The 55,041-nt window shown below is 61.4% G+C and carries 59 protein-coding genes and 2 tRNA genes (1 of these 61 only partly in view); 35 read left to right on the forward strand and 26 right to left on the reverse strand.

The window, feature by feature from the left end; all coding sequences use genetic code 11:
* Positions 1–79: 79 nt before the first annotated feature.
* Both ASD76_RS00005 and ASD76_RS00010 read left to right on the forward strand, forming a co-directional pair.
* Complete coding sequence (locus tag ASD76_RS00005) at positions 80–907, forward strand: G8 domain-containing protein (RefSeq protein WP_162249613.1); 828 nt, start codon at positions 80–82, stop codon at positions 905–907.
* Positions 908–999: 92 nt separating this feature from the next.
* On the forward strand, positions 1,000–2,601 hold the full coding sequence (locus ASD76_RS00010; RefSeq protein ID WP_055916731.1) for a hypothetical protein: 1,602 nt from the start codon (positions 1,000–1,002) through the stop codon (positions 2,599–2,601).
* Between the two features lie 388 nt (positions 2,602–2,989).
* Here ASD76_RS00010 and ASD76_RS18440 read toward each other — a convergent pair whose 3' ends face one another.
* On the reverse strand, positions 2,990–3,127 hold the full coding sequence (locus tag ASD76_RS18440; protein WP_162249614.1) for a hypothetical protein: 138 nt from the start codon (positions 3,125–3,127) through the stop codon (positions 2,990–2,992).
* A 291-nt stretch (positions 3,128–3,418) separates the two neighbouring features.
* Between ASD76_RS18440 and ASD76_RS00015 the strand changes: the two genes are divergently transcribed.
* From ASD76_RS00015 to ASD76_RS00025, 3 genes are read left to right on the forward strand one after another with little or no spacing between them, the layout of a single operon-like run.
* The gene (locus ASD76_RS00015) at positions 3,419–4,981 is read left to right on the forward strand and encodes a recombinase family protein (protein WP_055916734.1); all 1,563 of its coding nucleotides are present in this window, start codon (positions 3,419–3,421) and stop codon (positions 4,979–4,981) included.
* On the forward strand, positions 4,981–5,874 hold the full coding sequence (locus ASD76_RS00020; protein ID WP_055916737.1) for a plasmid partitioning protein RepB C-terminal domain-containing protein: 894 nt from the start codon (positions 4,981–4,983) through the stop codon (positions 5,872–5,874). The genes ASD76_RS00015 and ASD76_RS00020 overlap by 1 nt, the downstream gene beginning before the upstream one ends.
* Entirely contained in the window at positions 5,871–6,761 is an 891-nt protein-coding gene (locus tag ASD76_RS00025) for a plasmid partitioning protein RepB C-terminal domain-containing protein (RefSeq protein WP_055916740.1), read from the forward strand. Before ASD76_RS00020 ends, ASD76_RS00025 begins: the two co-directional genes overlap by 4 nt.
* Before the next feature lie 564 nt (positions 6,762–7,325).
* On the opposite strand, the gene ASD76_RS00030 is transcribed toward ASD76_RS00025, so the two are convergent.
* Positions 7,326–8,036: a hypothetical protein gene (locus tag ASD76_RS00030; RefSeq protein ID WP_055916743.1), complete on the reverse strand. Its 711-nt coding sequence runs from the start codon at positions 8,034–8,036 to the stop codon at positions 7,326–7,328.
* Between the two features lie 377 nt (positions 8,037–8,413).
* Here ASD76_RS00030 and ASD76_RS00035 point away from each other — a divergent pair, with 377 nt between their 5' ends.
* Complete coding sequence (locus ASD76_RS00035; protein WP_055916745.1) at positions 8,414–8,869, forward strand: DUF6998 domain-containing protein; 456 nt, start codon at positions 8,414–8,416, stop codon at positions 8,867–8,869.
* A 180-nt stretch (positions 8,870–9,049) separates the two neighbouring features.
* The gene (locus ASD76_RS00040; protein ID WP_055916748.1) at positions 9,050–9,727 is read left to right on the forward strand and encodes a thermonuclease family protein; all 678 of its coding nucleotides are present in this window, start codon (positions 9,050–9,052) and stop codon (positions 9,725–9,727) included.
* A gap of 71 nt (positions 9,728–9,798) precedes the next feature.
* Here the strand turns inward: ASD76_RS00040 and ASD76_RS00045 are convergent, their stop codons facing one another.
* The 5 genes from ASD76_RS00045 to ASD76_RS00065 form a co-directional block, all read right to left on the reverse strand.
* Entirely contained in the window at positions 9,799–10,263 is a 465-nt protein-coding gene (locus ASD76_RS00045; protein ID WP_235506430.1) for a hypothetical protein, read from the reverse strand.
* Positions 10,264–10,540: 277 nt separating this feature from the next.
* A complete protein-coding gene (locus ASD76_RS18090) occupies positions 10,541–10,852 on the reverse strand; it encodes a hypothetical protein (protein ID WP_156457483.1) in 312 nt (103 codons plus the stop codon).
* Positions 10,853–10,917: 65 nt separating this feature from the next.
* Positions 10,918–12,099, reverse strand: coding sequence for a tyrosine-type recombinase/integrase (locus tag ASD76_RS00055; protein WP_055916754.1), 1,182 nt, complete (start codon positions 12,097–12,099; stop codon positions 10,918–10,920).
* 295 nt (positions 12,100–12,394) lie between these two features.
* Positions 12,395–13,552, reverse strand: coding sequence for a virulence-associated E family protein (locus tag ASD76_RS00060; RefSeq protein WP_162249615.1), 1,158 nt, complete (start codon positions 13,550–13,552; stop codon positions 12,395–12,397).
* 208 nt (positions 13,553–13,760) lie between these two features.
* On the reverse strand, positions 13,761–14,090 hold the full coding sequence (locus ASD76_RS00065; RefSeq protein ID WP_055916758.1) for a hypothetical protein: 330 nt from the start codon (positions 14,088–14,090) through the stop codon (positions 13,761–13,763).
* Between the two features lie 335 nt (positions 14,091–14,425).
* On the opposite strand from ASD76_RS00065, the gene ASD76_RS18820 reads away from it, so the two are divergent.
* The gene (locus tag ASD76_RS18820; RefSeq protein ID WP_162249616.1) at positions 14,426–14,728 is read left to right on the forward strand and encodes a LysR family transcriptional regulator; all 303 of its coding nucleotides are present in this window, start codon (positions 14,426–14,428) and stop codon (positions 14,726–14,728) included.
* Here the strand turns inward: ASD76_RS18820 and ASD76_RS00070 are convergent.
* The 4 genes from ASD76_RS00070 to ASD76_RS18095 all read right to left on the reverse strand — a co-directional run bounded on the left by ASD76_RS00070 (position 14,718) and on the right by ASD76_RS18095 (position 16,558).
* Positions 14,718–14,969, reverse strand: a complete 252-nt coding sequence (locus ASD76_RS00070) for a hypothetical protein (RefSeq protein ID WP_055916759.1) — start codon at positions 14,967–14,969, stop codon at positions 14,718–14,720. The two genes, ASD76_RS18820 and ASD76_RS00070, sit on opposite strands and share 11 nt — an antisense overlap.
* Positions 14,960–15,367, reverse strand: a complete 408-nt coding sequence (locus ASD76_RS00075; protein WP_055916762.1) for a hypothetical protein — start codon at positions 15,365–15,367, stop codon at positions 14,960–14,962. The genes ASD76_RS00070 and ASD76_RS00075 overlap by 10 nt, the downstream gene beginning before the upstream one ends.
* A 139-nt stretch (positions 15,368–15,506) precedes the next feature.
* On the reverse strand, positions 15,507–15,914 hold the full coding sequence (locus ASD76_RS00080) for a hypothetical protein (RefSeq protein WP_055916765.1): 408 nt from the start codon (positions 15,912–15,914) through the stop codon (positions 15,507–15,509).
* A gap of 80 nt (positions 15,915–15,994) precedes the next feature.
* Complete coding sequence (locus tag ASD76_RS18095) at positions 15,995–16,558, reverse strand: DUF805 domain-containing protein (protein WP_162249617.1); 564 nt, start codon at positions 16,556–16,558, stop codon at positions 15,995–15,997.
* On the opposite strand from ASD76_RS18095, the gene ASD76_RS18790 reads away from it, so the two are divergent.
* The 6 genes from ASD76_RS18790 (at position 16,517) to ASD76_RS00110 (ending at position 20,402) form a co-directional block, all read left to right on the forward strand.
* A complete protein-coding gene (locus tag ASD76_RS18790; protein WP_235506432.1) occupies positions 16,517–16,873 on the forward strand; it encodes a helix-turn-helix domain-containing protein in 357 nt (118 codons plus the stop codon). The two genes, ASD76_RS18095 and ASD76_RS18790, sit on opposite strands and share 42 nt — an antisense overlap.
* Positions 16,874–17,269: 396 nt before the next feature.
* Positions 17,270–17,599: a hypothetical protein gene (locus ASD76_RS18100; protein WP_156457485.1), complete on the forward strand. Its 330-nt coding sequence runs from the start codon at positions 17,270–17,272 to the stop codon at positions 17,597–17,599.
* The gene (locus ASD76_RS00100) at positions 17,592–17,939 is read left to right on the forward strand and encodes a helix-turn-helix domain-containing protein (protein ID WP_055916773.1); all 348 of its coding nucleotides are present in this window, start codon (positions 17,592–17,594) and stop codon (positions 17,937–17,939) included. The genes ASD76_RS18100 and ASD76_RS00100 overlap by 8 nt, the downstream gene beginning before the upstream one ends.
* Positions 17,936–18,973 carry an ImmA/IrrE family metallo-endopeptidase gene (locus tag ASD76_RS00105; protein ID WP_156457486.1) on the forward strand — a complete coding sequence of 346 codons (1,038 nt, stop codon included), beginning with the start codon at positions 17,936–17,938 and terminating at the stop codon, positions 18,971–18,973. Before ASD76_RS00100 ends, ASD76_RS00105 begins: the two co-directional genes overlap by 4 nt.
* Positions 18,963–19,574, forward strand: coding sequence for a C1 family peptidase (locus ASD76_RS18825; RefSeq protein ID WP_082553520.1), 612 nt, complete (start codon positions 18,963–18,965; stop codon positions 19,572–19,574). The genes ASD76_RS00105 and ASD76_RS18825 overlap by 11 nt, the downstream gene beginning before the upstream one ends.
* Before the next feature lie 6 nt (positions 19,575–19,580).
* A complete protein-coding gene (locus tag ASD76_RS00110; protein ID WP_055916777.1) occupies positions 19,581–20,402 on the forward strand; it encodes a hypothetical protein in 822 nt (273 codons plus the stop codon).
* Here ASD76_RS00110 and ASD76_RS00115 read toward each other — a convergent pair.
* The 4 genes from ASD76_RS00115 to ASD76_RS00130 form a co-directional block, all read right to left on the reverse strand.
* A complete protein-coding gene (locus ASD76_RS00115; RefSeq protein ID WP_055916779.1) occupies positions 20,399–21,073 on the reverse strand; it encodes a uracil-DNA glycosylase in 675 nt (224 codons plus the stop codon). The genes ASD76_RS00110 and ASD76_RS00115 overlap by 4 nt on opposite strands.
* Positions 21,070–22,218, reverse strand: coding sequence for a hypothetical protein (locus ASD76_RS00120; protein ID WP_055916782.1), 1,149 nt, complete (start codon positions 22,216–22,218; stop codon positions 21,070–21,072). The genes ASD76_RS00115 and ASD76_RS00120 overlap by 4 nt, the downstream gene beginning before the upstream one ends.
* Positions 22,219–22,653: 435 nt before the next feature.
* Positions 22,654–22,729, reverse strand: a tRNA-Thr gene (locus ASD76_RS00125).
* A gap of 85 nt (positions 22,730–22,814) precedes the next feature.
* Complete coding sequence (locus ASD76_RS00130; RefSeq protein WP_082553521.1) at positions 22,815–24,287, reverse strand: FAD-dependent oxidoreductase; 1,473 nt, start codon at positions 24,285–24,287, stop codon at positions 22,815–22,817.
* A 111-nt stretch (positions 24,288–24,398) separates the two neighbouring features.
* Between ASD76_RS00130 and ASD76_RS00135 the strand changes: the two genes are divergently transcribed.
* The 3 genes from ASD76_RS00135 to ASD76_RS00145 all read left to right on the forward strand — a co-directional run bounded on the left by ASD76_RS00135 (position 24,399) and on the right by ASD76_RS00145 (position 26,641).
* Positions 24,399–24,472: transfer RNA gene (locus tag ASD76_RS00135), tRNA-Cys, on the forward strand.
* Positions 24,473–24,573: 101 nt separating this feature from the next.
* Positions 24,574–25,254, forward strand: a complete 681-nt coding sequence (locus tag ASD76_RS00140) for a response regulator transcription factor (RefSeq protein ID WP_200943069.1) — start codon at positions 24,574–24,576, stop codon at positions 25,252–25,254.
* Entirely contained in the window at positions 25,244–26,641 is a 1,398-nt protein-coding gene (locus ASD76_RS00145; protein WP_055916785.1) for a sensor histidine kinase, read from the forward strand. The genes ASD76_RS00140 and ASD76_RS00145 overlap by 11 nt, the downstream gene beginning before the upstream one ends.
* Positions 26,642–26,779: 138 nt before the next feature.
* On the opposite strand, the gene ASD76_RS00150 is transcribed toward ASD76_RS00145, so the two are convergent.
* The gene (locus ASD76_RS00150) at positions 26,780–27,922 is read right to left on the reverse strand and encodes a trypsin-like peptidase domain-containing protein (protein ID WP_055916788.1); all 1,143 of its coding nucleotides are present in this window, start codon (positions 27,920–27,922) and stop codon (positions 26,780–26,782) included.
* 267 nt (positions 27,923–28,189) lie between these two features.
* Between ASD76_RS00150 and ASD76_RS00155 the strand changes: the two genes are divergently transcribed.
* From ASD76_RS00155 to ASD76_RS00175, 5 genes are all read left to right on the forward strand, one after another.
* Positions 28,190–28,657: an META domain-containing protein gene (locus ASD76_RS00155; protein ID WP_082553522.1), complete on the forward strand. Its 468-nt coding sequence runs from the start codon at positions 28,190–28,192 to the stop codon at positions 28,655–28,657.
* Positions 28,658–28,849: 192 nt separating this feature from the next.
* On the forward strand, positions 28,850–29,308 hold the full coding sequence (locus tag ASD76_RS00160) for a hypothetical protein (RefSeq protein WP_055916793.1): 459 nt from the start codon (positions 28,850–28,852) through the stop codon (positions 29,306–29,308).
* Positions 29,309–29,490: 182 nt separating this feature from the next.
* Positions 29,491–30,951: a basic amino acid/polyamine antiporter gene (locus tag ASD76_RS00165; RefSeq protein ID WP_055916796.1), complete on the forward strand. Its 1,461-nt coding sequence runs from the start codon at positions 29,491–29,493 to the stop codon at positions 30,949–30,951.
* Between the two features lie 33 nt (positions 30,952–30,984).
* Positions 30,985–32,232, forward strand: coding sequence for an arginine deiminase (locus ASD76_RS00170; RefSeq protein ID WP_055916799.1), 1,248 nt, complete (start codon positions 30,985–30,987; stop codon positions 32,230–32,232).
* A gap of 2 nt (positions 32,233–32,234) precedes the next feature.
* Positions 32,235–32,777 carry an HdeD family acid-resistance protein gene (locus ASD76_RS00175; protein WP_055916802.1) on the forward strand — a complete coding sequence of 181 codons (543 nt, stop codon included), beginning with the start codon at positions 32,235–32,237 and terminating at the stop codon, positions 32,775–32,777.
* Positions 32,778–32,931: 154 nt separating this feature from the next.
* Here the strand turns inward: ASD76_RS00175 and ASD76_RS00180 are convergent, their stop codons facing one another.
* The 3 genes from ASD76_RS00180 to ASD76_RS00190 all read right to left on the reverse strand — a co-directional run bounded on the left by ASD76_RS00180 (position 32,932) and on the right by ASD76_RS00190 (position 37,408).
* Positions 32,932–34,587, reverse strand: coding sequence for a dihydroxy-acid dehydratase (locus ASD76_RS00180; protein ID WP_055916805.1), 1,656 nt, complete (start codon positions 34,585–34,587; stop codon positions 32,932–32,934).
* Between the two features lies 1 nt (position 34,588).
* A complete protein-coding gene (locus ASD76_RS00185; RefSeq protein ID WP_055916808.1) occupies positions 34,589–36,028 on the reverse strand; it encodes an MFS transporter in 1,440 nt (479 codons plus the stop codon).
* 180 nt (positions 36,029–36,208) lie between these two features.
* A complete protein-coding gene (locus ASD76_RS00190) occupies positions 36,209–37,408 on the reverse strand; it encodes an LL-diaminopimelate aminotransferase (RefSeq protein ID WP_055922697.1) in 1,200 nt (399 codons plus the stop codon).
* Between the two features lie 176 nt (positions 37,409–37,584).
* Between ASD76_RS00190 and ASD76_RS00195 the strand changes: the two genes are divergently transcribed.
* The 6 genes from ASD76_RS00195 to ASD76_RS00220 all read left to right on the forward strand — a co-directional run bounded on the left by ASD76_RS00195 (position 37,585) and on the right by ASD76_RS00220 (position 43,939).
* Positions 37,585–39,477 (forward strand): PHA/PHB synthase family protein, encoded by a 1,893-nt coding sequence (locus tag ASD76_RS00195; RefSeq protein ID WP_055922700.1) that lies wholly within the window; start codon positions 37,585–37,587, stop codon positions 39,475–39,477.
* A 276-nt stretch (positions 39,478–39,753) separates the two neighbouring features.
* A complete protein-coding gene (gene phaP / locus ASD76_RS00200) occupies positions 39,754–40,557 on the forward strand; it encodes a TIGR01841 family phasin (protein ID WP_055916811.1) in 804 nt (267 codons plus the stop codon).
* Between the two features lie 165 nt (positions 40,558–40,722).
* Positions 40,723–41,118, forward strand: a complete 396-nt coding sequence (gene clpS, locus ASD76_RS00205) for an ATP-dependent Clp protease adapter ClpS (protein ID WP_082553523.1) — start codon at positions 40,723–40,725, stop codon at positions 41,116–41,118.
* A gap of 106 nt (positions 41,119–41,224) precedes the next feature.
* Positions 41,225–42,475 (forward strand): LptF/LptG family permease, encoded by a 1,251-nt coding sequence (locus ASD76_RS00210; protein ID WP_055916814.1) that lies wholly within the window; start codon positions 41,225–41,227, stop codon positions 42,473–42,475.
* Positions 42,465–43,565 carry an LPS export ABC transporter permease LptG gene (gene lptG, locus ASD76_RS00215; protein WP_055916817.1) on the forward strand — a complete coding sequence of 367 codons (1,101 nt, stop codon included), beginning with the start codon at positions 42,465–42,467 and terminating at the stop codon, positions 43,563–43,565. Before ASD76_RS00210 ends, lptG begins: the two co-directional genes overlap by 11 nt.
* A gap of 113 nt (positions 43,566–43,678) precedes the next feature.
* The gene (locus tag ASD76_RS00220; RefSeq protein WP_055916820.1) at positions 43,679–43,939 is read left to right on the forward strand and encodes a hypothetical protein; all 261 of its coding nucleotides are present in this window, start codon (positions 43,679–43,681) and stop codon (positions 43,937–43,939) included.
* Between the two features lie 116 nt (positions 43,940–44,055).
* On the opposite strand, the gene ASD76_RS00225 is transcribed toward ASD76_RS00220, so the two are convergent.
* A complete protein-coding gene (locus ASD76_RS00225) occupies positions 44,056–45,183 on the reverse strand; it encodes a fatty acid desaturase family protein (RefSeq protein WP_055916823.1) in 1,128 nt (375 codons plus the stop codon).
* Between the two features lie 139 nt (positions 45,184–45,322).
* On the opposite strand from ASD76_RS00225, the gene ASD76_RS00230 reads away from it, so the two are divergent.
* From ASD76_RS00230 to ASD76_RS00245, 4 genes are all read left to right on the forward strand, one after another.
* The gene (locus ASD76_RS00230; protein ID WP_055916825.1) at positions 45,323–46,480 is read left to right on the forward strand and encodes a hypothetical protein; all 1,158 of its coding nucleotides are present in this window, start codon (positions 45,323–45,325) and stop codon (positions 46,478–46,480) included.
* Positions 46,481–46,570: 90 nt separating this feature from the next.
* Positions 46,571–46,999 carry a response regulator gene (locus ASD76_RS00235; protein ID WP_055916828.1) on the forward strand — a complete coding sequence of 143 codons (429 nt, stop codon included), beginning with the start codon at positions 46,571–46,573 and terminating at the stop codon, positions 46,997–46,999.
* 466 nt (positions 47,000–47,465) lie between these two features.
* Complete coding sequence (locus ASD76_RS00240; RefSeq protein WP_055916831.1) at positions 47,466–48,260, forward strand: response regulator; 795 nt, start codon at positions 47,466–47,468, stop codon at positions 48,258–48,260.
* A 14-nt stretch (positions 48,261–48,274) separates the two neighbouring features.
* Positions 48,275–48,640 (forward strand): winged helix-turn-helix domain-containing protein, encoded by a 366-nt coding sequence (locus ASD76_RS00245; RefSeq protein WP_055916834.1) that lies wholly within the window; start codon positions 48,275–48,277, stop codon positions 48,638–48,640.
* Here ASD76_RS00245 and ASD76_RS00250 read toward each other — a convergent pair whose 3' ends face one another.
* From ASD76_RS00250 to ASD76_RS00275, 6 genes are read right to left on the reverse strand one after another with little or no spacing between them, the layout of a single operon-like run.
* Positions 48,641–49,642: an alcohol dehydrogenase catalytic domain-containing protein gene (locus ASD76_RS00250; protein WP_055916837.1), complete on the reverse strand. Its 1,002-nt coding sequence runs from the start codon at positions 49,640–49,642 to the stop codon at positions 48,641–48,643.
* Between the two features lies 1 nt (position 49,643).
* Positions 49,644–50,486: an SDR family NAD(P)-dependent oxidoreductase gene (locus ASD76_RS00255; protein ID WP_055916840.1), complete on the reverse strand. Its 843-nt coding sequence runs from the start codon at positions 50,484–50,486 to the stop codon at positions 49,644–49,646.
* A 25-nt stretch (positions 50,487–50,511) separates the two neighbouring features.
* Positions 50,512–51,051 (reverse strand): 2,4'-dihydroxyacetophenone dioxygenase family protein, encoded by a 540-nt coding sequence (locus ASD76_RS00260; RefSeq protein ID WP_055916843.1) that lies wholly within the window; start codon positions 51,049–51,051, stop codon positions 50,512–50,514.
* Positions 51,052–51,064: 13 nt separating this feature from the next.
* Positions 51,065–51,610: a 2,4'-dihydroxyacetophenone dioxygenase family protein gene (locus tag ASD76_RS00265; RefSeq protein ID WP_055916846.1), complete on the reverse strand. Its 546-nt coding sequence runs from the start codon at positions 51,608–51,610 to the stop codon at positions 51,065–51,067.
* A 10-nt stretch (positions 51,611–51,620) separates the two neighbouring features.
* Complete coding sequence (locus tag ASD76_RS00270) at positions 51,621–52,883, reverse strand: MFS transporter (RefSeq protein ID WP_055916849.1); 1,263 nt, start codon at positions 52,881–52,883, stop codon at positions 51,621–51,623.
* A gap of 55 nt (positions 52,884–52,938) precedes the next feature.
* On the reverse strand, positions 52,939–53,484 hold the full coding sequence (locus ASD76_RS00275; protein ID WP_055922706.1) for a VOC family protein: 546 nt from the start codon (positions 53,482–53,484) through the stop codon (positions 52,939–52,941).
* A 214-nt stretch (positions 53,485–53,698) separates the two neighbouring features.
* Here ASD76_RS00275 and ASD76_RS00280 point away from each other — a divergent pair, with 214 nt between their 5' ends.
* The 3 genes in view from ASD76_RS00280 to ASD76_RS00290 are tightly spaced (at most 28 nt apart) and all read left to right on the forward strand, a layout consistent with a single transcriptional unit that may run on beyond the window.
* The gene (locus ASD76_RS00280) at positions 53,699–54,454 is read left to right on the forward strand and encodes a class II aldolase/adducin family protein (protein ID WP_055916852.1); all 756 of its coding nucleotides are present in this window, start codon (positions 53,699–53,701) and stop codon (positions 54,452–54,454) included.
* 28 nt (positions 54,455–54,482) lie between these two features.
* Positions 54,483–55,019, forward strand: coding sequence for a (2Fe-2S)-binding protein (locus ASD76_RS00285; protein WP_055916855.1), 537 nt, complete (start codon positions 54,483–54,485; stop codon positions 55,017–55,019).
* Between the two features lie 15 nt (positions 55,020–55,034).
* Positions 55,035–55,041 carry the start of an arsenate reductase family protein gene (locus ASD76_RS00290; RefSeq protein ID WP_055916858.1) on the forward strand. Its footprint extends 338 nt past the window's final position, so 7 of the gene's 345 nt are visible here — the first part of the coding sequence; the start codon lies at positions 55,035–55,037; its stop codon lies off the right edge, out of view.

A 55,041-nucleotide genomic window follows, 5' to 3' on the forward strand; every position in this document is an offset into this window, starting at 1 on the left:
CTTGGCAAATCGGGCTATCCGTTGCAGACACTGGTCAAAATAATAACGGGACACAGTCCCGATTGAGGGGATGACCATAATGCGCCTGCGATCGCGCCTGCTCCGTGTTGCCTTGCTTCTTCCGGTGTCGCTGCTGCTAGGCACGGGGGCGGGAGCCGCTGCGCAGGATAACCACGCCCACGCGCACGCCCAGACCGCCGAAACCACGCCGGCTTCAGCGGTCAGGCAAGTGCGCTGGTCCGATCCGGCCGCCTGGCCTGACCGGAAGGTGCCGCGCGAAGGGGACGCGGTCACCATCGGGCAGGACATGGACGTGCTCCTCGACGTCGATCCGCCGGCGCTGCGCAGCCTGACCATCGACGGCAAGCTCAGCTTTGCCGACGATCGCGACATCGGGCTGGAAACCGAGTGGATCTATCTGCGCGGGGGCGAGCTGCAGATCGGCAGCGAGGCCAAGCCCTATACCCGCAAGGCCACGATCACCCTGACCGACAAGGTCCCCGGCGAAGACGTCAACACCATGGGCGATCGCGGGATCGTGCTGATGGGCGGCACGCTGAGCCTGCACGGCGACCGGGAGCACACCTGGAGCAAGCTCGCCCAGACCGCCGAGGCCGGCAGCACCCGGATCGAAGTGCTCGACGCCTCGGGCTGGCGCAAGGGCGACGAGATCGTCCTGGCCTCAACCGACTTCAACCCGCGGCAGGCCGAGAAGCGCACGGTCGCAGCCGTCAACGGCAACGTGATCACGCTCGATCGCGCGCTGCAATACATGCACTTCGGCAAGATCACCTACGGGGTCGACGAGCGCGGCGAGGTCGGCTTGCTGACGCGCAATATCCGCATCCAGGCGTCGGACGACGCGGAAAGCACCTACTTCGGCGGCCACATCATGGCTGGCACCTGATCGGCGAAGGCCAGGGGCAGTACATCAAGAACTCGGCCATCCACGACACCTACAGCCGTTGCGTCACCGTCCACGGCACCAACAACGTCCAGGTGGAGAACAACGTCACCTTCAACACCGTGGGGCACTGCTTCTTCCTCGAAGACGCGGTCGAGACCGGCAACCAGTTCGTCCACAACCTCGGGATCATGACCAAGTGTCATCCGACACTGCCGTGCGAGCCGACCAACCTTACCCTGGCTCATCAGTCGACGAAGGGTCAGGCTTCCGAGCATATCCTGATCCCCTCGGACAACACCGTCTCCACCTTCTGGATCACCAATCCCGACAACGTCTACCGCGACAACGTGGCCGCAGGCTCCGACCAGATCGGCTTCTGGATGGCCTTTCCGACGCATCCGACAGGCCAGTTCGCAGGCACGGAAATCAGCGCCAATACCTGGCCCGGACGGACCAAGCTGCGGGAGTTCAGCGGCAATGTCGCCCACTCCAACTTCGATGGTCTGATGCTTGACCGCGGCCCCGGGCCCGACGGCAAGTTCGGTATCGCCGGCCCCAATCTGACCAGCTACGCCAATCCCGCGGATACGAGCAGCGGCTTGGTGGCGTCGGTGTTCGACAATTTCACCGGCTACAAGAACCGCAACGGCGCCATCTGGGGCCGTGGTGAGATGCATCTCTACACCAATCTGAAATTGGCCGACAACGCCATCGGCTTCACCCATGCTTCCGGCATTCCCGGTATCGCGCCCTACACGTCACGGGTCGTCGATTCGCTGTTCGTGGGGGAGAGCGACAACATTGGTAACCCCACCACGCCCGAAGAAGTGGCTTACGGCCGCAGCCTGCCGAACGCATCCGCGGACTTCCCGATCCGCGGCTACGAGTATTACGATTTCCACCACGAAGTCGAAAACACCAAGTTCGTGAACTACGTGTCCAACGAGCTGCGCGATGCGGGCGCTCTCTCCTACCTGCTGTTCACCAGCTTCGGCATGAGCACCGACAACTCGGTCAAGGGCCTGACCTTCGTCAACGCCCAGCCGGTCAGCTTCCCGCCGATCCAACGCCGCTGGGCGTCGGATTACGGGCGCAGTGCAGCCTACAAGAGCGCGGCCTTCCGCGACCTCGACGGCTCGGTCAGCGGCATTCCCGGCGCCTACATCGTCATCGACAACGGCATCGCGGCCGATGAAGAAGCCTGCCAGATCAAGGCGACCTGGAATGCTGCCATCTGCAGGGGCGACATCGGCCGGTTCAGCATCGCAGGCAATTTCAGCGGGTTCGAAACAGGCCCGATCACCGATCCGATCATCCTCCAGCGCCATGGCAAGCGGTTCGAATATGTCGGGGAAACCACGATCGGCAGTGGCGCTGAGCTACGGGTCGAGACGTCCAGGGACAAGCTGTCCCTGTCCCTGACCGAAATGGACGACGGCTCCTCGGTTATTCTCGAGTTTCCCGGGTTCACTGTCGCCACCGGCGGCGTGGAGAAGTCCAGCCTGGCGGAACTTCGCGAGGCCCGTGAGACATCCTGGTTCAAGGATGGCAACAAGCTGTGGGCCAAGCTCGTGGTCGACAATGCTGCAGGCCTGACGGTTTCGCCCGGGAGCAATGCGCCTCCCGGTTTCGCCGCCAGGGCTTTGCCTGTGGGAGCCACCCTAAACGTCAGCAAGGAAGGCCTCGGCGGCTGACTGAGCGAGAGCCCCCGGCGCAAGCCGGGGGTGGCTGCCTCGCCCAGCTTTCCAGCCGAAAGCGCTTTCGGCAGGACTTTTACAGATTGCCTAGGGAAAGAGGTGGTGCCGCTTACGTGACTCGAACACGTGACCCCATCATTACGAAGGCCTTGGAAGCTCGGCGCAGACGTGAGGAATTCCGCCGTTTCTGGGGAGATTTTGGCTGAGCGGCTGGTGCGACCCAAAGACCACCCAAACTCGCCGAATTCCGCCTGTGGAGCGTTTTCCTAGCGAAAGTGCTTTCGTAGGAAGTGAGGCCGAATATCGACCCGGTGCCAACCCGAATTCACTGCTCGACGCCTAGTGTCCGAACGTATCTTGCTCTTCGGCTCGGGCCAAATGAAGGTCAGTCCAGGGCGGGACGAATTGCCAGACCAATTGCTTGGACATGCGCCAAAGCCACGTTGAGGCGGACTTCGATTTCGCGGATTTGAAGGCCCAGCTGGAGTTCGGCATGGCCTGTGACCTGAAGAACGACGTTCATGACAGGTGGGCAGCGTGCCGCCAGAGCTAGGAGGTGAACGCCGCTGGGAGCAGCTCGCCCGTGCAGCCACGCCCGTGCTGCCGTGTCGCTAACACCTGTCCAACGCATCACCGTCTTGCTCGCTCGACGACTCCCTCCGAGTTCGCTTTGGAGGGCCTCGCCAATTTGCGCCGCAAGGACGGATTTCGCGAGAACACAGGGTGAATCCCGAAGTGGGCTTTCGGTATTACGAGCCATTCTTGCGTCTCCGATCATGTACACGCGGGTTAAGCAGCGTGTCCGAGACGCAGGATGTTGGATCACTCGCCAGAGTTCGACAGGACTACACCGCCGAAATTACTGGCGGCAGAATACGTCCGTATGTCGACGGAGCATCAAAGGTACTCCACCGACAATCAGGCTATCGCAATTCGCCACTACGCTGCTCGAAGAGGGTATGAGATTGTTCGAACCTACGCCGATGAGGGGAAGAGCGGTCTTACGTTGGACGGCCGTCCAGCGCTGCAGCGGCTACTCGACGATGTTTCACGGGGCTTAGCGGAATTTACGGTTCTCCTCGTATATGACGTTAGCCGGTGGGGACGGTTTCAAGATCCCGACGAGGCGGCAACGTACGAACTGAGTTGCCGTCGTGCTGGCGTTCAGGTCCACTACTGCGCTGAGCAGTTTGAAAACGACGGCAGCATCAGCTCGTCCATAATTAAGACCGTCAAACGGGCCATGGCGGGCGAATACAGCCGCGAGCTGTCAGTCAAGGTGTTTTCGGGTCAGGCTAATCTAATTCGCCTCGGTTTTCGGCAGGGCGGAGCGGCCGGCTATGGCCTTAGGCGCATGCTCCTTGACCAGTCGGGTCGGAGGAAAGGCATTTTGGCTCCCGGAGAACATAAAAGCATCACGACTGACCGAGTGGTACTAGTACCTGGACCCGATCACGAGATCGAAGTTGTTCGGGAGATCTATCGACTATTTGCAAAGCGGGCATGGACGGAAGGGCAAATCGCCGAAGAGCTAAACCGACGAAATATCGAAAATGGTGCCGGAAGAGAGTGGACGCGTGGGACGGTCCATCAATTGCTTATTAACGAAAAGTATATCGGCAATAACGTCTGGGCGCGAACTTCCTTTAAGTTGAAAGGCAACTGCATCCGCAACAAGCCTGATGCCTGGATTAGGGCAGATGGAGTTTTTGAAAGTATTGTAGATCCGACGTTATTTAGCGCCGCAAAAGCGATCATTCATCAGAGAAGCGCAAAATTAGCTGACAGTGAGATGCTGGAACTTCTTGCGCAAATTCTTGAACGTAACGGCTACCTTTCAGGCTTGGTTATTGACGAAACTGAGGGTTGCCCGTCGAGCCATTCATACCGCACCCGTTTTGGGAGTCTACTCAGAGCCTACACGCTGATTGGCTTTGTGCCAGACCATGATTTTCGCTTTCTCGAAATCAATCGGAAATTACGAGCGATGCATCCCGACATCGTCAGAGCGGCAATCCAAGGCGTTGTATCAGCCGGTGGGGCTGTATCCCAGGATCCCGCCACCGATCTGTTGACGATCAACGGGGAGTTCACGGTCTCGCTCGTGATTGTCCGCTGCTCGACAACCACTGCTGGAAGTCTGCGCTGGAAGTTGCGGCTAGACGAAAGACTTCGGCCGAACCTGACCGTGGCAGTGCGGATGGACAGGTCCAACGAATACCCTAGAGATTATTATCTGTTACCGCGCCTGGACGTGCGCGAGGCGGTGCTGCGCATTGCTGAATATAACGGTCTTTCGCTTGATGCCTATCGCTTCGACAGTCTCGAGCCATTTTTTCAAATGGCTGCGCGAGACCATTATCGGAAGGCGGCCTGATGACCTCACATCCAGCCCAACATATTTCGATGATCGCAATCGACTGCATTGCGGTGATCAATCCGCGTGTGCGGAACCGGGGATCGTTCAGGGACATAGTCGATAACATCGCCGACATAGGACTGAAGCGGCCAATCACTGTGACACAACGTGCCGACGGTGATGGTTCCTCCTACGACCTTGTTTGCGGTCAAGGTCGATTAGAGGCGTATATAGCGCTCGGACAGACCGAAGTTCCGGCGCTCGTGATCGAAGCCGACCGCGACGAGTGCCTTGTCGCAAGTCTCGTAGAAAACTGCGCGAGGCGACAACACACGGCTGTCGAATTGTTACAAGATATCGGGGGAATGGCTGAGAGGGGCTACTCACCGTCGGACATAGCGCAAAAGACTGGGTTAAAGGCCGATTATGTGCGCTGCGTTATCCGGCTTCTTGCCAATGGCGAGCAGCGACTTCTGCGATCAGTGGAGCGCGGCACGATCCCTCTGAGCGTCGCGGTGGAAATCGCTGATGCAAAGGACTCCGACATGCAAACAGCGCTTACGCGAGCTTATGAAGGCGGGTTGCTGAAGGGGCGAAAGCTTCTGATTGCTCGAAAAGTAATTGAAGACCGTCGGCGGCACGGCAAAGGCCTTTCACGAAACAGTGGCCGGCGAAACGAAGGTGTCTCTGCGAAGGCGCTGGTGAAAGCCTACAAAGAAGATGCTGATCGGAAGCGCTCGCTGATCGAGCGCGCGCATTCCACTAAAGACAAGTTGCTCCTGATTGTCGAAGCTCTGCGACGGCTTAGTCAGGACTCCGGGTTTATCAGCTTGCTTGAAAAGGAACATCTACCGACACTGCCCAGCAACCTGGCTCTTCGATTACGGACTGAACCGGGTGCAGTGCAATGACTGGAAAGGTCAAGCGACCTGTCGCCCGCGCATTCGAAGAAGCGACGCTCCGGATACCGCTGGACCAAATACGGCCACTACGTCCATTCAACTCGACGGTTCGCAACACCGTGAAGTATCGACAGATCGCTGCCTCTATCAGAGAAGTAGGGCTTATCGAACCGCCCGTGGTGGTTCGCGATCCTTCGGTCGAAGGGCATTTTCGGCTCCTGGATGGTCACTTAAGACTAGATGTCCTGATTGCGCAGCAGGAGTCAGACGTCGTCTGCCTTGTCGCCACCGAAGACGAAGGGTTCTCCTACAACCGCCGGATCAGCCGCATTGCGACCATTCAAGAACACCGCATGATTCTGGAAGCGATAAACCGAGGAGTGTCGGAGGAACGGCTTGCTCGTGCGCTAGACGTAAACATCCAGAGTATCCGGACTAAGCGGAACCTTCTTTCCGGCATCTGCGATGAAGCCGTCGAACTCCTCAAGGACAAGCACGTAGCAATCAATGCTTTCAAGCAACTTCGTGTCCTGAAGCCGATGCGACAGATCGCGGCTGCAGAAATGATGGTCGCAATGAACCAGTATTCGTTGGGTTATGTGAAATCGATCGTCGCCGCTACGCCTCCCGACCAATTGATTGAAAGCACTAAAAAGCCTCGACTGGGTCTGACCCCAGATCAAGTCGACCTGATGACGGAAGAGGCCGCTCGGCTGGATAGGCAATTCAAGCAGATCGAACAGAACTATGGTGAGGACCACCTAGATCTAATGCTCGCGTCAGCCTATGTCTCAAGCCTGCTCGAAAATGCACGGATAGTACGTCATCTGGCCAAGCACCACGCCCAGCTGCTTAGCGAGTTCCAGCGTATTGCAGAGTTACAGAAAGTAGCGTGAAAGAGGGGTTCAACGTGGCGCAGCGTCGGTCGGACGCACTAAACACCCGTCGCCGAGGGTAACACCGTAGCATCAGTTATCGACCGCAGTGGGACGATTGCAGCCGGTTCGCTAAGGGAGCCAAGTGTGAGCGGTCGCTAGAGACCGCCAACTCCACTACCGTCCCTGGAGTTCTTCTCGTGCCAGACAGCATCGATCGAAACGAATGTTGGAAGAACCTTCGTGAAGCACTCATTGAGGCCAAACGAGCGGCAAGTGAGGAAGCTAGAGATGCTCATCTCCAAGAGATGGGGCGATGGGCGGATAAGCTTGCTGAGGCAACAAGTGCAAACACGCCCAGCCCGCCGAGCAGCAGCGACTACGTGGAAGCAGCTATGGACGACACCTACCTCATTGAGTGGGTCATCCCACTTTGAACGCAAAGGTTCGCAAAGCTGTATGAAGACAGCTAGTTGGTTTTGCGTGCGATCTGTCGGCGGGGCCTCGCCGGACTTTACATATCTGTCGTTATCAGTCTGGGTTGCGCGATTGGGCCGAACAACTTCGCCACGCACTTGCCTGCAGCTAAGGGACCAATTCAACCTTTGCGCATCGGGTGGAGAACTCCCGCAGTGCTGCTGCAAGCCGCTCGGTCATGCCCGCAGGCGCCAAGGTGAAGAACAGTAGATTGGGCGCAACCCGCCCACGCAGAATTGGCAGGTTCGCAGCTTCTCCGCAAAACGACGCCAGCTTTTCGCGAACCTCTATCGCTCGCTGAACGGGGTCGCATTGTCGGGCAAACTGAATGGCGACGACCGACTTTCCAGCCGCAAGGTAATCGATGGCCTCGCTGTACAGCGCATATTTTGGCCGCGTCCGTGACGTCATCGACTTAACCTCAAAGCCGTTGTCTGGGTCGAGGAAGACGAGATCGGCGCGGTTGAGGGCATCGACCCCTTCGCGATGCCAGCAGCCTCGATCCTGCGCCGCTACGGGGCGCTCAAAGTAGTCGGTTTCAGCCGGAAGGATGCCCCACGCGGCGACATTCGCGAGCGATCTGGCAGCTGGTACATCGAAGCCGTGAATGCGCTCAAACAGGTCCGGGTCGGCTTCACGCCAGACACCGCCTTTGAGGTGATGCCGTTTTTCGCCGTCGTTGTTTCCCGGTCGATCCACCTGCTCCGGTAAGGTCAGATACCAATTGATGCCGAGCCGCAAGTCGAGGTTGGCCTGAAGGTGGCGGAGCAATCCGTACTTCAAGAAGTCGTGGGAATCCCCAAGATAGCGTTCCTGCATTGCCCCCAATCCGTCTCGCGTCTGGCCCGACCAAGAGCAGGGGTCTAAAACATACTCAAAGGATGTCGAAGGGTAATGCTCTATCGAGCGACCACAAAATAGCGAAAGGGGTCTGCCTGGTAGCCTTTGCCTTCACGGCGGACCTTGCCATTTCGCATCAGTCGTCGACAGGTTGAATTGACCCTCTGCTGATAAGCGTCGGGTCCGAAGAGCGCGTGAGCGATTTGTGCCTCGGTCAATCCTGGTCTTCTCGCAACGAGCAATTCGATGTCATCGAGCAACACTACAATGCCTCCAGAATTGACCGATCCGGCCCACTTCTATCAAGCGAAGACGAACTTCTCTATGCTTCATAATCCAACAAGTTCGGTAGCGATATGAACGAGCAATCCAAGGTCGAAGCTGTTCAGCACATAATGGCAACCCTGTTTTCTGCGCAGAACGCGCTCAGAGCACTAGCGCCTGAATTTCGCTGGGCCGGAATGGGAAACCTTCTTGGCGATTACGGCGAGTTTGTCGCGATTGAGCGCTACGGACTGATTAAAGCACCGGCCGGCGCGTCGAGCTACGACGCTGTGACTGCAGAAGGTCTTACAGTTCAAATCAAGGCCAACCGAGCGGCTGGTCAAATTGGGTTTCGAGGGGAAGCGGATTTATTGCTAGTGCTAGGCGTGTCGCATGACGGCCAGTGTACGGAAATCTACTTTGGTCCCTTTGCAAAGGCCAAAGAACTCGCTCGTTACTCCGGTCGAGATAACAAGCACATGGTGCCGGTCCGGCAGCTGTTGGCACTAAGCTTGGCGCAGCAAGTCCAGGTGGACGTAGAAGGGTAAGCCGCCCTTGGGTCTCAAGTTTCCGACTAGCGTACCAAAGCACGAGGGTGCCCAGGTGCTTGACCATGCCTACTGATGAAACAGCGTCGGTCGTTATCAGCCCGGCTGGCGCGATCGGCATGCTAACACAGGTCAGGCCCGGTAAGACATTCTCGACGATACTGAGCTAAGCGGCACCGTATGAAAGCCGCACTTCTTTTCGCCCTGCTCGCCAGCGCAGCACCGGTCGCAGCTGAAGTCCTGTCGGGACCGGCACAAGTGATCGATGGGGACACGATCGAGATCCAGGATCGCCGGATCAGGCTTTTCGGCATCGACGCACCCGAGCTTAAGCAAACCTGCGACCTCAACGGTGAAGCTTGGGCTTGTGGTGAGGAAGCGGGGCGTCAACTTGCGGGTATCATCGGTGCCCAGCGAGTCGAATGCACGGGTGAGGAGCAAGACCAATACGGCCGCCTCGTTGCAGTGTGCTCGGCGGGTGGGACCCAGCTTAACAGGACCATGGTGGAAGCGGGCTGGGCGACCGCGTTCCGCAAATACAGCCAGGACTATGTGTCTTACGAAGTTCGGGCCCGAGGTAATCGCGCCGGACTATGGCGTTCAACTTTTGATTTGCCGGAATACTATCGGCTCGCCGCAGAGGAGCGGACGAGACCGCAGGAGCGAGCGACCAGCCGCTCGCCACGAACGTCGTCTGCGCCTGGCGGCGCGTGCCTCATCAAAGGCAACCGGAACAACCGTGGCGAGTGGATCTATCATCTCCCCGGCCGGCCCTACTATGATGCGACGCGGGCCGAGGAGATGTTTTGTACCGAAGAGCAGGCGTTGGCCGCCGGTTACCGTCGATCAAAGGCCTGATCGCCGCACGAACGATTGGAAAGCGGTGGTGAGTGCTTCGGCCCTCCACCGCTTCCCTTTTTGAGCGCCGCTTAGAACCGAGCTTGCAGGCCTGCCGCAAAATACTCCGGACCGGCATTCCCCTTGATGAGGAGTTTTGGAGCCAGGGGGATAGCTAGCGTTCCGTACGGCCGGAACTCATCGGCCATGTAACGAACGCCTCCGCCGAAGGTGAAGCCAGCGGGGATCGAGTACGTTGCCTCTGCTCGGGCATAGAACTCTGCAGCGGTATCATCGCAAAGCTTGGTGTCGGCGTATTGACCGTTAGTCGAATCCCGACAGCGGGGATTCCCACCGTTGTCGTCAAGATAATAACGGTCGTCATCGCCTTGGTAGAGGAAGGCACCCACCGAAGGAGTAACCCGGAAGCCGCCGGCAGAAACGATCGAGTAACCAACCCCCAGTTCGCCGCCCCAGAGATCCTCGGAGTTTGCCCCATTCGCTTCGAGAACGACCTGCGCGCTTGCCGGTGCTGCGTACATAAACATCGCAGCCATGATCGGCGCGATAATCCGTAACCTCATATATTCCCCCAAGTTTGATCGGAGGCGGCGCCTTATGCTCGCACTCCCCGACCCGCAATCCCGCGTGATACTGAAATGCCAGTTGCCGCGATCCATCCGACCGTCGGGCGCAAGTTGACGATGGAATGGTCGGCATCGTCTCGCCGCAAGCTCACAAAAAAATTGCCGGAAAATCCCCGGACCTGCCCACCACGAGGGGGACAAATCCGGGGATGCCCTCAGCTCAAAGCGCAGGCGGGTCGAGGTACGCTTAGACGAGATTGACGTAGCAACCCGCGGCATCCTTTCTCCAACGATGCCGTTCAGGTTGATTGCCGGTGCCGTCGGACAAGGTCTTGCCGACGTGTTGGGCGTTGAGGCCGAGAGCTTGCAGGGTACGCACGATATCCCGGCCCTGAGTGATGCCCTCCTCTACGCAGGCGGTAATCAGGACAATTGCCTGGTCGTGCTTGTTGGGGCCGCAATCACGCAAAAGTTTACGCAATCGGTCATAGAGGCCGTCGGGTCCGGTGGGCGGTGCAGGCGCGGTGAGGGCTCCGGGCCAGATTGATACTAAAGTCATGGTAGTTCCTTGAAGGGTGTGGTCCGCATAATGTGATGCTCACGGGGTCCGGAGAGGGGTTGGAGTTAGAGGCTGTGCGTACCTGCCCAGCTGACGGACATCTTCGTGGCACCTGCCTCGACAGCCTTCATCAGCGTGTCGTTAGCTAGATGGCTGTAACGCATCGTGCTTTGGTGGTCGGTATGCCCCAGGATCCGACCCACGGCGAAGAGGTCGATACCCGCGTTGATCATGAAGGATGCTGCCGAATGCCTTAAGTCGTGGATACGCAGACCCGGTAGGCCTGCCTGGTCCCGTGCCGTTGTCCAGGCTCTTTTGAGGTCCACGAAAGGCTCTCGCGTATCGAGTGACGGCAGGAGCCATGGGCACTTGTCGAACTTCGGCAACTGCTTGATGATGTCGATCGCTGCCTGTGAGAGCGGCACATGACGCGCCTTGCCGGTCTTGCTGTCCGGGATCAGCCACGCCTTCCTTTCAACGTCGACGTGCTGCCATTTTGCGTCCAACAACTCCCGCTTGCGAGCCCCGGTCAGGAGAAGCAGGCCGACGATGTTTTGCAGCTGCGGGTTCGATGACGCGGCCACCGCTTTGTGCAGCCGCTTCGCTTCCTCAGCCGTCAGGTAACGTTCCCGGGCATTGTTGAACTTCGGCCTGGCGATGCCCTTGACCGGGTTCGGCTGACTGCCTGGAATGCCCCACTTGCCACCGAGTTCGAAAGAGCGGTGCATTGTTACCCGGATCTTTTCGACCGTGGCAAGTGCAAGCCCACTCTCTCGCTTTTCGGCGAGATGCTTCGCGATGTCCTGCGACTTGATTTCATCTAACCGCAGCCGACCGAACCGTGGTTCGATATGCAGCTGAATGACCCGTTCCGTGGCGCTGCTGCTACTGCTGCGCTGGTATGTCTTGGCGTACGCGATGTGGCGTTCGGCCAGTTTGGTGTAGGTCGGGATGGCCTTCTTTTCGGCCTTCTGAGCGGCGGGGTCGCCGCCGAGCGTCACTTCCGAGCGGAGCCGCTTAGCAACCTTCCGGGCCTGGTCGAACGTCACATCTTCGTACCGGGCAATCTTGTGCTGGCGGAGCCTTCCGCCACTGTCTGTGTAGCGGAGGTAATAGGTCTTCCCTCCGTTCGGACGGACTTCAAGCAGGAAGCCCGTTGTGATTGTATCAGTGTAGACTTGCTTGGTTTCGCCCTCAGGGCAGGTAGCGATGAGACACGTGGTCGCATCGAGCTTAACTCTTGGCATTTTTCGGTTTCCTAATTTGAATGGGTTTGACGCGCCCGGCCTCACGGCCCCGTGGGGCGCGAAGTCCGAGCGGCTGGTGGGTAGGGCTCAGGGCAGCGCTTCGCGGCGCTCTCGCCTTGGCGAAAACGCGAAATTGCGAAGGGTGCTGTCCTGAGGCCCCGGGTTGCTGCTTTGGGGGCAGCTGGTGGAGGTTGGGGGTGGCGAGGCTTCCGAACTTGCCGGACGTCACGCTATCGAGGCTCGATCGCAAGAGTGCGGAATTCCACCGCCCCCTGCCCCCACCGGCTAGACGACGCTAGTAGATCACGTCGGCCTCGGCGGCCTGCCAAGTCGCCATATCGACTTCGAGCAGGGACACCCGCCACTTCATAATGCCCTGGATTCGCTTGGGCGGCCCGTAGATCGAGCGAAGCACGGCCCCGGCCTCCTTCGCTTGCGCGTTGGACGGGTTCCGGAAGCCGAGTTCCTCAAGTACCTTGCTGGCGGTCATCGAACGCGGCTTTTTATCGGCCTGGTCGATCCGTTCGAGGATGCGTTCTTCAATCACGCTCACCGATTGATGTGCGATGTTGAGAGAGGCCAACAAGTCCTCTTCGGGGCGGTTCAGCCACCATTGCTCGCCGTTTCGGTAATCGACTGCGAGCTGGGCAAAGACCTGCTGTGTGTCGATGTCATGCCCGAAATCGAGCTTAGTGACGGGGATCGTCCACCAGCGGCTGTTCCCGGTCGGATCAATCAGGAAATTCCACTCGTTTACGGTCCCTGCAAACACCGTCCGCCGATCCATTTCGATCGGTGATCGGGCATAGGGGAGCCGTAGCTTGTCGATGCTGTTCGTAAGGAAGCCCTTGATGCGGGCGACGTCCTTGCGGAACGAACTATCGAGTTCACCGACCTCCACGACCCAGTGCGTCACCGCTCCGAAGATCGAGTCCTTGTTGTGGGCGTCGAGGTGATGGTCGAGCTTGACCCACTCTGCGGTCATCGGAGCGGGTACCAGCCGGGCAATCCAGCTCGTCTTCCCCACACCTTGCTCGCCCTGGAACACTAGGACGCCGCGAGCCTTGAACCCCGAAGGCTCCAAGGCTGCCGCCACGCAGCTGAGCAGCCAGCGTCGGAGAAGGAAGTTCCGGGCGTAGATCGGGTAATCCTCTTGCACCTCTACGGTTGCGTAGAGGGCTTCGAGCCGGTCGGTACCGTCCCATGGCTGACTGTCGATCCAGTCGGCTACCGGGTTGCTCGGGTTGCGTCTTGCCAGCGTCCCGACGAAATCGAGAAACTGGTTTGAACCCAGGCCGTTCAGGTTAGCCAAGCTTTGCAGATCGCATTCTTCGAGGTCCGTGGACCCGCGCCGACTACTCAGCTGCTTCTTGATGACGTTGTAGCCCAGCTCGATGCCATTGGCGTCGAGTAGGTACCTGACATTCGCCAGCGTAACCGGCAAACGTTTCAACCCCGGGAAGGGTTGATCCGGAAACATCTCGCGTTCGAGCCTTTGCCAGACAGGCACAATTGCGCTCTTGCGAGTAGATTCACGAGCCGCCTCGGCGACAGGGATGGGGGTGATTGGAGGAGAGCCGTGGCTCTCCACCTGGTTAATGGTGCTATTTTCCATCATGCCTGATTTGGCGGAGCCTCTGGACGAAGCCCCGCCAGTCCAATCAGTTGCCTTCGGTGAGGCTGTAGTAGCCACCCTCGTTTGCGGTCCACAGGTGGCACCACGGATCGTTGCCCTCGAACTTATCGAGCAATTTCTCAGCGGCCTCGTACACGAAGGGCCTGCACAGGGGACTCAGGTGATCAAGGATATCTTCCCGATCCCGTATGTTACCGCCGATCAGAGCTTCGATAAGGCTTAGTAGTCCCGGGATGCCGGCGGCTTCTACATCCGCATTGATGGCTTCCATGCGTTCCAAAATGCTCTCGCCGAACCTCTCGTGGTAGTGGCCGATCTCCCGAACGTTTGCTTGGAGGTAATTATTTGTATTCATTGTATTCCTTATAGCTAATTTTGTCCGGACGGCGTTAGCCGCCCGGGTGTGTATTGATATTCACGCGCCCGGAGCTGATGCGGGCTTGTCCAAAGACCGACCGTCAGCGACGCGGGTCGGCGATCCATTCTCAGCTGGACCGTACTGGATCGCCGTTGCGTGATGCAGCGGCTGGCCCCTGTATCGACCTCAACGCATTGTATTTGTGGAAAAAGGCCAGAGCTGCATTTTCCTGCTGGAGATGCTTTTGAGTTGGGTTATGCAGTAACTGCAGGGCGGAAGGTGGCATTCGGCATCGAGCCGCGACTCAGAAAGGTAGTATGTCGGACAAGCGAATGGACACGTTGCGGCTAATTTGGCTGGAAGCGTTTGTGGAAGCAGTCGATCGCGGAAGTTACTCCAAAGCCGCGAAGGTGTTGGACTGCGACCCAGGGGGTGCAAGTCGGTATGTTCTCAGTTTGGGGGAATGGTTGGGGCCGCAGCTAACCCACTCCGGTACGACGTGCCTCACGCTTGCAGGTGAGAGGTTCATCCCTGTGGCGAGAGAAGTGGTGTCGCTCCTTCGAGAAGCGAGGAACGCGCACAGGTCACCGAAGCCTTCCCCTGCGCCTGTTTTGGCCAAGGACCTCAAGATTTAGAGTTTCGTCTCTTGATCAGGATGAGTGCGGTCAACACACCTAGGGCGACTATTCCCTGCAAAGGGTAGACCTTGAGAGTGCCGTAACCGATCAAGATTGCGAGCCATGCGGCGGTTTCGAAGGGGCGGGTGACGGCGAGCCAGATCAACACGATAAGTCCCGTCGCCAACACGACTTGAAGGCTCACTTTCAAAATGGCGAGCACTAAGCAGCCCGCAACGAAGTAGGCTGTCAGCCGCACACTTTGGCCTCTTCGGCATAGTGGCGACACAGGGCCTGGAGATCATTCGGCGATCGCTCCTGCTTCTCGATGAGCAGGATGTAGGCGAACCCTTCATTGCCCACTGTGAGGATCAGCTCGTACCAACCGCCGAGGTCTTGGAGCCACGACCAGAAGGGGACGAACTCGGCTGTGCCGAACCGTGCCTTGTCGATTGGGTTTGTCAGCGGGGACCAGCCGAGCTCCTGGTACACAGCAGCTTCCGTATCGGTCGGTTCGATCACCACGAGATGGGTCATCTGACCAAGGCCTAGTGACTCAGCATCGTGTAGCCGGTCGGTAATGAGAGCTACCAACTCCGGGTTGAGCGGCTGGTCGAGGACGGTCTTGGCGGAGGAGTCGTCATATATTGAGAGCATGGGTGTGTCCTTTCGAAATGAAAAAGGCGCCCGTGCCGATGCACAGACGCCGCGTGTTGCTGCCGATGAAAACCATCGGATTTACGATTTAAGAGGAAGCCGATCTCGCCTTCTCAGCGGGAGCGTGGTTCAATGGCGATCAATCAGCAGCGTTGCTGTCTGCGTGCTGCAATACGGGTTCAAAGATCGATTGAAGGTCGGGATCAAGGTCGATCCCTTTGGGCAGGAACAGCACTAAGCCGAAGCCATCGTCCGACAGGATGAAGACCAACTCGATCCAGTCGGAATGCTGTCGGACCAGTTCGGGCAGAGTTGCGAAGGCTGCCTTCCCACCCGCCCCCTGGACCAGCCGCACAGGGCTGGCGTTCTGTAAGTCGGTGAGTGTGTCGCTCGGCTGCAGGACGATGAACAGGGCAAGCTCTAAAAGCTCGTAGTCATCGTATTCCGACAGCCGATCGAGATGGCCATTCAGAAGCTGGTGTAGATGTGGATCGAGCGGGGAGTCCAAGGCGCGATCCATCTCCTCCGCCGTGCGGATAACAATCATGGTCGGATTCCTTCAGGCAAAGAAAAAGCCCCCAGAGGGTATCTCCGAGGGCTTGCGGTTTTGGTGGGGGGAGGGGGTGTCTATTTTCGCGGATCGGGGCCGTACTCGTTGTCCCCTTCGACACCCGGCACGAGCATGAAGCCGAGGACGATCAGCACCCCAAGGTACGGGATCAGGTTGATGAGGACGAACCAGCCGGACTTATCCTGATCGTGGAACCGCCTGACCTGGACGGCGATGAAAGGGATGAGCACGCCCAAGATCCCGAGACCCAGGACCAACGCCGCGAGCATCCCGATAGCTCCGATTTGCCCCCACATGTCCGTGTCGGCCACAAACACTGCCGACAGCACTAATGCCACGGCGTTGGTGAGTAGCATGAACATCCAGAACTCCTTGCGGGATGAGCGGCCCTCGAACTGAAAGTACCGCCGCAAGGGCAGGGTCATCCAGGCGAAGTGCTCATCGAAGGAAGCTGAGGCAGTTCTGGCTGGTGTAGCGCTAGCGACCTTTGCTGTCGGGCGCGGCTGGTTCCCTTGCAGAAGCCGTTGTTTGGCCTGTGCGAACTCTTCGTCGGAGATGATACCGCTGGCGTTCATCTGATGCAGTTTCTCGATGCTCTGAAGAGCTTCGTTATCGATCATGTATTCCTCCCGTTGCTGGTGGATGATTTCGCCAAAGGTGGTCCCAAGGCAAGCAAAAATGAGATTCATAGTCCGTGGTCTGATGAATCACATTTCGGTTCAGTCTGGTGGATGGATGTTCGCACTCGCCTGGCCACAAACATGAAAGCGTTGCGGAAGGCTCGCGGCTGGTCGCAGGAAGCCTTGGCCGATGAGGCTGGCCTCGATCGAACCTACGTCAGCGGCATCGAGCGGAAGGTAAAGAATCCCACCATCACCGTTATAGAACGGATCGCCGTAGCGCTGGGTTGCCCGCTAGGGGAATTGCTCGACTAGGTGGGAGGGCGGCAGATGTTGTGCGCTCCATATAAGATACCGAAGATTGCTCGAAATTGGCGAGACAGCTTGCGCCCATCTCGGACATAGGGCCCAACGCCCGGATTCCGGAAAGCGGACATCAGTTGCTGAAGCTGGAATGGCCGAAAATGTTGGTCGGTCAGGACAGGCCTCCGGCCAATGAACCCGTCAAACTGATGCCCATTCAACTGGGTGACTGCCAATTTCGGTGTTCGTACTGTTTGTCGTGGTAGTCAGGAATCGCTGAACTCTATCAGTATGCGGATTGTCGATTTCTAAGGACGCGCCACCACTTCATGCTAGGATGCATGTGAACAAAAAAGGAACATCTTGCGTTTAGCCGGTGCTTCTGGCATCGATCATTCAGGAGGCAGCATGGCAAATGAGGTAATAGAGGCACTGCCGTCGGGATTTCCGCATGACGAGGTTTTGGCCGCCCTCGAGCAATGGTGGAATGATGAGCTGGCCGATGCCGCTCTTCCCGGCGATAAGGCGCTTCCACCCGACATTATGACACCAGCGGTCGAAATTGACTCTCATCGCGCCGTTCGAGCACTTGTAACTCTCGAAGAGGTCGTCAAATTCGAAATCCCCGAATCCGCCATCAAGGAAGGTGGCTACGACAGTTTCGAGGAGATGAAGGCTCACCTCATTCCCGAGGTAGCGGCTTTGTATGAGAAAAAACGGAAGAAAGAGCATGCCTAACGACGCGACTGAGCAACACATCGGCGCTCGTGTTACGGAAGCTCGCGAGTATCTTGAGCTGTCAACGGCAGAGCTTGCCGACATGGTTGGTGTGGAAACGGCAGAGATCGAAGTGATCGAAGCCGGCCAAGCTCAGGTCAGCGCGGCGATGCTTGCCGAGATCGGCACGGCTTTAGGACGCGGCATCGAATTTTTCACGTGTGACGTGCCGGTTCAGAAGGCTGCCGAACGAACCGAGTTTCTGGCTCGAGCAGCTGAAACATTATCGGACCAAGACATGGGCGAACTGCAACGCTTCGCGACCTATCTCAGATTTCGGTCGGAAAGCGCTGCTGCTTGATTGAGCCGATTAGGCAAGCGCGCCTAAAAGGCGCAAGAGCTGCAGAACGTATCCAGCGAATTCTCGAAGTTCGGCAGCGTATTATGGCCACGCATGAGTGTGTCGACGTGTTCGATGCGCTCGCGTGGTTAGATGTCCGCGTGGTATTCAAGCCGTTGGACGGCCTGCTGGGCGCCTATATCCGGGGAGATCAACCCGGAGTGATGATTAGCACTAAGCGGCCTCTTTCGGTGCAGCGCTTCACTGCTGCGCATGAACTGGGGCACGCCGTCCTCGCTCATGAGCCGAGCCTGGACAGCCCAAACGTGCTCCGCAGAGCGGCATACAATTTGAAGACCCCAAAGATATCGGGTTTTGCATCCTATCTACAAGAGATCGAAGCCGATGCCTTCGCAGGCTCCTTCCTTCTGCCAAATTGGCTTATCAGCCATCACGCTCGAAAACACGGATGGTCTCGCGGCGATCTATCCAATGAAGATACCGTATATCAGTTGGCTCTTCGATGCGGCGCAAGCTACCAGGCAACCGTCTGGGCCCTCGAACGCAACGGCATCATCGATGAGCAAGCTCGAGGGTGGCTCCTAAATGTGCAGCCTAAACAGATCAAACACCGCATCGGTCATGTCGCCGGGGCGGCCGAAACCCGTAATGACGCTTGGGTCTTGAACGAAGGCGACGGTGGGGCCGATATAGCCATTAACGTCGGTGACACAGTCACCATAGCGCTCGCTCAGCAGGCGGGCGCCGGCTATTTATGGCTTCCCAAAGCCCCGCCGCCGAGCGTTCTGACTAAGCTCGACACCATGGTTCTCGTCGAGTCGGATTGTATTGGCGCCCCTTCAATGAAACGAAATTTCTATCGCGCTGAAGAACAAGGCGTCGGGAGCTTGGCGTTTGAGCACAAACGCCCGTGGGAAAGCGCTTCGCATGAGGAAGTTGCCTTTCATCTTTCTATTACGACGCCCGAGCAAGGATTGTCCCGAGCCAATCGAGCGCGACTGGTGCAGAGCCGTCGTGACTTGAATGCCAGCTGACGAGCAGGAGCTTCGAATTGATCTGGGGGAAGCGAGGAACCAGGGGCCGCGCCCCACTTGTCTTTCCTTTTCTCTCAGTGAAATTCATCGATCGGCGATTAGTCTCGGTGAGCTGCTTTCGCCTGAATCCCTTCACCGCCGAGCGACGCAGCGTGCACGGAAGCCTGCAGAAGTTGGATTAACAATTCTCGAAGCCACGGAGAGCTTAGCGCAAGACGGCCAGACGACCGAGACAGCTTGGCCCTATAATGTCGACGCCCCTGTTCAACATGCTTGTGTATACTATCAATCGAATGCGGTCGCTCTATCCTTTTCGGCCAAAACCGTATTCGATGCGCTAAAGGATGGAAGGCCGATCATCTTAGTCATTGACGTGGACATACCATTTTTTAGCTGCAACGGTGTCACACCCCTTGTCCCTTTGAACGGTTCCCAAATACAAGGAAGACACGCTGTAGTTATCTGTGGATTTCGAACATCGGCGGGGAAAGCCGAGTATTTGATCAAGAATTCTTGGGGTGGGGCTTGGGGTGAGCACGGCCATGCCTGGCTGACCACAGAATATGTCTTGGGACGAACACCCCAACTGATACGGATTTGATCACCTATGACGAACTATCTTGTGCTGGCGGAGGCTCCGTCAGCAGTTGCGGCATGGCTTCAAGCGACCCGTGCGCTTCAGGAAGTCCCCAAACCGGTTTACAATCTCGTCTATTCGGTCTTGTCGCCGGCCGAGATGCGCCCAGTCGACCATGCCGTTGTAAAGCTATTCAACAAATTTGCGCTGGAGCACCAATTTCATCCGACGGACACCGTCGCGAACACGATATTTCCTCTAGATACCTATCGCGCAAACGTCGCCGATCGGGCAGCGTTCTACAAAGCCTATCACGACACTGTGCTTCCCAAAGTGCGGAAGGCTTGGGGCACATATTTCGAGCGTCTAACCATCCGCCGCAACCACGATGGTACGCCGATGATAAGGGGGAACGCGTTGCTCAACCCTCTTGAGATTCTCATCGAGAAGCTGAAACGGCGGGTTGAAGATCCGCCGAAGACAACCACGCACTACGAGATTTCGCCGGGTGACATTGCTCTCGAAATTGCGACCTACAATCCGCTTCATGATTGTAGTTACCAGATCGGTGGCCCCTGCCTCAGCCACGTCTCATTCAAAATCGATCGCGACGACGTGCTTCGGCTGACGGCGCTCTACCGTTCCCACTGGTATATCGAGCGCGCTCTGGGAAACCTCATCGGACTGGCGCGTCTGCAATGGTTCGTGGCCAATGCTGCGGGTGCCAAGGTGGGCCCGCTCACGATTATCGCTGCTGAAGCCGTGCTTGATCTCAGCGGAAAGCACCGGAATGTTTCCGGAACCAAGGCGATGCTCGAAGAATGTTGGTCAGCGGGCAACACGGCAGCCTAAAGTAGCTTGGGTTCAGCAGCCTGTCGAACCGAAGGCCTGAGATCATGGATTCGCTCCATTGTCTCGATAAATTCTCGCTGGCCGCCATAGCTTGGATGACGCGCGGTCTCATGCTTGAAACCCAGATCAGCTAAAGCCTTCGAGGCGTCATTGCCGATGGCGATCAGCTTAGGGCTATCGAAGCGTTCGACCAAAGCCTCGATCGTCCAGGCAGTTTCACGCCGTTCTCGCGCCGTATGCGCGCGATTTGTGAAAGGCGCCTCCGGCTCGTGAGGATGGAACGGAAATGCGTTCCACAACATCGGCGGCCGAGGCAATCGATGGATGAGAGACCAAATGACCGCGGCCGTGCGCTCCGCAACAGGCGACCCGTGAGTTGCCTTTGCGATCCTCAAGACCCTGTTTGAAGCGCAGACCACGGAAAACATGGCCACTTCGTCCGTAAGCGCCAGCCCTGTCCGCCTTCCGCCGCGATATCCCAGATCACGTCCGAACCAGATGCTGTCGACCTTCATTGCATGTCGAGCGCTGAGGACGGTTTCAAGATTTCGCCGGCGGATCAGCGCCGCATCGTCCAGATCATGCACATCGCAGTGATGGCGATACGGGTTGAAGACGTTTGAAATCTCCACCTCGGCGAGACGATCGACGAATGTTCGTTCCCAGCTCATCTGTCATCGTCCAAGGGTTCGAAAGAGATATCTCGCTTCGAGAGATCGAGCGTAACGCGACCACGTCGCCTCTCTATTAATTCACGAAACACCTCATAACCGCGAAGAATTGCTTTCTCCCAAGCCCAGAAAGGCTGATCTTCAACCTCATAACCTTTGACGAATTCTTTTATCGTCGACAAAATACGGTAATCTACTCCTGTAGACGAGTTAAAAAAGTGTGGCTTTGCGTGATTGAAGATGAAAGTTGATATACCTTCTTCAATCAAGATGGCTCTTGCGCCATCCTGATTTTCATCAAGTATTGGATAACTCTTTCGTTTGACCTTCAGGAGGGCGCGAAGAACTGGCGACCATCCCAAAACCGCCCCGTAGGCGAGATGGAAGACGTCGTGAAAGCGGTAGTCATCGCTCTCCTCTATGTTGTCCGTCAGAGGGTCGCCGATCTTGATGGTGAAGGCAGATTGGACCACCACCGTCTTGCTTCCGACTTTGATTTCGCGAAACTCCACTGGAAGAAAGGCTGGAATTCGCTCGTCTCGACTGATCGATTTTCCATCTGGGCCCGGCCTCTCGTCGTAGAGCGGAAGATGCTTCCGACTGATCGGAAATCGCGAGAGGCTTTTGCCGATGTTGTGCTGGATCGGCGCTTCCAAGCCGATGTCCGCTGATCGAAACGCGACGAGAGCGGCACGCAATGCTGAGACGGCAAGCTCAAACAGTTGACTCTGATCACCGCCTCCATCGGCGTGCGCCGCAAGTGTTCCTGCACGTTCTCCAGCGAAGAGCCAGGGATCGTGACCGCTGGTCGGCAGCTTGCCCATCAACGCTTCGACCGCGGCGAAAGTATAATCTTCCGTAATCGGAGCATCGAAGACGAAAGACAGTAGCTTGCTGAATGGCCAGTCGAGGGTCAGCGAGAGAGCGGCGAAATACCAAAGCAAGTCTCCTGCTTCTTCCACCACTGTATTCCGGAATGACGTATAAGAAGGTCCTTCCCGGACGCCTTTCTTGATTTCGCTCATCAAAGAGCCGAGCTCTCCAAAGACGCCCAAAACAGCGATCCGCAACTTGTCGGACTCGGGCCGACGATCCGTTCGAACGACCTGCGCGGTGAAATCTTTTACGGTGGGGCGTTTGAGCATGAAAATTGATCTATCGACCGCCTTTGGTTCTGTGAAGACCGCCTTTGCATATGCTGCAGCCGACGAACGCACCCCCCTCCAGGACGCCCCTATTCCTCAAGGAGGGTTGCTGAACGGATGGCAGCTAGCCGGAAGCGAAAATTCACGATTAAACGTCCGAGATGTCGGCGGCCTCTGACCGGGTCATTGTTTTTGCCCAAATGTCCGCTTTTCCGATTCGTCTATCTGAAACCGGACTGACAAAAGACGGCCCTTTTTGGCCATAAAGTCCCGGGCGTTGGTTTAGCCTCGCAAACTCGTCAGGGTCAGCGCCTCAAGTACTCCAAACATGGTACAGCCATTTCCCTACCCAAAGCGCCCCAAGCAGGACCCAAGCCCCACACCCAGCCGAAAGCACGTTCAGCAGGAAGTTTCCAGATTGCCTAGGGAAAGAGGTGGTGCCGCTTACGTGACTCGAACACGTGACCCCATCATTACGAATGATGTGCTCTACCAACTGAGCTAAAGCGGCACTGCGGCGGGCCCTTATCGGCCTTGGGCCTGCCCTGCAATGCCTGAGATTGCAGAGCCCGCCGGAAATTGAGGTGGGGCCCTTCCTACTCCGCGGCTTCGGCCTGCCCGGCAGCGGCGACGGCGGCATCGTCGCTGAGGTGAGCGCCTTGCTGGCGCAGGATGGAGCGGACCTCGTTTACGTCGACCTGCCTTGGCTGCACGCCGCGATTGGCGGCAACGGCCGCGCCGACGCCGGCGGCGTGGCCGGTGAGCCAGCATTGCGGGATCTCGCGCATGAAGCCGTGGCTGTTGGCATCGCAACTGATGTGCCGGCCTGCCGCCAGGAGCCCGTCCAGGGCCCGCGGCACGAGGCTGCCGTACGGTACCGAGACCACCGGGAACTTCGGGCTGATCGAAGGGCTGATCCCCACCTCGTCTGCCGCTGCGGTGCCGTCGCTCCAGTTCTTGCGCTCGATGCGGCCGATGCCGGCGAGGCGACGCGTATGGCGCACGCCGAGCTGGCTCGCGCTTTGCAGGCTATAGACCGCCTCGAACCCCGGCGCGTGGCGGCGGAAGAACTGGCAGTGGCCTTCCATCAGGCGGTGGCTGCGGATCTCGACCTCGGTCATGTCATCGACGTCGAGCGCCGAGAGACCGGATTGCCGCGGGCCGAGGAACAGCGCGATGTCTTTGCGCCAGGAGACATAGGGCGTCTGGAAGAAGCCGAGTTCGTTGCGGCCCCGATCCATGAACTCGCGCAGCTGGTCCGGGTTGTGGACCTTCCAGTCGATCCAGCGGTCCATGTCGACGCCGCCGAGGACCCAGCCCGTGTTCATCGAATGGTGGACGTCGCCCTCCTCGATGTCGGTATCGAACTCGGCCCCAGCGCGGGCGAACATGTCGCCGTCACCGGTGGTGTCGACCACGACTTTGGCGAGGATCGCGTTGCGGCCGCCCTTCGATTCGAAGATCACGCCCTTGGCCGCGCCATTCTCCACCAGCGGCCGCGCGGCCCAGGCGTGGAACACCATGCGCACGCCGGCCTGGAGCAGCATCTCCTGGTTGTTGAGCTTCATCCGCTCCGGATCGAGCGTCGGGGCCCACTGGACGATCCCGTGGAACGCCGTGGTACGTTGGCCCCAATAGGCAAACTTGGCCGGATCCTGCGAACCCCAGTCCGATTGCGGCGGACCGGCGACCGCTTCGGGCGGCATGCGGTCGATAAACTCGCGCGCGAAGCCCTGGATCACGTGGTTGCCCTGCCAGTCGGTCATGCGGTCGATCCACATGACGAGGCCGCCGGTGGAAAGCCCGCCGAGGCAGTTGTAGCGTTCGACCAGGGTCACGTCGGCGCCTGCCTTGGCTGCCGCCCAGGCCGCGGCGCAGCCCGCCGGGCCGCCGCCGATCACAACCACGTCGCACTGGTGATAGATGTCGATCTCGCGCGCATCTTCGCGCACCGTCCCGCCCTTGCGCGGCGGAGGAAGACTGCGGCCCGAGCTTTCGAACACGTCGGAGCCCAGGAAGCGGTCCTCGCTGTGCCCGGCAATCCGCTGCATCTTCACTTCGTCGGCCATCGCATCCTCACCTATTTCGATAGCTCGCTAATCATTATCTGACCTCGCGGCAAGCCAAGGGTCGAATGTCCGTTGCGCCCCCGCCACCCTTTCGCTAGTGGCGCCCGTTCCGGCCCGATGGCGGAGTGGTTACGCAGAGGACTGCAAATCCTTGCACGCCGGTTCGATTCCGGCTCGGGCCTCCACTCTCACAATTCAACATTTGCGCCCGCCACCGGCGAGCGGTCTTGGCGCGCGCCTGCGATCAGCCTACTTTACTGTCAAACGGCAAAGTGAGTGGGAGAGGATCCTGAAACTTCTGCTGATCGAAGATGATCCGTCCACGGCCTCCTTCATCGTGCAGGGCCTGGCCGAGCTTGGTCATAGCTGTGACCATGTCGGAGGAGGGCTCGACGGTCTTACCGCCGCGATGACGCACGAGTACGATGCCATCATCCTCGATCGCAACCTGCCGCAGATGGATGGGCTGACGGTGCTGACCGCGTTTCGCGCCGAAGATCGCGACACGCCGGTGCTGTTCCTGTCGGCGCTCGGGCAAGTTGACGACAGGGTCGCCGGTCTCAACGCCGGTGCTGACGACTATCTGCCCAAACCCTTCTCCTTCCAGGAACTGCTCGCGCGGATCATCGCCTTGAGCCGGCGGCGAGGGGGCGGGAAGGAGGCGGAGACCGTTCTTACGACCGCAGATCTGTCGCTAGACCGGATGACCCGGGCCGCGACGCGCGGGGAGCGCCGGATCGAGTTGCTGCCCAAGGAATACCAACTGCTCGATTACCTGATGCGTCACGCGGGCCAGGTGGTCACGCGGACGATGTTGCTCGAGGCTATCTGGGACTACAGCTTCAATCCCGGAACCAATGTCATCGACGTGCACATCAGCCGGTTGCGCGGGAAGATCGACGCCGAGGGTGAGACGCCTTTGATCCACACAGTACGCGGTGCCGGATACAGACTCGGTGGTAACTGAGCCCCGCAAGCCCACCCACGCCGCCGCGTTTCGCGGCGCGCTGTGGATCACGCTCATCGCGTTGCTGACAACGAGCATCGCGTTGACGGTTCAGTACGTCCAGACCAGCCGCTACCTCGAAGACAAGACCCAGGGTTTGCTCGATGACGAGACGGCGAGCCTGGTCGAGCGCTTCGAAGCCGGCGGGCCGGTGGAGCTGGCCGCCTTTCTGCGGCGACAACAGGCGTTGTCGCGTCTGAACGAGTTCTTCTATCTCCTGGCAGCCTCCGATGGCACGCCACTGGTCGGGAATCTTGCGGCATGGCCGGCCGAGGTCGACCAGCCGGGTTTCAAACGTTTCTCGACCAACGTCGTCTCAGCAGACGGAACGGCTCACACCCGCACGGTGATGACGCGTGCGGTGGTCCTGGAGGGCGGCTACCGCCTGCTCGTGGGCCAGATCGCCGAGAGCGGCGTTGCCCTGCGCGACCGATACCTTGTGGCGCTGTTTTGGTCGCTGGTGATTACGGGGCTGCTCGGCCTGCTGCTCGGCTGGCTTCTGAGCAGGCGCGCCCTTGCGTTCGTGGAGAAGGTTTCGACCACCGGAGCGCGCTTCCTGGCCGGGAACCTGGAGGAACGCGTACCGCTATCGGGCCATGATGACGAGTACGAACGGCTGGCCGAGACGATCAACGCCTGCTTCGTCGAGATCGAGCACGTGGTACGGTCCCTACGCGCGGCCACGGACGGCATGGCCCATGATCTCAAGACCCCGCTGACCCGCATCAACGCGCGGCTGGAACTGGCCGAGATGCGCGGTGCGAGTGAGGTGGAGTTGCGCCAGATCATTGCCGACAGCCGCAACGACCTCGCCGGGTTGCTGCGCATCATTGAGGATATCCTGAACCTTGCCCGCGCCGAAGCGACCACTTCTGTCAGCTTCGATGCCGTAGACCTTGCCGCGATCGCAGCAGACGCTGTCGAACTCTATCAGCCGGTCGCCGAAGACAAGGGGGTGGCGCTGGAGCTCCGATCCGAGCCGGCAAGTGTCAGGGGGGCTCCCGCCTTGCTCGGCCAGCTGGTGGTCAATCTGATCGACAATGCGGTCAAGTATTCCCCCTCCGGTGCCGGCGTTGAGGTGGTGATCGAACGGGAAGCGGACTCGGCGGTGCTGACCGTGTCCGATCACGGGCCGGGCATCCCGCCCGATCGGCGCGTGGATGTCCTTTCGCGGTTCGTGCGGTTGGATGAAAGTCGGGGAATGCCGGGCGTGGGCATCGGGCTCAGCATCGTGGCCGCCGCCGCGCGGGTTCACCGCGCCACGCTCGATCTCCAGGACAATGGTCCCGGCTTGCGGGTGGTGGTGCGCTTCCCGGTGTCAGATTTGCAGGAAGTGGCGCCGGACTGACCGGTTTGTTGAGGGAGAGGGGTCGGGGGGAGGACCGCCATACATGCGATCGACGGGGGGATCGACCGCGGGCTAACCGACCCCTCTCCCGCCCTCTCCTGAGTGGGGAGAGGGGAGAAGGTATAGTGTCTTCTCGAACTAGCTGTCGGACATCTCCGCGATACGCAGGTTTACTCTGCTGTCGTGGCCGTCCCGAATAATGTTGGCGGACAGGGTCGAGCCGGGCTTCGCTGACGCCACGGCCCGGGCGAGCTCGCGGCTGTCGGGAATTGGGCGACCGTTGAAGGCCGTCACAACGTCACCGCGCTGAAGACCAGCTGCCTCGGCCGGACCGCCGGTCTCGACGTCGGCAATCAATGCGCCTCTGGCATCCGACAGACCGAGCTGTTGCGCGATCTCAGCGTTGAGCGGCTGGAGCGCGACACCGATCCGGCCGCGCGAAACGTGGCCGTCCTTGACGATCTGCGCGACCACCGATTGCGCCAGGCGAGAGGGGATCGCAAAGCCGATGCCCACGTTGCCGCCGGACGGCGAAAAGATCGCGGTGTTGACGCCGATCACATGGCCGGCGCCGTTGAACAGCGGGCCGCCGGAGTTGCCCGAGTTGATCGGCGCATCGACTTGCAGGAAGTCGTCATAGGGTCCGGCGCCGATCTCTCGACCTCGGGCCGATACGATGCCGGAGGTGACGGTATTGCCAAGCCCGAAGGGGCTGCCGACAGCGAAGATGTCGTCGCCGACGCGGGCGTGATCGCTGTCGCCCCAGGCGATCGCCTCGAACGGACCACCGCTTTCGATCTTCACGACCGCAAGGTCGGTCTTGGGGTCGCGGCCGAGGACGCGGCCGGGGAGTTCACGTCCGTCGCTGAGCTTGACGGTAATCGTCTGGGCGTTCTCGACGACGTGGTTGTTGGTCACGACGATGCCGCTGGCGTCGATCACGAAGCCTGAGCCGACTGCCATTTCCGGCTGTCCATTGCCACGGCCACCGAACGGGCTGCGCGGATCAGCGCCGAAGGGAAGCCCGTCGAACGCCATCTCGGAAGCCTGGCCGCCCATGCGCGCCTCGATCTGGACGACAGCGGGGCCGACTCGCTCGACCATATCGGCCAGCGAACCGCCGCTAGCCGGAGCTTCGGCAAACGACTCGCTCGCACCGGTCCCGCTTTGCGTGAAACCATCGCCAAGATCCTGCAGTGAGGTTGTGGCCGCAAACGCGCCCGCAGCCGTGCCCAACAGCACAGCGCCGAGAAGGGCCTTGCGATGCGATGAAGCGAACATTCCGTCGTATTCCTTTGCGTGTCTAAGGCGTCACCTTGTGCACGCGTCGGATGGTCCCAGTCTGTCACGGAGATTAAATCGATTTAATCTTCGGCGGCTCCTGCGACCGCCAAGGAAGAACCAAACCGCGGCCCTGTCAGGGAAAAGTCCCGGGGACTTGCGGGTTTATACCGATGATCGGCCCATGCCGCGTGGGATATTGTCCTGATAATCCAAACGCAAAAGATGCCTGCATAAACATAGGTTTAGTCGGGAAAGGGCCCCGCGGTGCGCAAGATTTCGCTTTGTAATTCCGGGTTGTTGCCGGCGGTGGCTCTGTCGCTTGCCGCATCGCTCTCCGCCTGCGCCACCAGCTCATCGTCGGAGGGTGGCGGACCGGCGCTTACCGGGACCGAATGGCACCTCGATCACTTCGAGTCATCGGATGATTCCATCGGGACCATCCGGCCCAAGCCGGACGAGGTCTACACGCTCACTCTCAATCCTGATGGCAACATCACCATGCAGCTCTCCTGCAATCGTGGGGGCGGCCAGTGGACCTCGGCAGACTATCGCAAGGACCGCGGCAGCATCGAGCTCAAGATGGGCTTCTCTTCGATGGCTGCTTGTCCGCCCGGCAACTTCGACAACCTGACGATGCGGCTGCCCAACGTGCGGACTTTCGTGATCCAGGACGGGAAGCTCCACCTCAACCTCATGATGGATGCAGGCAATTATGTCTGGCGGCCGAAATGATGGGAGCGCCCAGCCCGGCTGGCTCGGTGACGGTATGCTGAGTGCGCAGTCAGTGCGCACGGCCCAGCGAGGCAAGAGAGTTTCATTTCCCGTCACCACTCAGCGGATGGGCATCACCCGCGGCGTTCGTCTTTCGTGGCACGCGACCGCCGCATTCAGCGCCAAGTGGCCACTCTGTGTGAGGAGACTGAAATGAAAAGAGTGATCCTGATGATCGCGGTACCGCTGGCCGTTGTGGCACCGCTCTCCGCCTGCAAGACCTCTCCGACCAATGCCAGCGCGGCTACGGCGGGTCAGATACAGCCGGTGCAGTTCGGCACCATCACCGCGGTTCGCGGAGTCGACATCCGTCCCGGAAACACCCGCCTTGGTGCCATTACCGGCGCCGTGATCGGTGGTGCGGTCGGCAGCACGATCGGCGGCAGCACCGTGGCGAACATCGCCGGGGCGACCGCTGGTGCCGTGACCGGCGGCGCAGCCGGCAGCACGGTCCAGGGAGCGAGCCGCAATCAGGGCGTCGAGTTCGTGATTCAGCTCGACAACGGCGATACGGTCTCGCTGGTCCAGCCAGGCAATGCGCGCGATTATCGCGTCGGTGACCGCGTGCGCGTCACCGGTACCGCTGAGAACGCAAGAGTGGATCGCCGCTGATCGCGATTGTCGTTCTTGAGGGGGCGAAGGCCCGGTCCAGGGGGCGCTGAATGTCGGACCTGACGCAACTGAGAATGCCACTCTTCACCCTGTCCGCGCTCGTCATCGGATCGATGATGGGCGCGGGCATCGCCTCGCGACTGCGTTCGTGACGGAGACATCGACAACAGAGGAAACAATCGATGCCGGATGAAACAGTCCAGAAAGCGGCCGACAAGCTGACCCTGCCCGCGTTGACCGCGATGGTCGTCGGTTCGATGGTCGGAGCTGGCGTGTTCCAACTTCCGGCGCGATTTGCGACTGTCACGGGCGTCTACGGCGCCCTCATCGCCTGGGCCATCGCCGGCACGGGTATGTTGGCGCTGGCGTTCGTGTTCCAGACGCTCGCGATCCGGAAGCCCAATCTCGACAACGGCGTCTACGTCTACGCGCGAGCCGGGTTCGGCGTCTATCCAGGCTTCCTTTCAGCCATCGGTTTCTGGGCCTCAGCCTGCGCGGGGAATGCGTTCTACTGGGTGCTCATCATGACCACCGTCTCGCAGCTCTTTCCCGATCTCTCTGGCACGTTCGGCAATGGCGACACCTGGCCAGCGTTCTTCGTCTCGGTGGCGGCGGTGTGGGGGTACTATTTCCTGATCAGCCGAGGGGTCAAAGAGGCCGCATGGATCAACTTCGTGGTGACCATCGCAAAGCTGGTCCCGTTGGCACTGTTCCTCGTGCTGATCATCGCCTTCTTCGATGCCGAGGTCTTTCTCGGCAACCTCACGGGCGGTTACGACGTCCCCGGCGGGCATTCGCTGTTTGACCAGGTGAAGGGCACCATGCTCATCACGGTGTTCGTGTTCCTCGGCATCGAGGGCGCGAGCGTCTATTCGCGCTACGCCAAGCGCCGCGAGGACGTGGGCAAGGCAACGGTACTGGGGTTCCTCAGCGTGCTCGCGCTGTTCGCCTCCATCTCCATCCTCTCCTATGGCATCCTTCCCGCTTCCGAGATCGCGCAACTGGCGCAGCCTTCGGTGGGCGGCGTGCTCGAGACGGCGGTTGGCCCATGGGGCGGCACTTTCATCCGCCTTGGCCTGATCGTCTCGGTGCTCGGCGCCTATCTCGCCTGGCAGCTGCTGGCGGCCGACGTCATGTACGCGGCGGCCAAGGACCAGGACATGCCGAGCCACTTTGCCCGGCTCAACAGCGCCGAGGTTCCCGAACGCGCCGTCTTCTGGACCTCGGTCTTTGTCTCGGTGATCCTGTTTGCCGTGCAGTTCGCGGAGAACGCGCTCGACTTCACGCTCGACCTCACAGCGGCGCTGTCGCTGGCGCCGTTCGCTCTCGCAAGCGCCTTTGCGCTCAAGATAGCCTGGCAAGGGGACGGGTACGCCGGCGCTGAGGCGGGCAGCCGGAATAGGGAGCTGGTGATCGCGGCCGTCTCGACGGCCTATACGCTGTTCCTGATCTGGGCGGCGGGATACGTCTTCCTGTTCCTCGCCTGCATTCTCCTGGCCCCGGCAACCGCGCTCTACTTCATCGCCCGGCGTGAGCAGAACGCGCCGGTGTTCACGAAGCCGGGGCTCATCGTTTTCCTGATCATTCTGGCCTTTGCGCTGATCGGCATCGTGCTGCTCGCCAAAGGCGTGGTGCAAATCTGATGAGGGCCAACGCGGCTTAGGAGGTATCGATCGATGACCACGGAAATACCATTCGGCGTCCACTCCGAGGTTGGTCAGCTCCGCAAGGTCATGGTCTGCGCGCCGGGGCGGGCGCACCAGCGGCTCACCCCCAGCAACTGCGACGACCTGCTGTTCGATGACGTGCTGTGGGTCGACGTCGCCAAGCGCGACCACTTCGATTTCATCGCCAAGATGCGCGACCGCGGGATCGAGGTGGTCGAGATGCACAACTTGCTGACAGAGACCGTCGCCATACCCGAAGCCAAGGCGTGGATCCTCGACCATCAGATCGTGGCCAACGAAGTAGGCCTGGAACTGCTCGGAGAGATCCGTTCGTACCTCGACGGCCTGCCTGCGCGCGAACTCGCCGAAGTGCTGATCGGCGGTCTCTCCACCGAGGAATTTCCCGATGCCATCGGCGGCGAGACGCTGAGCCTCATCCGCCAGGCCGCGGGCGTCAACGAGTACCTGCTCCCGCCGCTGCCGAACACGATCTATACGCGGGACACGACCTGCTGGATCTACGGCGGGGTCACGCTCAACCCGCTCTACTGGCCCGCCCGCCACGAGGAGACGATCCTCGCCGCCGCGATCTATCGCTTCCATCCGGACTTCGCCGGGAAGGTGAATGTCTGGTGGGGCGACCCGCTCGAGAACCACGGGCTTGCCACGATCGAGGGTGGCGACGTCATGCCGATCGGCAAGGGCAATGTCCTCATCGGCATGAGCGAACGCTCCTCGCGCCAGGGGATCAGCCAGCTTGCCGCGAGCCTGTTCGAGAAAGGCGCGGCCGAGCGAGTGATCGTCGCCGCCATGCCCAAGCTGCGCGCGGCAATGCACCTCGATACGGTGTTCACCTTCGCCGATCGCGATTGCGTGCTGCTCTATCCCGACATCGTCAACAGCATCCAGGCGTTCTCCTATCGCCCGGGGGACAAGCCCGGCACCGTCTCGCTGCACAAGGACAAGGGCACCTTCGTCGAGACGGTCGGCGAGGCGCTTGGCGTCAAGAAGATGCGCGTCGTCGAGACCGGCGGCACCGCCTACATGCGCGAGCGGACCCAGTGGGACAGCGGCGCCAACCTCGTCTGCGCATCGCCCGGCGTGGTCTTCGCCTACGACCGCAACACTTACACCAACACGCTGCTGCGCAAGGCGGGGATCGAGGTGATCACCATCGCCGGCGGGGAACTCGGCCGCGGCCGCGGCGGCGGACATTGCATGACCTGCCCAATCATCCGTGACCCAGTGGAGGACTGACTATGAACGCAGCTACCGATGCGGCAGGCACCGCACCCAACGCCCCCAACAAGAGAATGGGCACCAGCATCCTGATGGGGATCGTCTTCATCATCGCCGGAACGCTCGCGATCCTGTCGCCGCTTGCAGCGACCTGGGCGTTGACGATCATCGTCGGCGCCTCGCTGATCGTTTCCGGCATCGCGCGGATCATCCACGCCTTCTCCAAGAGCTGGGGGAGCTTCTTCCTGCACCTGTTGCTGGGTCTGCTCTATGTCGGCGGCGGCCTGGGCTTCTGGTTCGCTCCGGTGAGCGCGGCGATCCTGCTCACAGTGTTGCTCGCCTGGCTGCTGATCCTTCAGGGTATCGGCGAGATCTGGCTGGCCTTCACCGCCAAGCCGGCGAAGGCCTGGGGCTGGGTGCTAATCGCAGGCGTCATCACGCTGGCGTGCGGTGTCTGGCTGGTCTTCCGCCTGCCGAGCCTTGGCGTGTTCATGCCCGGCATCTTCCTGGGCGTGTCGCTGATTATCGAAGGATGGGCCTCGCTGCTGATGCGGCGTCCGTAAGGCAGATCCTCCCCGAGCTTGTCTCGGGGAGGTGGCAGCCCGAAGGGCTGACGGAGGGGTAGGCGATCATGCGCAAGCCCCTCCACCATCCGCTCCGCGGACGGTCCCCCTCCCCGAGCGAGCTCGGGGAGGATCTCATGCCGATGTTAGAGACTTAGTCTTTCGCCGGCAGCAGCACTCCGCCCGTCGACATCGGCTGCACCGCCTCGCGGAAGTTGCTGAGGTAGCCAGTGGCGGCATTGACGTATCCGGGCCCCGGGCGGGCCGCCAACTCTGCCGCCGATACCTCGATATCGATCGAACGATTGGCCACGCTGATCGTGATCGCGTCGCCGTCACGCACTTTGCCGATCGGTCCGCCCGTCGCCGCTTCGGGCGCGACTTCGGCCACGGTCAGGCCCTTGAGGCACAGGCCAGAGAGCTGGCCATCGGTCACGAACGCGGTGGTCTTGGCGAGGCCCGCGGCATCGAGCGCGAACAGCACGAGGCTGGCGGAGCCGCCCATGGCTGGGCCGCCCTTGAGACCCTGGTTGCGCGACACGACCACGTCGCCGGGTTGGATTACGCCGTCTGCGATGGCGTCCATGCAAGCGAACACGTCTTCGAACACGCGGGCGGGGCCGCGGAATTCCTCGGGCCGCGATCCGTCGCGGATGCCGAGGCGCACCACGGCGGTCTCCGCGAAGCTGCCGTTGAGGATGGCGATGGCGGGGCCGGGGCCGACGGGGTCCGTCAGAGGCTGGATCACGTCGGGTCCGGGGATCTCGTAGCCCGCCAGGTTCTCGCCCAGCGTCTTGCCCGTGCAGGTCAGCACCGAGGTGTCGATCCGGCTTTCGAGGCGCTTGAGCGTAGCGCGGGCGCCGCCGGCATCCTCGAACCGTTCGATCCGGATATCGCCTGTCGGCCGCACTGCGGAAAGCACCGGCACATCGGCCATTTCCTCCCAAAGGGCGAAGATGTCGATGTCGGTTTCCGCCTCCACGGCAGTCGCCTGGAGGTGCTTGATAGCGTTGATCGAGCCCGAGACCGCCAGCACCGTCGCGATGGCATTGCGGAAGGCGCCTTCAGTCAGGATCTGGCGCGGCTTCAAGTCCTCATGGACCATCTGCACGATACGCCGCGCGGCCTCGCGCGCGTTGGCCTGCATCTTCGGGCTGTTGCCGCGCACGGGCGCATGACCGGGCAGGCACATGCCGAGCGCTTCGACCACGCAGTGCATGGTGTTGGCGGTCGCCATCCCGGCGCAGACGCCAGGGCCCATGATCGCATTCTCGGCCATGTCGCTGACGGGGAACTTGGGTTTGGCCCCAAAGCGTTCGCCGACCGAGCCGGACCACACATCCTCCACGTCGACAGGCTCGCCGTCGATTTGGCCCGAGGGCTGGTAGCCGCCAATGACCAGGATCGTCGGGATGTTGAGCCGGGCCGCGGCCATAAGGTGGCCGGGCGGGGTCTTGTCGCAGCTAGTCAGGCAGATCATCCCGTCGAGCAGGGCAGCTTCGACCTGGACCTCGATATCGTTGGCGATGATGTCGCGCCCGGCGAGGATGTAGCTGCCGCGCTTGGCCGCGCCGGTGATGAAGTCGGACGGGGCCGCGGTACGGACTTCGAACGGTACACCTCCGGCGGCGCGGATTTCCTCCTTCACCATCTTGGCGATGCCATCGAGGTGGGCATAGCAGATCGCCAGTTCGCTGGAGGAATTCACCACCGCGATCTTCGGCTTCTCCATGTCCTCATGGCTAAGACCGAGGGCCTTCCAGTTGGCGCGGCGACCGGGTGTGTTGGCGGCAAGACTGCGGAGGGTCATGTCAGGCTCCAGCCGTGGCAGGTTCGGCTTCGGCCGGCACCTCGTTGGTCTCTTCAGCACGCTCGGCCAACAGCCGCTTGGCAAAGACCGACAGGACCAGGAGCCCAATCACCACGCCAGCGAGGCACAGTGCGGTGAACAGGTAGCCGTCGAGCACCGCCTGCTTGTCGGCGAGGAACATGTAGCCGCCGAGGATCGGCGCCGCGACCGCCGCGAACTTCGCCATGAAGCTCGCCCAGCCACCGCCCGTCGCGCGCACGGCGCTGGGGTAGTAGATGCTCGTGATCGAGATCACCGCCGCGTGACCGGCACCGATCATCACGCTACCGACCAGGATGACAGGAATGAAGAGCGGGCCGCCGATAAGAATGCCCGATCCGATCCACAGAGCGAGCGGGATGCCGAGGAGTGGCGCGATGGCGATCCAGGCGGGGCCGCGCTTCTCAGTGAACCACAGCAGCGCGACGCCACCGATCGCGCCGATCATGCCGCCGATGGAGGCGAGGTTAGCGGCCGTGGCTCGCTCGATCCCCAGTTGCTCCATGAACAGCACGCCGAAGCTAGCCTTGAGATAGATCGCGAACGAGGAGAAGAAGTAGGTGAACCAGATCAGCGGCGTGATGTAGGCGAGCGTGCCGCGGAACAGCTCGGCCGACTTGGCCCAGGGCGAAACCTTGTTGCCGAGGTCACGCTCGTCCGACAGCACCACTTCGGTATAGCCGGCGTTGGCCAGGCTTGGATCGAAGCGGCTGAGGACCGGGATCACTTCGGACGCCGGCTTATTCTTGGCGGTCATCCAGCGGGCGGATTCGGGCATGGTGAAGAGCAGGGCGATCGCCAGCACGCCGGTCGCCGCGCCGCAGAAGAAGAACACGCCTTCCCAGCCGTATTGCGGGGCCAGCCAGTTGGTGACCTGGCCCGCCGCCGCGCCACCCGCGGAGAAGCCGAGCATGATGATGGTCACCGACAGCGCCTTCTTGCCCGGGGGCATGGATTCGATGTTGATCGACCAGGCCGGGGCCAGGAGCCCGCCGATCGCAAGCCCGCCGATCAGGCGCAGGACGATCAGCATCTCGGGCGTGTTGGCGAACCCGGTCACGAAAGTCAGGATCGCGCTCAGGATGGTGCACCAGATGATCACCTGCCGCCGACCGATGATGTCGGCAATGTAGGAGCCCGCGAGCGAGCCGATCATCTGCCCGAGAAACGCCGCCGAGCTGACGAAGCCGGTCATCTCGTCGCTGAGCCCCATCTGGTCGCGCAGATACGGCAGGGTGAAGGAGATCAGCGAGAAATCGAGCCCGTCGAAGAAGGTGACGAGCGAGCAGATGACGAGCAGCTGGATATGGAAACGCGTGAACGGCAGGTCTTTAAGAAACTCGGCCACATCGAGCGTTTTTCCGCCTCTCGGCGCAGCGCTCGTGGAAATCCCGTCCGCCATCACAACCCTTCCTCTCTCCGCCCGCCCGCGACTCTTCGGCCGATCGGTAGCGTGCTATCTAACTGACGGCGTAACAGCAAAATGCCTTGGCACAAGGCTGTTGGTGGCCCCTTTTGGGTGAACAAGGGGCAGCCGGGCCAGGCAGGATTTCCCTGCCGGCCCGGCCCGCCAAAGGCGCGGCTATGCTGCCGAGCTGTTGACGCCCATGCTTTGGAGGTAGCGCTTCACGTTGCGTGCGGCCTGGCGCAGGCGCTGTTCGTTTTCGACCATCGCGATGCGCACATAGCCTTCGCCATCCTCGCCGTAACCGACGCCCGGTGCGACAGCGACGTCGGCATGGGTGAGGAGCTGCTTGGAGAACTCGAGGCTGCCCATTTCCTTGAGGGCCGGCGGCAACGGCGCCCAGGCGAACATCGATGCGGGCGGGGCAGGGATGTCCCATCCGGCGCGGCCGAAGGCTTCGACCATAACGTCGCGGCGCTTGTGGTAGAGCTCGCGGTTCTTCTCGACGATGTCCTGCGGCCCGTTGAGCGCGGCGCAGGCCGCGGCCTGGATCGGGGTGAACGCGCCATAGTCGATATAGCTCTTCACCCGCGTCAGCGCGGCGATCAGCGTCTTGTTGCCGACCGCGAAGCCAATGCGCCAGCCGGCCATCGAGTAGGTCTTTGAGAGGCTGGTGAACTCGATCGCTACGTCCTTCGCGCCCTTGGCCTGGAGGATCGAAGGGGTCGGCTTGCCGTTGTAGTAGAGCTCCGAATAGGCGAGGTCGGACAGGATCCACACCTTGTTCGCCTTGGCCCAGTCGACCAGCCGCTGATAGAATTCGAGATCGACCACTTCGGCCGTCGGGTTCGACGGATAGTTGACGATCAGCACCGTCGGCCGCGGGACGGTGAAGCTCATCGCCTTTTCCAGCGCATCCCAATAGCGCTCGTCCGGCGTGGTCGGCACCGAGCGGATCGAAGCGCCGGCGATGATGAAGCCGAACGTGTGGATCGGGTAGCTCGGGTTGGGGGCCAGCACCGTATCGCCCGGCGCGGTGATCGCGGTGGCGAGGGAGGCGAGGCCTTCTTTGGAGCCGAGCGTGACCACGACTTCGCTTTCGGGATCGACGTCCACGCCCCAACGGCGCTCGTAGTAGTTGGCCTGGGCCTTGCGCAGGCCAGGGATGCCCTTCGACTGCGAGTAACCGTGCGCGTCAGGGTTCTGTGCGACCTCGCACAGCTTGTCGATCACGTGCTGCGGAGGCGGCAGGTCGGGGTTGCCCATGCCGAGGTCGATGATGTCCCTGCCGCTTGCGCGTGCTGCGGCCCGCATCGCATTGACTTCGGCGATGACGTAGGGCGGCAGGCGCTTGATGCGGTAGAAATCGGTTTCCATGACCTCGTTTATCCATTGGTTTTGACGAAACGCCGCGGCCATCTGGCGCGCGGCGCTGTAATATTGGCGGAATAGGACACTCAGCGCAATCGCGATGGCGATGTCGGAGCGCAATCTTGGCCCAGACCTCCCGTGGGCCTTCCCAATCGAAAGGTCTGCGTCCTATGACCGTCACCATGGCTCAAACCGACGATTCTACCCCATCGGCCGGCGACATGTTCACCGAAATGCTCCGTATCCAGGGGGAAACAGCCCGGCAGATGATTCAGGCTTTCCTTCCCGAAGCCGCCAGTGCGGTTCCGGCGGACAGCGAGATTCGCGACTGGGGCGAGTCCGCGCAGAAGCTGCAGGCGATGTGGCTGCAGTTCCACGAGCAACAGGCGAGCGCCGCTTTCGGACCGGACATGCCGGTTCCGCTGTTCATCGACCCCGCCGAATGGATGGGCCTCATGCAGGGGTGGTACCAGCAGATGCCGCTGCTCGACCCACGGCGGCAGGAGAAGCTGTTCCTCGACGGCATGGCGCTGTGGGAGGATGTGCTGGCGCAGTATGGGCTCGGACCCAAGGGGGAGGGGCATCCCTCTGCCGAGCCGCATCTACCGCGTACCGACAAGCGCTTCGCCGACGAGGCTTGGCGCGAACAGCCGGTCTTCGCGTTGATCCACCAGACCTACCTGCTGCTCGCCGAGCGAGTGCTCGAGGCAGTCGATGCGGTCGAAGGGCTTTCGGAGCAGGAGCGCGAACAGCTGCGCTTCGCCACCCGCAACGTGCTCGACGCGATGAGCCCGTCGAACTTCCCGCTGATGAATCCGGTCGTGCTCGAGCGCACGATCGAGACGCACGGCGAAAACCTCACCAAGGGCATGGAACGCCTGGCCCGCGACATCGAACGGGGCCAACTGACCCACACTGACGGGGCCCAGTTCCATCTCGGCGAGAACATCGCCTGCACGCCCGGCAAGGTCGTGCACGAGTCCGAGTTGTTCCAGCTGATCCAGTACTCGCCGACGACCGAAGAGGTACTGGCCGCGCCGCTGGTGATCTTCCCTCCGTGGATCAACCGGTTCTACATCCTCGATCTCAATCCCAAGAAGAGCTTCGTCAAATGGGCGGTCGAGCAGGGTCTGACCGTGTTCATGGTCAGCTGGCGCTCGGCCGATGAAAGCCTCGCCGACATCACCTGGGACGACTACGTTCGCGCGCAGATCGAAGCGATCGACGTTATTCGCGAGCGGCTCGGCGTGCCGGGGGTGCATGCGATCGGCTATTGCGTCGCGGGCACGACTCTGGCGGCGACCCTCTCGATCCTGGCCCAGCGCGGGCAGGAGGACAAAGTGGCGAGCGCGACCTTCCTGACCGCCCAGGTCGATTTCGAGCGCGCCGGCGACCTCAAGCTGTTCGTTGACGACACCCAGCTCGACTTGATCCGCCAGGCAAGCAAGGGCGGCTATCTCGACGGACGCTACATGGCCGCGACCTTCAACCTGCTGCGCGGCACCGACCTCATCTGGAACTACGTGGTCAACCACTACCTGCTGGGGGAGGACTATCCGGCCTTCGACCTGCTGTACTGGAACGGGGACGTCACCAACTTGCCCGCCAAGTGGCACGAAGCCTATCTGCGCGATTGCTACCGCGACAACCTGTTGGTCGAACCCGGCGCGCTGGAGGCCGACGGCACCCCGATCGACCTGAGGTTGATCAAGACGCCCGCTTACGTCCAGGCCGGACGCGAGGATCACATCGCTCCGCCGGAGAGCGTGTTTCGTTTGCACGACTACCTCTCGGGCCCGGTGCGCTTCGTGCTGGCAGGCAGCGGGCATATCGCAGGCGTCGTCAATCCTCCCTCGGCCGGGAAGTACCAGTACTGGACCGGCGACCTGGCGGACTCGCTCGAGGCTTTCGTCGAGGGCGCGACCGAGCATCCCGGTAGCTGGTGGACCGACTGGCTTGCTTGGCTGGAACAGCAGGGCGACGCCAAGGTCCCGGCCAAGGGCAAGCGCGCGCCGGGCGGCAAGGGCGACAAGGTGATCGAGGACGCGCCTGGTCGGTACGTGGCGCAGCGTTAGCCATGGATCCTCCCCGAGCTTGTCTCGGGGAGGGGGACCGTCCGCGAAGCGGATGGTGGAGGGGTGTTGCGTTCGACCGCCTACCCCTCCGTCACGCGCTTTCAGCGCGCGCCACCTCCCCGAGCAAGCTCGGGGAGGAGCTGGACTTTCCCGACGATCCCACCCCCAAACTGTCATTTTTGTGCAATGCACAAAAACCCATTGACACCATTCGCACTCGCACTTATTTGTGCAATGCAGCAATCAAATGCCGCACTTGCGTAGCGAGGAAGACGAATGGCCGACTCCCCCGACGAAGCCGCCAAGAGCGCCGAGAAAGCCTATGAGGCTGCGGCTGCCGAGGTGAAGCCCGTCGAAGTGGCGAAAGCCCCGGTTGAGGCGGCTCCCAAGCCAACTCCTGCGCCGGTTGAACTCAAGTCGGTGGAAGCGAAAGAGATCGCGGCCCCGAAGAAACCGACCCCAGCCAAACCGGCTGTGGCGCCGGTGAAGATCAAGAAGACCGCTCCAAAGCGGCTGACAGCAGATGCAAAAGCCAAGGCGGCAAAGCGCGCGGTGCGCGTCGCCAAGGCAGCGGCCGCTCCGGCGCCCGTGAAGGTACTCAAACCGAAACCAACAGTTACGGAATTGAAGGAAAAAATCATGGCGACTGCCAAGACCCCCGACTTTGCCAAGCCGTTCGCCGATGCGTTCGGTGAGATCCAGACCAAGGCCCAGGCTGCTTACGAAAAGAGCGGCGAAGCGGTGGCCGAACTGACCGAATTCACCAAGGGCAACGTCGAGGCGATCGTCGAGAGCTCGAAGATCCTCGCCACCGGTGCCCAGACCCTCGGCAAGACCTACGTGGAAGAAGCCAAGTCGGCTTACGAAACCGCGACCGCCGACGTTAAGGAACTGGCCGCGGTCAAGAGCCCGACCGAACTGTTCCAGCTGCAGAGCAAGATCCTGCGCCGCAACTTCGAAGCGTTCGTGGCCACCGGGTCGAAGAACACCGAAGCGGTGCTCAAGCTTTCCAAGGACTCTTTCGCTCCGCTTTCGGGCCGTGTGAACCTGGCTGCTGAAAAGCTCGCCAAGGTCGCCTGAGCGAACTCTAAGTCGCCGCGCTCTCCTCTCCCCGCGGCGAGACGACGGACCGGGTGACGCCAGTCATCCGGTCCGTTTTACATTCCGCCCCATTCCAGGTCGCCACTTTGGCGAATTTAACGGCGCATCTTGCAGGGTCGCCGCGCGATACGATATTGCAGCCTTATGCACCGGACTCGTCAGACCTTCTCCCTTCAAGGGCCGCCCTTGCGCGAAATCGTGCGCGCCGCCGGCCAGGACGACGATCCGTTCGGGGGCGATGGGGACGGCCAGATCGGCGTCGCCACCCGTACCCGCGCCAAATCGAAGAAGCCCAGCCAGTACAAAGTTCTGATGCTGAACGACGATTACACGCCGATGGAATTCGTCGTCATGGTGCTCAAGCGGTTCTTCCGCATGGACCTGGAACAGGCCACGCGCGTCATGCTCCACGTTCACCAGCGGGGTGTCGGCGTATGCGGCGTCTATCCCTACGAAGTGGCCGAAACCAAAGTCACGCAGGTCATGGATTTCGCCCGCCAGAACCAGCATCCGCTCCAGTGCACGCTGGAAAAGGCCTAGTTGCTTCCTGCGCCTCGGCCGCTGGTCGAAATAACGGGCATGACCTGAGGCGAACGCCGGGCTATAGGCCGCCCCAACTTCCGCCTCATAAGCGATTGCCCCCAGGTTGACTTTCTTCACCGCGATCGACCGATACGTATTCCGGCTGGTGCTCATGCCGATGATCGGCGTGTTCCTGCTCGCCGCGTCGCTGCTCATGCTCGAGAAGATGCTGCGGCTGATGGAATTCGTGTCCAGCGAAGGCGGCCCCGTGCGTGTGGTCTTCAAGATGCTGGTCAATCTGGTTCCCGAATACGCTGGCCTCGCGATTCCGCTGGGGCTCATGCTCGGCATCCTGTTCGCCTTCCGCAAGCTCGCCACGACGAGCGAACTCGACGTGCTTCGCGCCGTGGGCTGGAGCTATACCCGGCTGTTGCGGGTGCCTTACCTGATTACGCTGCTGCTGATGGCCGTCAATTTCGTCATCGTGGGCTATCTGCAGCCGCTGGCTCGCTACAGCTACGCGCAGATGGAATTCGAACTCCGTTCCGGCGCGCTCGGCGCGGCGATCAAGGTGGGAGAGTTCACTGCGATCGAGGATCGCGTGGCGCTGCGGATCGAGGAAAGTCAGGACGACGGACGCCGGCTCATGGGCATCTTCGCTCGCGTTGCCGACGACAAGGGCCAGGTCCTGTCGATCTCGGCACGCGAAGGGCGCTTCCTCGCCAATCGCGAGAACCGCAACACGATCATCTTCCGGCTCGAGGATGGTACGATCATCCAGGACATTCCAGGGAAGTCGCCCCGGGTCCTCAGCTTTACCCAGCACGACTTGCCGATCGACCTCCCGGCCATCGAGCGTTTCCGCGCGCGGGGTGACGAGAACCGGGAGTACCTGCTCCCCGAACTCATGCACATCGGGTGGAGCGATCAATCCACGTCGGTCCAACGGGCAGGCGGGCAAGCGAACTTCAACTACCGCCTGGTCGAAGTCATCATGATGCTGATGCTGCCGCTCATGGCCGTCGCGCTGGCGATTCCGCCCAAGCGCTCGACCTCGGCCCTGGGCGTGTTCGTGTCGATCGTGTTGGTGGTGGCCTATCACAAGGTCAACCAATACGGCGCGTCGGTCGCGGAGCTGGGCAGGGTCAATCCCTTGCTGGCCCTGTGGGGTCCGTTCGTTCTGTTCGGCGGGCTGATCGGGTGGATGTACTATCGTGTCGCCTTCGTGCCCGGTGGCCAAGCCATCGGTGCGCTGGAGGCAGCCTATGCCAAGCTGGCGCGGCGCATCAGGGATCTGCTGAAACGACGCGAACGCCTACGCGAGGCGCGCGAGCAAGCCGCGGCGCTTGGTGAGGAGCCTGCGCGTGCAGTTTGACTTCTTTCCGTCGAAGACCCTGACCTGGTATCTCGGCAAGACCTTCCTCGTTCGCATCCTGGCCGTGCTGATCATGCTCGTCCTGGTGCTGATGATGCTCGACCTGCTCAGCAACACGGCCAAGATCCTCGCCTACCAGGGCAACGGCCAGGCAGAGGTGCTGAAGTACGTCGGCCTGCGCGTCCCGCAGCTGATTGCGCGGTTCCTGCCCTATTCGGTCCTGCTGGCGACGATCCTCACGCTCGCGACCTTCAATCAGAACAGCGAGGTCATCGCCATGAAGGCGGCCGGCCTTTCGGCACACCAGATTCTGGCACCGCTGATCCTGGTGGCGCTGGGCATTGCCGTGATCTCGTTCGGGTTCAACGAGCGGGTGGTGACGCGAGCAAGCGCGACGCTCAAGGCCTGGGAAGCCAACGACTACGGGCCGGTACCGGACGATCCGACTCTGCGGGCCAACATCTACCTGAATGACGGCAACGACGTCCTGCTGGCCTCATCGATAAGCGGCACCGGCAAGGACACGGTCATGCAAGGCGTGTCGTTCTACGAGCGCGACGACTCTGGCATGATCGTGCGGCAACTCCGCGCGCCTGTCGGCAAGTTCGCCGATCCGGGCTGGCGGCTGGAAGGCGTGCGCCAGTTCGATGTTGATACCGCCGAAGCGCGCGATCTTGCCGAACCGGTAGTCGTGGCGCCGGGCATTACGCTCGCTCAGATAGCGCAGCGCAAGGTCGATCCCGATGCCGAGTCGGTCATGGAGCTCAGGCGTTCGATCCAGGCACTCGACAGCGCCGGCCGACGCACGGCAGAGCTAAAGGGCAAATGGTGGCACAAGTTTTCGGGCCCCTTGTCGTCGGTGCTCATGCCCCTGCTGGGCGCCGTGGCCGGATTCGGGCTCGCCCGTTCGGGTCACCTGCTGGCACGTGCCATAATTGGCATGGCGCTGGGGTTCGCGTTCTTCGTGGTCGATAACGCGGCACTGGCCATGGGCAGTTTTGGCGGCTATCCGCCCCTTCTAGCGGCCTGGGCTCCGTTCGTGCTGTTCTTCCTTCTGGGGGAGACGGTGCTGATACGAACGGAAGAATAGAGGGGGCTCTGCCTCACTCGCCGCTTGCGCTGCCACATTTTTGCCATTATTTGAGGCGCCGCTCGCGCGCTGCGAGTTTCTGTGGGGCCTGTCCCCCTCTAGGAGAAACTGAGATGAAGAAGATTGCTCTGGCTGCCTTCTCGGCCACCGCCCTGCTCGCCCTGTCGGCCTGCGGCGACAGCTCGGCCCCGGCTGAAGAAGCCACCACCGAAGCGACCGACGCTGCCGCTGTTGAGCCGGTTGCGACCGACACCGCCGCTGTTGACGCTGCTGCTGCTGAAGCCACCGACGCTGCTGCCGCTGCTACGGACGCTGCTGCTGCCGCGACCGACGCTGCTGCCGCTGCTACTGACGCGGCCGCTGCTGCTAAGTAATTAGCTTTCGCGGGGGCCGGTGGGAAACCCCGGCCTTACGTGAAAAGAGGGGCGCGCAAGCTTGGCTTGCGCGCCCTTTCTTTATGCCTGCAATTGGCGGCCCGTTTTAGCGGAGATCAGGCGGCTTCGGCTCGCTTGGGTGAGCCCCGGTCGCCGCCTCTGACCATGGTGCTGCGGGCGATACGAGCCACCAGCACGAACATGCCCGGATGATTGGCCCCGGCGTAAGTCGAATCCGTGCCGAACCGCTCCTTCAGCCGTCGATGAGCCTCGCCCAGCGAGTGGTACGGTAGGCTCGGCAGCAAGTGGTGCAGCGCGTGGTAGCGCAGTCCCACCGGCGCCCAGAGCACGGCCAGCGGCGAGGGCGGCGGGACGTTGACCGAGTCGAGGTACTGAGCGGTCACGCTCATCGCTTCGCCTTCGTTCTCCCACAAGTGGGCCACGAGCGTGCGCAGCTGGTTGAACACCGCCACGCCGGAAAGCACGATCAGCGCGATCGCCAGCGGCCTCCAGCCAAAGGCAAACACGGTGGCGATCAGCGCGATGGCCCACACAGAGGCGCCAAGTTCCTGCCAGAACACCTGCCGAGCGAACTCGCCTTCGGCAGGGCGACGGCGGAAGTCGGGATTGATCGAGAGTGCAGAGAACTTTTCCCACACGAGCTTGCGCACCGGCGGAATGATCGCACCCAGCGGCACGAGGATTGCCGAGCGGATCAGGAACGCCACCGGCGCCAGCAGGGCGACGAAGATGAACAGCGGCAGCGACCACGGCTTCATCAGCGCCAGCGGTAGATACTCGGGATCTTCCGCCGTGCCGTAGCGGGTGCGTGCGTGGTGCAGCGTGTGGACATTCTCGTACATCAGCGAGGGCGTGAGCAGCGGAATGCCCACGACCAGATTCCACGCCAGGCGGAAGCCCGGTAGCGCGTTGCGGTGAATGTGCGTCAGCTCGTGAATGAACAGCAGCGCGCGATAGAGTGCGAGGATCGAGACAATCCCGGACACGACTGCGAGCGCCGTATTGTCGATCAGGATCGCCCCGGCCAGCGCGGCATAGCCGAGCGCCGCCGAAATCAGCATGTCGGGCCAATAGATATCGGGCCGCGCCGTGCCGATGTCGCGCGTCACTTCTGCCGCGGTGCGCAGCAGTACCATGTCGTCGGCCTTGCCTGTGGTTTTCGCGCGCGCAGAGGGTTGCGCAGGAGCGTCACCGGGGCCGGTCATAGAGTCATGGGCATTCATGCAAGTTATCCAAAAACGGGCGTTCGCCTGGTCATCGCGTAAGCATAAGGCCGCGGTGCGGCTTTCTTCACGGGTCCGGCTTGACAAGCCATCGACACCATACGCAGGGCTAACCTTCCCTGAATGAAGGCCCGAAACCGTGTCATCAGCCGACGTAGTTATTGCGCCCGTTGCGGGCAAGAGCGACTTCAATGCGTTTATCGATCTCAGTTATCGCCTGAATAGCGAAGACCCCCATTGGGTGCCGCCGCTGCGGGCCGAAGTGATCGAATTGCTGACACCGGGCAAGAACCCGTTCCATGAACATGCCAAGGTCCAGCTGTTCCTCGCTCGTCGCGCGGGCAAGGTCGTCGGGCGCATATCTGCACACTACGACGAACTCGCGCTGACGCAGCCCGTGGAGCAGGGCATGGGGCCCGGCACTGGCAACTGGGGCATGTTCGAAGCTGAGGACGAAGCGGTCGCCCACGCCCTGATCGCGCGGGCGGAAGAATGGCTGCGCGAACAGGGCATGACCCGCATCCTCGCACCGATCAGCCTGTCGATCTGGGAAGAACCCGGCCTGCTGGTGCACGGCCACGATCATTCGCCCATGGTCATGATGGGCCACAACCTGCCGCAGTATGAAGGCTGGGTTGAAGGCGCCGGCTACCAGGTGGCCAAGCGCCTGTTGACTTATGATGTGCTGGTCCAGGACGGCTTCCCGCCCCTGATCAACCGCATCGTCGCGCTGGGTGAAAAGAACGCCAGCATCAAGGTGCGCCCGGTCGACAAGAAGCAGATGCAGCGCGAGACGGCGATCATCCTCGACATCCTCAACGACGCCTGGTCGAAGAACTGGGGCTTCGTGCCCTTTACTGAGACCGAGAAGGTCTACGGCGCCAAGAAGCTCGCGCCGATGATCATCGAAGGCACCAACATGATCGCCGAGATCGACGGCGAGCCGGTGGCCTTCATGCTCTCGCTTCCCGATGTGAACGCCAAGCTCAAGACGATGGGCGGCAAGCTGTTCCCGTTCAACTGGGCGAAGCTCCTGTGGTGGCTGCGCAATCCTCAGAGCGAGGGTTTTCGCGTGCCGCTGATGGGCGTGGTCACCAAGCTGCAGAACTCGCGCATGGCCAGCCAGCTGGCTTTCATGATGATCGAGTACATCCGCCGCTATGCCGTGGCCAATCACGGCGTGAAGCGGGCCGAGGTTGGTTGGGTCCTGGAGGATAACCAGGGCATGGTCGCGATCGCCGATGCCATCGGCAGCAAGATGAATCGCGAATACCGGATCTATTCGAAGGACCTGTAGCCCCGGCCCTGCGACGGGACGTGGAACCGTGGTATGGTGCTTGTCGTTAGAAGAGGCGGGCGAGAAAATGTCGGCCCGCCAGGGACAGACATGCGCCGCGGAAAGTCAAAAAAGGTTACCAAGCCCAGGCTGGGTCGAGTGCTGGTGGTCGAGGATGACTCGATCCTGGCTCTCTCGATCGAGACCGCGCTCCTCGATGCGGGGGCGGCGGAAGTCGTCATTTGCCCCAGCATCGCCCTCACCATGGATGCGCTCGAGCAGGGACCTGCCGAGGCCATCGTGCTGGATGTCCACCTGACCGACCGCGACGACGGTTGGGCGATTGCCGAGCTGGTCGATCTAATCGGACCCAAGCCTCCGCGGATCGTGTTCTCGACCGGGGCGCCGCAGGACATTCCCCCCGAGATCGCCGAAATGGGTCCGATCTTTGAGAAGCCTTACGATCCGGCGCGCCTGGTCGAGGTTCTGGTGAGCGACAAAGAAGGCCTGTTCGACCGCCTCCGCAACGTCATTTCGTAGGTCACCCGACACCAACGCAACGTTAGCCCTCTCCCCATGGGAGAGGGTTGGGTGAGGGTGACTGGCGCAATACCCACAGGCCCTCACCCTTCACGCCTGACGGCGCTCCTCCCTCTCCCCGGGGAAGAGGGCCAGTCGCAGAAGAAGGCTGAATTCGGCCCCGCGCGGACCCCATGAAAAAAGGCCTCCGCCGTTTCGGGCGGAGGCCTTTCGGGATCGTATCACCAGCCGCTTGGACGGGAGGGGGGGTCTCGGCGGTGACATCTCCTCAATGAGCAGGCAGGGCGGTAGTTCCCAGCGCCGAAAAATTTTTTCACGCCCGATGCCGCTTGCCTATGGTGCTCCGGAGGGTCATTCTCCGACAGGCGTTAGGCTGTTAATGTGACATCCATTCCCCGGCGGCCATCCCGGAACCAGTGCCGCCGCCGCACGTTTCTACGCACGATGCCTAACGGGAAGGGGTTTTATGTCGATTGGGGCTGAAGTAGCCGCTCATCTTCCATTTCTTCGTCGCTATGCGCGCGCGCTTACGGGCTCGCAGTCGACAGGCGATGCATTTGTCCGCGCCACGTTGGAGGCCGCCTTGGCCGACGACGATCTGGCCGAGTCGCTACGCGCGGGGCGGGTTCCGCTCTACCGTGCTTTCACCAAAGTCTGGTCGAGCGCCTATCTTGAGGTGGCTGACGACAATTCGAACCGTGGCCTTCACGAAAGTGCCGCCCAGGAACAGCTGCGCCGGATCACCCCGGTCAACCGCCAGGCCCTGCTGCTGACCACGGTCGAGGATTTCTCGCCCGGCGAAGCGGCCAGGATCATGGAAATCGGCGAAGACGATGTCGACACACTGGTCCAGGAAGCCGTCGAGGAAATCGAAAGCGAGACTACTACCAGCGTGCTCATCATCGAGGACGAGCCTCTGATCTCGATGCAACTCGAGGATCTCGTTCGCTCGCTCGGGCACGACATCTGCGGCACGGCCGCTACCCGCACGCAGGCCCAGAAGGTCGTTTCGGAAAACACGCCGGGATTGGTGCTGGCTGATATCCAGCTGGCCGATGGTTCATCGGGTCTCGATGCGGTGGACGACATTCTCGCCATCGACAGTGTGCCGGTGATTTTCATCACGGCCTACCCGGAAAGACTGCTTACCGGTGACCGGCCGGAGCCGACTTATCTGATCACTAAGCCGTTCCAGGAAGACACCGTGCGCGCGGCGATCAGTCAGGCGCTATTCTTCGGTTCCAGTCGCCCGCTTTCTTGATAGACAGGCGGGCGATGGCCCGCCTGAAACTCAAGATCCAGCTCTACTGTGGCGATGAGATCGCCATGGGTCCGGGCAAGGCTGACTTGCTCGATGCCATAACTCGCGAGGGTTCGATCTCGGGCGCCGGGCGTGCGCTTGGCATGAGCTATCGTCGTGCCTGGCTCCTGGTCGACACGATGAACCGCTGCTTCCGCTCGCCCCTGGTGGAAACCCACCCGGGAGGCGGACAGGCGGCGGGCGCGAAGCTGACGGAGGAGGGCGAACGCGCTCTTGCCGCCTATCGCTCGCTGTCTGAGCAGGTCGAGGGCGGGGTTCCCGGCACGAGTTTCGAAACGCTCGAAACCTCGATCCGCCGGGCCCCGCTCACGCGCGACTGATCAGGGCGCGATCAGCACCTTGCACTGACCGCTGCGCTGCTTGAGGCTTTCGAAAATCGCGGGCGTGTCGGCCAGCGAGATCGTGTCGGTCACCAAGAGACGCGGCTCGATCGCGCCGCTGGCCAAAGCCTCAAGCGAGGCCTCGTATTCCTGGCGGGTGAAGAAGGCGCTGGTGACGAGGCGCACTTCCTTCGACAGCATGGCGAAGCTGTTGAAGGTGTCGGGGCGGGTGCAAAGGCCGAGCAACAGGATCGTCCCGCGGTTGCGCACCTGGCTCACGGCCTGGTCGATCAGGCCGGGAATACCCACGCATTCGAACACTACGTCGGCCTTGCCGCCGAGCTCACGCTCAGCGCCGCCGATCGGGTCCTGCGGATCGACCACGAATACGTCCGCGCCCATGCCGAGCGCGCGGTCCTGCTGGAACTCGGCGATGTCTTGCACCGCGACCCGCGCGGCGCCCATGCGCTTGGCCCAGAACGCGACCGCCAGGCCGATGGGTCCCCCTCCGACGACGAGGACCTTGTCGCCCGCCTTCATGCCCGACAGGTTCACCCCGTGCAGTGCTACGGCTAGCGGCTCAATGATCGCGCCATCGGCCAGCGAGACGTCGGCCGGCAGCTTCACGCACTGGTTCGGACGAGTGACGGCGAACTCGGCATAGCCGCCGCCCTGGAGGCCGAAGTGCTCGCACCACTGGACCTCGCCCTTGCGGCAATGCGCGCACTGGCCACAGCTCACCAGCGGAATGACCGAGACGAGATCGCCGGTCTTCAATCCCTCGGTGTCGCGCCCGAGGGCTACGACCTCGCCGGCGAATTCGTGGCCCAGCACGTCGCCGTGCTTGCAGCCATAGGCAGCGTCCTCGGTCATATGCAGGTCGGAGCCGCAGATGCCGCAGCGGCCGACTTTGACTACGACTTGCCCGGTGCCGGGCGTTGGGTCGGGGAGGGTCTCAAACGCGAGTGGCGCGTGCAGCGCCTGGAAGGTTACGGCTTTCATCTTAGTCGTTCAGCGGCTTCACCGGTCCTAGTTGCATCCCGCCATCGATCATGACGTGGGCGCCGGTCATGTAGCTGCCCGCGTCGGAGGCGAGCAACAGGGCGAGCGGCTTGATCTGGTAGGTCTCGGCCATGCGGCCGACCGGGACCAGTTCATCCCACGCGGCCTTGGCCGCCGGGTTCTTCTTCACCCAGCCGTCGCCGATGTTGGTCACGAACGGGCCAGGAGCGATGGCGTTCACGCGGATGCCGTAGGCGGCAAGCTCGTAAGCGGCATGGCGCATGAAGTGCTTCACGCCGGCCTTGGCCGCCATGTAGGGCACCCCGACAATCGCCTCGTTGACCTCGGCCGCGTTGGAGCTGGTGATGACGATGCTGCCGCCGCGACGTTCCTTGTTGGCCTTCATCACCCGCGACGCTTCGCGCACGGTGTGGAACACGCCGTTGAGGTTGATGCCGATCGACTTGTACCAACGGTCGGGGTCGTAGACGTCGATCTGGCCATCCGGATTGCGGTTGCCCTCGGGCGTCCAGAAGCCGTTGCCGACGTCGAGCCCGGCGTTCGCGAAGGCGATGTCGCAGCCACCGTAGGCGTGGACATGTTCGTCGAACACCTTGGCGACCTGATCGAGCTTCGACACGTCGCAGACCCCGAACCGGGCCACATAGCCTTCGTTGACCAGCCGCTGCGCCTCGCGCGCGGCGCCTTCGGCGTCGATGTCGGCCAGCGTTACCTTGGCACCGGCTTCGGCCATGCACTCCGCATAAGCGAGGCCGATGCCGCTGGCCGCGCCGGTGACGAGCGCAGAGCGGCCCTTGATGTCGAACTGGTCGAGGGTCTTCATTCGATTTCCTTCGGCGGGATAACGGTCAGAGATACAGCTTCGGGTTGATCGGGATGCCGTTCTCTTTGCAGTAGCTCTCGTAGTGGTTGATCATCCACCACACGTCGGTGGTTTCGATCAGCACGGCGTTCTCGTCATAGAACTCGATCGGGCCTTCCATCCAGCCGAACAGCTTCACGCCATCGGGATGCTCGGTGACGAGCGTATGGCTTTCGCCCGGAACCTCCAGGATCAGACCGCCGGGTGTCGCCACCCAGTCGTACTCAAGGTAGCGCACCGAGCCTTCTAGGACGACCATGGTGATCGTGCCGCGGTGGAAGTGCGTGCCGATCGTGCCCGGCCCCTTCACCCAGAGGATGTTCGAGAACAGGTTGCGACGGACATCGAACGCCAGGTGCTTGATCGACGCGGTTTCGCCGAATGGAACCCAGGGGCTGTCGTCATCGGTCTGCGCGTCGACATAGCGGCCGCCGGGTGAGTACTTCTCCACCAGCGAGCGGTAATTGAACGGAACCTCGACAATCGCCTTCTTAGTCGACGGTGGGGCCTTCATCTCTGTGGCCATGACAGGGTTCCTTCTAGCGGATCAGGCTGTCGAGGTAGTCATCGGCAATGCCCACCTCTTTGTAATGGGCACGGGCATCACGCATGTAGTCGAACACGTCGTAGTGTCCGACGGTTTTGCCCTGCTCGTCCAGCCACATCAGCGGACCGGACACGACGAAGAACACCTTCATCGGATCGGGGTGCGCGTAAGAGACGAGCGTGTGGCTTTCGCCCGGCGTCTCGAAGATAAAGTCGCCCGCGGTCGCGGTCCACTCATGTTCGAGGTAAGCCCACTTGCCGCTGATCGTGTAGGCCCAGATCGGTTTCGGGTGGTAGTGGCGGTTTACGATGCACGGCTTCTTGGCCAGCAGCACGTCGGCCCACATGTTGAGCGTCGGGCTGATCCACACCGGCTTCGAATAGACGTCCTCCACCATCGGCCGCCCAATCGGCACCCACAGGCGCTCGTCACCCTCGGCGATCTTGGCGAAATAGGCCTCGGGCTGGGCGCCGGGGCGCAGGGCGTGCGGGACCGGCGGAGTTCCGGCCCAGGGTTCGGTGGTTGGCGTTTCAGGCATGCGGACCTCCTTACGCGACTGCGGGCGAAAGGCCGCGCCGCGCCACGACAGCCGGCGCGGTTTCCTTGAGCGCCATCGCGACGAAGCCGCTGATCACCGCGAGCACCAGCAACATCCACAGGAAGGTGGAGTTGCCGAACGAGTCGTTGAGCGCACCGGCGATCGGCGGACCGAACACGCCGCCGAGGATCTCGCACGAACCCATCGCCAGGCCGAGCACGGTAGCATGGTGGCGGGCGTCAAAGCTCTCGGACGGAATGGTCGCCATGAAGATCGGGAAGATCCCGTTGACCGCCCAGCCGACCACGAAGATCCCGGCCATGAGATAGGCTGGGCCGTCGAAGTACAAAGCGCCCAGGGGGCCAAGAACCGACAGGAACGGAAGCACCACCATCACCGGCTTGCGGCCGATCAGATCCGACAGTCCCGATACGGCGAAGCTGTAGACGAACGCGGCAATACCGAGCGAGCCCATCAGCCAACTCGCAGTGGTTTCGTCGAAGCCGCGCTCCTGCACCAGGAACAGCGGCATGAAGGCCCAGGTGGTCACGAAGTGCGCGACCATCAGCACGCCCACAACGACGCAGACCCACATGTTGCGGACCTTGATCGCCTCGGGAATGGTCATCGACTTCTCGGCCTCGACCGGCTTCGGCAGAGGCTTGGGCTCTTCGAGCATGAACCAGATTATGACGGCGCTGATGATGCCTGGGATACCGGCAAGGAAGAACGCCTCGCGCCAGCCGAAAGCATGGGCGAAAGCCACTAGCACCACCGGCGCCGCGAAGCTGCCGAGCAGGTTCGAGCCCATGTTTTGGGCCACACCCTGCGCCAGACCGCGGCGCTTGGGATCGACCTCGCTCGCGACCATCGCATGGCTGATCGGCATGACGCCGCCTTCAGCCGCGCCCATCAGCAGTCGTGCGCCGAGGAGCAGGGCGAAGCTCGAAGCCAGGCCGGTCAGGAACGAGCAGAACGAGAAGGCGAGGGTCGCCAGGACCAGCAGGATCTTGCGCTTGCCGATCGAGTCGGACAGCCGGCCGTAGAAGAACGCCGCGATCGCCCAGGAGAAGCTGAGGCCACCGGCGATGATGCCGATCTGCGTTTGCGTCAGGCCAAGCTCGGGCTGCACCGAGGGCATCAGCACGTTGAGCGCCTGCCGATCGAAGAACACGATCCCGAAGTTGAGGCTCAGCAGGAATACCAGCAGGACCTGGTACCCCGCCGAATTGTTCACCCAGTTCCCCGTCTGGGTGGTGGCGCTTGGCTGCATTGCATGTCTCCCGGCCGCCTCTTTGTGCGGCTTTTTGTCGTTCTAGCTTATTCGATCAGAGGAAGCTGCGGATCGGATCGGTCCCATCCCAGCCGAGGCTCGCTTCCCAGAAACGCGTGAAAGTCTGGTCCATCCCCGGGGTCACCGGCAGCAACTCGACAAAGCCGAGCTGCGCCCCGGTTCCGTTATCGAGGTAGATCACTTCGCCGCCCGTCGGCACCGAAGCGCGGAACGCCTCGTGGTAGCCGCGCGATTGGTATTCCAGGCTATCGGCGTCGACGTTGGCACAGGCGATGCCCACGTGATGGAAGCCGAAGCCGCGCAGCTCGATCGTCTCGCGATAGACCGAAGGTTCGTCATCGAGCGGCTGGATCAGCTCGATCAGCATGTGCCCGGCAAAACCCATGGCGATGGTGATGTCGGCGCGCGATTCCTCGCCGCGATAGGTCTGTCCGGGGACGAGGAAGTTCGGCAGCACGAAGAACGGGCCCGCGCGCATGTTGCTGACCCAGTGGTGGATCGCCTGCTTCAGATCGGGGACGATGAATGCCGTTTGCGCGACGCCGCCCATCGGTTGGCCGTAACCAAGCTTACCAGACATCATTCCTCCCGCGGGCTCTCGTACCATCGGAGCGCCAGTCGGCCTCATCGCTCGCCAATCGGCGCGACAAAGTCAATCACGCCGTGCTAGGTTCTGCGAGAAGAGGAGAGGTGCGATGACCACCGCGATGTTGATTGTCATTTTCCTGATGCTGGCCGCCACCTCGGTCTTCGCCGTATGGGCGGGCCTCAAGTTGATCAAAGGCAAGTAAGCCATGGCTACGCAGCTCAGGCGCAATTCGGATTGCAGCGAAGCGGAATGGACCGCGCGGCAGGAACTCGCCGCCTGCTATCGCATCTTCGACATGTTCGGCTGGTCCGAGTCGATCTACAACCACATCACCGTTCGGGTGCCGGGCGAAGAGACCTTCCTCATCAATCCCTATGGCCTGTTGTGGTCGGAAGTCACCGCCTCCAACCTGGTCAAGATCGACAGTGACGGGAACAAGCTCTGTTCCAGCCCCTATCCGGTCAACAAGGCTGGCTTCACCCAGCACGCCTGCTTCCACAAGAACATCGATTGGGCGCACGCCATCGTCCACACGCACACGCCAGACACGATGGCTGTCTGCTCCAGCGAAGAAGGACTGACGCCGACCAACTTCTATGCCTGCTTCTTCGAAGGCGCGGTCGGCTATCATGATTTCGAGGGCATCACCGTCCGCGCAGAGGAAGGCGTGCGCCTGCTCGAGAACCTGGGCGACAATCGCGTGCTGATGCTCCGCAACCACGGCCCTGTGGTGCTCGGGGCGACGCTCTACGAGATGTTCCTCAACTATTACATGCTGCAGCGGGCGTGCGAGATCCAGGTCAAGACTTGCGCGCTCGGCAAGCCGATCCGCGTGTCGCCCGAAGTCGTCGCGGTGCACCAGCGCGATCGCGACCAGGTCGCGCTCAAGGACTTCGGCAAGGCCGACTTCGAGGCCTGGACTAGGAAGCTCGACACCATCGACCGGAGCTGGCGCGAGTGAGCTTAGATTGCTTCGCTAGAGGGCAGGCATGACCGATCTTACCGTCAACGACCGCCCGGTCCGCTTCAGCATGGACCCGCAGACCCCGCTGCTCTGGGCCCTGCGTGATGCCGCGAACCTGACCGGAACCAAGTACGGTTGTGGCGTGGGTGATTGCGGCGCTTGCATGGTCCTGATCGACGGTGCGGCGCTGCGGAGCTGCCTTGTCACTCTCGCCGAGTGCGAGGGGCGTGTGGTCAAGACGATCGAAGGCTTGTCACGCGACCGTTCGCACCCGGTGCAGCAAGCGCTAGTGGCTGAACAGGCGATCCAGTGCGGGTTCTGCACGCCGGGTATCGTCATGGCCGCTGCGGCGCTGCTCTCCACCAATGCCGATCCATCGGAAGAGCAGATCAAGCAGGCGATCACCAACTTGTGCCGCTGCGGTGTCTATCCTCGTCTAGTGCGCGCAATCCAGAGGGCAGGGCGGGTCACCCGTCGGGCCGAACGCATCAGCGCCGCGCCGGCGCCGGGCATCGACGCCCAGGATGCGGCCGCTGCCGTGCCGGCCATGCGCGCGGATTAATCGAAGGAGCAAGTTTTGAAGG

It is taken from the genome of Altererythrobacter sp. Root672 (assembly GCF_001427865.1).
Classification (GTDB): Bacteria; Pseudomonadota; Alphaproteobacteria; order Sphingomonadales; family Sphingomonadaceae; genus Croceibacterium_A.

Excerpts from the sequence above, each read along its gene's own strand:
- ASD76_RS00005 (WP_162249613.1), top strand. The coding sequence starts at position 80 with ATGCGCCTGCGATCGCGCCTGCTCCGTGTTGCCTTGCTTCTTCCGGTG.
- ASD76_RS18440 (WP_162249614.1), bottom strand. The coding sequence starts at position 3,127 with ATGAACGTCGTTCTTCAGGTCACAGGCCATGCCGAACTCCAGCTGGGC.
- ASD76_RS00015 (WP_055916734.1), top strand. The coding sequence starts at position 3,419 with ATGTTGGATCACTCGCCAGAGTTCGACAGGACTACACCGCCGAAATTA.
- ASD76_RS00020 (WP_055916737.1), top strand. The coding sequence starts at position 4,981 with ATGACCTCACATCCAGCCCAACATATTTCGATGATCGCAATCGACTGC.
- ASD76_RS00025 (WP_055916740.1), top strand. The coding sequence starts at position 5,871 with ATGACTGGAAAGGTCAAGCGACCTGTCGCCCGCGCATTCGAAGAAGCG.
- ASD76_RS00030 (WP_055916743.1), bottom strand. The coding sequence starts at position 8,036 with ATGCAGGAACGCTATCTTGGGGATTCCCACGACTTCTTGAAGTACGGA.
- ASD76_RS00035 (WP_055916745.1), top strand. The coding sequence starts at position 8,414 with ATGAACGAGCAATCCAAGGTCGAAGCTGTTCAGCACATAATGGCAACC.
- ASD76_RS00040 (WP_055916748.1), top strand. The coding sequence starts at position 9,050 with ATGAAAGCCGCACTTCTTTTCGCCCTGCTCGCCAGCGCAGCACCGGTC.
- ASD76_RS00045 (WP_235506430.1), bottom strand. The coding sequence starts at position 10,263 with ATGGCTGCGATGTTTATGTACGCAGCACCGGCAAGCGCGCAGGTCGTT.
- ASD76_RS18090 (WP_156457483.1), bottom strand. The coding sequence starts at position 10,852 with ATGACTTTAGTATCAATCTGGCCCGGAGCCCTCACCGCGCCTGCACCG.
- ASD76_RS00055 (WP_055916754.1), bottom strand. The coding sequence starts at position 12,099 with ATGCCAAGAGTTAAGCTCGATGCGACCACGTGTCTCATCGCTACCTGC.
- ASD76_RS00065 (WP_055916758.1), bottom strand. The coding sequence starts at position 14,090 with ATGAATACAAATAATTACCTCCAAGCAAACGTTCGGGAGATCGGCCAC.
- ASD76_RS18820 (WP_162249616.1), top strand. The coding sequence starts at position 14,426 with ATGGACACGTTGCGGCTAATTTGGCTGGAAGCGTTTGTGGAAGCAGTC.
- ASD76_RS00075 (WP_055916762.1), bottom strand. The coding sequence starts at position 15,367 with ATGCTCTCAATATATGACGACTCCTCCGCCAAGACCGTCCTCGACCAG.
- ASD76_RS00080 (WP_055916765.1), bottom strand. The coding sequence starts at position 15,914 with ATGATTGTTATCCGCACGGCGGAGGAGATGGATCGCGCCTTGGACTCC.
- ASD76_RS18790 (WP_235506432.1), top strand. The coding sequence starts at position 16,517 with ATGCAGTTTCTCGATGCTCTGAAGAGCTTCGTTATCGATCATGTATTC.
- ASD76_RS18095 (WP_162249617.1), bottom strand. The coding sequence starts at position 16,558 with ATGATCGATAACGAAGCTCTTCAGAGCATCGAGAAACTGCATCAGATG.
- ASD76_RS18100 (WP_156457485.1), top strand. The coding sequence starts at position 17,270 with ATGGCAAATGAGGTAATAGAGGCACTGCCGTCGGGATTTCCGCATGAC.
- ASD76_RS00100 (WP_055916773.1), top strand. The coding sequence starts at position 17,592 with ATGCCTAACGACGCGACTGAGCAACACATCGGCGCTCGTGTTACGGAA.
- ASD76_RS18825 (WP_082553520.1), top strand. The coding sequence starts at position 18,963 with ATGCCAGCTGACGAGCAGGAGCTTCGAATTGATCTGGGGGAAGCGAGG.
- ASD76_RS00110 (WP_055916777.1), top strand. The coding sequence starts at position 19,581 with ATGACGAACTATCTTGTGCTGGCGGAGGCTCCGTCAGCAGTTGCGGCA.
- ASD76_RS00115 (WP_055916779.1), bottom strand. The coding sequence starts at position 21,073 with ATGAGCTGGGAACGAACATTCGTCGATCGTCTCGCCGAGGTGGAGATT.
- ASD76_RS00120 (WP_055916782.1), bottom strand. The coding sequence starts at position 22,218 with ATGCTCAAACGCCCCACCGTAAAAGATTTCACCGCGCAGGTCGTTCGA.
- ASD76_RS00130 (WP_082553521.1), bottom strand. The coding sequence starts at position 24,287 with ATGGCCGACGAAGTGAAGATGCAGCGGATTGCCGGGCACAGCGAGGAC.
- ASD76_RS00150 (WP_055916788.1), bottom strand. The coding sequence starts at position 27,922 with ATGTTCGCTTCATCGCATCGCAAGGCCCTTCTCGGCGCTGTGCTGTTG.
- ASD76_RS00160 (WP_055916793.1), top strand. The coding sequence starts at position 28,850 with ATGAAAAGAGTGATCCTGATGATCGCGGTACCGCTGGCCGTTGTGGCA.
- ASD76_RS00165 (WP_055916796.1), top strand. The coding sequence starts at position 29,491 with ATGCCGGATGAAACAGTCCAGAAAGCGGCCGACAAGCTGACCCTGCCC.
- ASD76_RS00170 (WP_055916799.1), top strand. The coding sequence starts at position 30,985 with ATGACCACGGAAATACCATTCGGCGTCCACTCCGAGGTTGGTCAGCTC.
- ASD76_RS00175 (WP_055916802.1), top strand. The coding sequence starts at position 32,235 with ATGAACGCAGCTACCGATGCGGCAGGCACCGCACCCAACGCCCCCAAC.
- ASD76_RS00180 (WP_055916805.1), bottom strand. The coding sequence starts at position 34,587 with ATGACCCTCCGCAGTCTTGCCGCCAACACACCCGGTCGCCGCGCCAAC.
- ASD76_RS00185 (WP_055916808.1), bottom strand. The coding sequence starts at position 36,028 with ATGGCGGACGGGATTTCCACGAGCGCTGCGCCGAGAGGCGGAAAAACG.
- ASD76_RS00190 (WP_055922697.1), bottom strand. The coding sequence starts at position 37,408 with ATGGAAACCGATTTCTACCGCATCAAGCGCCTGCCGCCCTACGTCATC.
- ASD76_RS00195 (WP_055922700.1), top strand. The coding sequence starts at position 37,585 with ATGGCTCAAACCGACGATTCTACCCCATCGGCCGGCGACATGTTCACC.
- phaP (WP_055916811.1), top strand. The coding sequence starts at position 39,754 with ATGGCCGACTCCCCCGACGAAGCCGCCAAGAGCGCCGAGAAAGCCTAT.
- clpS (WP_082553523.1), top strand. The coding sequence starts at position 40,723 with ATGCACCGGACTCGTCAGACCTTCTCCCTTCAAGGGCCGCCCTTGCGC.
- ASD76_RS00220 (WP_055916820.1), top strand. The coding sequence starts at position 43,679 with ATGAAGAAGATTGCTCTGGCTGCCTTCTCGGCCACCGCCCTGCTCGCC.
- ASD76_RS00225 (WP_055916823.1), bottom strand. The coding sequence starts at position 45,183 with ATGAATGCCCATGACTCTATGACCGGCCCCGGTGACGCTCCTGCGCAA.
- ASD76_RS00235 (WP_055916828.1), top strand. The coding sequence starts at position 46,571 with ATGCGCCGCGGAAAGTCAAAAAAGGTTACCAAGCCCAGGCTGGGTCGA.
- ASD76_RS00240 (WP_055916831.1), top strand. The coding sequence starts at position 47,466 with ATGTCGATTGGGGCTGAAGTAGCCGCTCATCTTCCATTTCTTCGTCGC.
- ASD76_RS00245 (WP_055916834.1), top strand. The coding sequence starts at position 48,275 with ATGGCCCGCCTGAAACTCAAGATCCAGCTCTACTGTGGCGATGAGATC.
- ASD76_RS00250 (WP_055916837.1), bottom strand. The coding sequence starts at position 49,642 with ATGAAAGCCGTAACCTTCCAGGCGCTGCACGCGCCACTCGCGTTTGAG.
- ASD76_RS00255 (WP_055916840.1), bottom strand. The coding sequence starts at position 50,486 with ATGAAGACCCTCGACCAGTTCGACATCAAGGGCCGCTCTGCGCTCGTC.
- ASD76_RS00260 (WP_055916843.1), bottom strand. The coding sequence starts at position 51,051 with ATGGCCACAGAGATGAAGGCCCCACCGTCGACTAAGAAGGCGATTGTC.
- ASD76_RS00265 (WP_055916846.1), bottom strand. The coding sequence starts at position 51,610 with ATGCCTGAAACGCCAACCACCGAACCCTGGGCCGGAACTCCGCCGGTC.
- ASD76_RS00270 (WP_055916849.1), bottom strand. The coding sequence starts at position 52,883 with ATGCAGCCAAGCGCCACCACCCAGACGGGGAACTGGGTGAACAATTCG.
- ASD76_RS00275 (WP_055922706.1), bottom strand. The coding sequence starts at position 53,484 with ATGTCTGGTAAGCTTGGTTACGGCCAACCGATGGGCGGCGTCGCGCAA.
- ASD76_RS00280 (WP_055916852.1), top strand. The coding sequence starts at position 53,699 with ATGGCTACGCAGCTCAGGCGCAATTCGGATTGCAGCGAAGCGGAATGG.
- ASD76_RS00285 (WP_055916855.1), top strand. The coding sequence starts at position 54,483 with ATGACCGATCTTACCGTCAACGACCGCCCGGTCCGCTTCAGCATGGAC.